Origin of the sequence: Mesorhizobium sp. M0571 (assembly GCF_040320985.1) — a bacterium.
Taxonomy (GTDB): Bacteria; Pseudomonadota; Alphaproteobacteria; order Rhizobiales; family Rhizobiaceae; genus Mesorhizobium.
Genome location: NZ_JAMYQT010000033.1, coordinates 1 through 53249 on the forward strand (window position 1 = coordinate 1; position 53249 = coordinate 53249).

Genomic DNA, 53249 nt, shown 5'->3' on the forward strand with positions numbered 1-53249 from the left:
TTTCTGCTCATCTTCTTCGATCACTTGGTGTCCACCTATTTCGGTGGACACCTTGTGCATCAGAGCACTCAACAGCAAAAGGTGCGGGGAAATTCGCGCTTACCTATCAGCCGTGTTCTGCGCCCGTTGGGCTTTGAAAAAGGCTGAGTGCCTTGAGCCGGAACCCGTGCGCCGCTATGAACGGGAGCATCCGGGCGGACTCATCCATCTCGACATCAAGATTGGCTCGGTGGGGCACCACATCACTGGACGGCAAACCGGTCCCTCGGTAGCCGCATCCCAGCGTCCTAATGCACTCCCAGTCGTCACGTAGGGGCAGATGGAAGTCGCCACTCAATCATAACTTTTCTGACAGAAAGCTGCTTTCCCGGGGAGCGGCAGACAGCCAAAACTGACCATCTCCAGTGTCGGCAATCTCATTTAGGGATTTATTTCAGCTGTTCAGTGAGTACCTGCTCACATCTGTCCACAACAAATTGGTCTCGTCCACAGAGAGCATGGCTTGGCTACAACCTCAGCTTAACGTCCCCCGAATCCGCCACAATCCACTCGCATACTACATTTTGACCTTAGCGCCTTGCACTATCGTCATAACGTGGGTTTTCCGCAAATAAAAACTTTGATTTGTACCACTCACAAAGATCCGATATGGATGAGCTGATCCAGACACGTCGAAGCAATTTCTAGAAATCAATTGTTGATCCGCCTTTCAGTAAGTATTTCTGGCGCATCTTTTTTGGATGCCATCCGACAATCCTGCCACCGATCAACCATTCTATCAGAGCCTGCAGGTATGTGATTTGGCGCTAATATACACCTTCTAGTAGGCAGACATCCGCGGGGCGCTATCGAATCAAAATGAGGGATTATGGATGGCGACTCTGCACTACACCTCGGGTGGCTCCCCCACCGAAATTGCAACCGCCGGCTTCAATCTGGCTGACGTTCAATATGTTTCGCTGGTCAACGCGTTGCCGGATGGCATGAAAGGCCTGGTGTACCTCAATGAGCACGAGGGCGTAACCGCATCCTTCATCGAGAAAATGACCCCCTTCCTTGGCAATCCGAACGTGTTCGGATTCTATCTGGTTGACGAGCCCGATCCCACGGGCAGGTGGGGCACCTACGCAACCGCTGAGAACCTGAAGGCGGAATCCGACTGGATCCATGAGCATTTTCCAGGCGCCAAGACCTTCATCACCATGATGAACATGGGATCCCCCACCAATCCGGATTTTACCAACACCTACAATCCCGCCAACACGCATATCGATTATTTCGGATTAGACCCCTATCCGGTACGCACGGGAACGGACACGGTCGACTACGACATGATCGACCGAGCCGTGGCTGCAGCGGTGAAGTCGGGCATCCCGATCAGCAACATCGTTCCGGTCCTCCAGGCCTTTGGCGGCGGTAATTGGGAGACCTCCGACGGCGGCAGACAGGTCATGCCCACCCCCGAACAGATGCAAATCATGATGGATCATTGGGCCAAGCTGGTTCCGTCACCCGCCTTCGACTATACCTACAAGTGGGGAACGCAGAACGGCGACACCGCGCTTGAAAGCTCGCCGGAACTGCAAGCCTTTTTCCGGGAACACAACCTGATCGATACTGGGACTGCCCCTCCTCCCGCCGACACAAGCGACACCTTGTATGGCACCAGCGGCGACGATGTATTCCACGGAGCCGGTGGTCATACGATGATCGGCTATGGCGGCAATGACACCTATTATGTCGAGGATGTCCGCGACAAGGAGATTGAGGCGGCGGGCGGCGGTACAGACAAAGCACTTGCCTCCGTAAGTCATGCCCTTGCGGCCGGCTCCGAGATCGAGCTTCTCGCCACCAGCAATCAGTCCGGGACCACGGCGATCAACCTGACCGGCAATGAGTTCGCCCAGCACATCCAGGGTAACGCCGGCGCCAATGTCATCAACGGCGGCAGCGGCGCCGACAAGATGGCCGGCTACGCCGGTAATGACACCTATTATGTCGACAACGCCGGCGATAGGGTGTTTGAGGCGGTGGGCGGCGGCGCCGACAGGGTCGTCACTTCGGTGAGCCATGCGCTTTCAGCAGGCTCGGAGATTGAGATTCTCGCCACCAACAACCCGTCTGGGACGACGGCAATCAACCTCACCGGCAATGAATTCGGCCAGACCATCCAGGGCAATGCCGGCGACAACATCATCAGCGGCCGCGGCGGCGCCGATACGATGGTCGGCTATGGCGGCAACGACAACTACTATGTCGACAATGCCGGCGACAAGGTGATCGAGGCGGTGGGCGGCGGCTCCGACAAGGTGCTTGCCTCGGTGAGCTATGCCCTTGCAGCCGGCTCCTACATCGAACGTCTCGCCACCACGAACCCCTCGGGTACGTCGGCAATCAACCTCACCGGCAATGAGTTTACCCAGACCATCCAGGGCAACGCCGGTGCCAATGTTATCAATGGCGGACGAGGCGCCGACATCTTGACCGGTAACGGAGGCAATGATGCTTTCGTATTCAACAGCGCTCTTGGAGGCGGCAATATCGACAAGATCACCGACTTCAACAAGCTCCAGGACAAGATCCAGCTCGACGACGCCGTTTTTGCCGGGCTTAAGTTGGGTGGCCTTTCATCCGATGCTTTCTTTGCCGGCACGGCCGCGCATGATAGCTCCGACCATATCATCTACAACAGTTCAACCGGAGCGCTCTCTTTCGACAGCGACGGGATCGGCGGCGCAGCTCAAATACAGTTCGCCACTCTCTCTCCAGGTCTGTCGCTTGCAGCAGGTTCGTTCCTTGTGATCTGAACGACCCGGAACGGCGGACCTTCAATTCGAGACGGTCCGCCGCTTTATCTTTGTTCAAGCACCGGATTTCCAAGCGGAATGCCAGTTTTGGCTGGTGCTCTCCCCCTGAAGCTAGCGGGCGTGCCCTCCATAGGGTGAGCGAGAAACGGAGTGGTATCACTTGGTGAGCGTCCTCGGGGATAATCGGTGCGAGTAGGCTGCCATCCGAGCTCATCGTGATCGGCTCGTGCGAGCCCTCCCTACTATCGGAACCCACCCGCACCGAGCCGCCGTGGCCGACCATGAGAGCCACACAGGGCTCACGGTTCTCCTCGGGACAACGCGCAACCCCAACGACATTCGAGTTCGTCTTCCCCGATGAACATTCCGCGGTCGTTCCGGTGATCGACGAGAGGTTTTTCTGACGTCCGTTGTTATCCTTCACAAAAGTGGCGTGGATGGCCTGAGCTAGTGTCAATACTGAGATTTGGTGATAGCCCGCGGTCGCCAAAAGCGCTCAAAACGTCTGCGATTTGTCGCTACCTAGACGTCGAGCAGAGATGCGGAACTCCATTCAACTCGCGACCCTCAATTATGCGCTCGTAGTCGCCGAGGAGGGCAGCTTTCTGCGAGCGGCGCGGCGCGCTGGGATCGATCACACCGCGCTCAGCAGGCGCATACGCGATCTCGAATACGCGATGGGGACGAGGATATTTCATCGCCATGCTCGCGGCGTTGGCCCGACCCCGGCCGGCGAGCGTTTCCTGGAGCGTCTACGCTCCGTGCTGCTCGAACTGGACAATACTCTCACGCTGGCAAGGACCGGCATCCAGGATGAACAACAAAGGCTTTCCATCCGCTCCAACGGACTCATCCTGGCGGGACGTGCGTTGGATGCAATCATCGAGTTCGGGCAACGCTATCCAAACGTCACCACCAGCTTGATCGAGGGATCTCACCCTGAACCTGGAGGCGCTCTCGGTGGGGCGGAGGTCGACGTCACCGTCACTTCCTCCTCCCGATCTGCTGGCGGCGCGTTCGAACTGAGATTGTGGAACGATACCCTAGCCGTCGTTGTTGCTTCAAATCATCCTCTCGCAAGCAATTCCGTGATCGAGTGGTCGGAGCTAGGCCACGAGACGTTACTGGTGCGCAGGGGCGAAGCATCCCTGCTCGGCGACGCTGTTGGGAACGGTGCGCAGCTCCCCACGATCGTCGAACATTACGTCAGTGCGGGCATCCTTCTGCGCCTTGTCGGAAACGGTCTGGGAGTCGCTCTGATCCACGAGGGAGATGCCAGCAGTGTTCCCGAAGGTGCCGTCTGCCGTAAGCTGCGGATCGGAGGCAAGCCTGTCCAGATGTGCAATTTTGTCCGTTGGCGCCCGGACAACGCCAATCCTGCCCTGCCGATCTTCATCGCGTTCCTGCGCGATCGGTATTCGTCCTGACCGCCGTTCGACCGGAATGGACCGAATAGTGACTCCGGCCTCAGACTTCGACGGGCTCTGGCAAGCGTTCTACCCCTTTTTTATGAACCAGGTCAGCATTGGCGCTTCAGTTTTGCCGGATCGCCGACCATCTGTCTGGTCTCGCGGCCGAGCAATTCGCATAGTTGGCCAGATCGCGAAGACCGCCGCCAGGCGGTTCGATCGTGACCTAAACTAGCCGGTTCATCGGGAATGACGGACAGTTTCAGCTTGGTCATGACAGGTCTTTCGCCGCCGAACTCGGTCCGCACCAAAGCCTTCGGCGATGCGCACCAGGTCGCTGAGCGCTGAGCGGACTTGCGGCCAGGGAAACTCGGAGCATTCCTCCCATGCCTCGCCTTCGCGCAACACGGCATCGAGCTTGCCCGCCACGCCAGCGAGAGTCGTGGCAGGCATCCTTGAGAACGCTTCCAGCAGCTCCTCCGCCCGGTCGCCGGCCTCGCGCTCGGCCCTGAGCGTTCCGGTGTAGCCGATTTCGTCCGCAGCCTCATCCCAGCGTGCCTGATGCGCCGCGAATTGGGCTTCGGCCTTGTCGCGGAGAGCCGCCATATCGGGCGCTTTGCCGAGCACTTCGTTGAGCATCTCGATCGAATGGACCGTCACCTGCTCACCCTCGCCCAGGCGGACGGTCACGCAAGGAAAACCGACGCTCTGGACAAGCCTCGTCTCCAGGCGCTGCTGCCTGCCGCAAAGCCGCTCTGTCTGTTTGTGGGCTTTCTCCCATTCCCGCCAAAGCGCCAGTGCAGGATCAGAACGCACATTCGTACTTCCGGCGCCGCTTCCGGTCGCGTTGCCTTCGAGCGTCCGCGCGGTGGTGGCCGCGACTGTTCCCGCAAGCACTCGCCTCCGGGTGACGTAAGGCAGAGTCGTGGTATTGTCGGAATCAGCCATGATCCGAACTCCAATCAGCTTGGGTTGTGGTCAGGCTGACTAGAGTGTTGGCGCACTCTGGCCAGCCGCCGCATGTGCGATGCAAGTGCGGTGCACGTGCATATCTATGCGCCTTTTAAAACTGAATATCAAGCCGCAGAGCGAAAAATGACAAAAAAGCCGTTCACCACCCGCCTTGATCCGCCGGTGTTGGCCTTGGCGCAACAGCTTGCCGATGCGGAGCGGCGTTCTATCACCTCGGTGATAGAACTCGCATTGATCGAGTACGCGGAACGGCGCGGAATCAAGATAAGTTCGAAGGAAGGGGAATAGTCAGAGCGAGCTGTCGGACGCCGCCAAGGTACCGAGTTGGCGAGCACGCATGCGATCACAAGGAGCAGAAATCAGCCGACGGCCCGGCTGGCCAACGGGTAGGTGATTGGCACGCCTCCGGCCCTGCCCGCGCTCGTTCGCCACAGACATGCTGGCCGTCGGATCGGAGACCGGCAGGCGCACTCTTCTTACAATCTCATCCAAAACAGGACCGACAAGACTCGTTACGGTCGTCGATCTTGCTAATGCGGAACGGCTCACTGCCAACAAAATTGGCAGCACCGCAGCCGCGGATACGCCGCCGTTACTCCGCCGCGCCGCGTTCAGCGCGATTGTTCAGGGTGACGAGGTTTTTTGCCCGGGCCAGGCGATTGGGCTGCTCATGGCGATAGCGGGGTCCGATGTCCATGATGAGGACGGTCCCGGGCAAGAAGACCAACTCGCCAAAGATGTCTTCCGAGTTGATATCGCCCCAGCCGACAGGCAGGTGCAGGTCGCCTATACCCAGCGCTGCGTCCTCCTGCGGGAGGTAGGTCCTGTGGAAGCCCTGCGGGCGCCCGAAGGAGTCATGGACATGCAGGTGCCCCGCCACCGGCGCCATTGCCCGCAGCTGCTCGCGGAAATTCAGGCCGCGATGGATGGATTCAATATAAGCGTGGCTGAAATCGATGAGCGCCACCAGGTTGGGATGGCCGACCGCCTTCCCCGTCTGCGCCACCTCGGCCGGGGTCTGCCGGCACTGACCCGGTTCCATGGCGAAGAGGTTCTCGAAGGCGATGCGCACACCATAGGCCTTGCAGAACTCGGCAAGTTCGAACAACCGTTCGCGTTCGCGTTCCTCGGCACCGGCTCGTTCGAGACTCTGGTCGGCGCGAAATGCCCGCTATGCTGGACAAGGACGCGTGCATCGATCCGATCGCAGAGTTCGACCAAGGCCTTGGCCGCATCAATCTGGTAGCGGCAGACCGCCGGATCCATGAGGTTCGATGAGGCGACGCCGTGAACCGTATAGCGGAAATCGAATTGGCTGGTCAGTGCGACAAGCCTGTCGGCCCTCTCAGGGATGACACGGCCACCCGCTATCAGGTCGAGGGTCGTCAGTCCCAGTTCGACGGCTTCGACGCCCATATCGGCAAAGCTGCGAAAGTCCGCTGCAAGGCTCTCCAACCCGCCATTGGCAGAGATTGAATTGAAGCCTGCTGCGATGATGTTGCTCATATGCATTTCCGAGGACGGCCCGTAGGAGTTTCGGCGGGAATTCCGGGCCGATCCGGATCACCCCAGGTGAGATGGCGTCTGCGGGGTCACCGCTGCTGTCAGTCGGCGTACATCAACTCATAATGGGCCGCAATAACTTCGAGAACCATAAAGCGGACTGCTGGGGCCGGAGGAAGCTGTTGTATTTCCGCACTGGTGCGATCCGATACTTAACATATTATGTCACTTTCAATTGGGGGCGGGCGGCAGATGAAAGAAGAGAACGACGTTCAGAAGTTGGTGCGCACGCTGCGTGCTCGAGCACCTGATGACGCGGCTGAATTGCTTGGCCGAGAGTCTCCCGAGTTCATCCGGGACGCACTAAAGTTGTTGCCGGATGGGCACGCCCGCAAGGTGGCCGAGCATTTGCCACCGCATATGAGACCTGTCGAGCCTCATCGCGATGGCAAGGATTTCGTGATCCCCGATTCGCTCGTCGAGCTGATGGACCCGATTCCCGCCAGCGTTCCTGTGGGGACGACGGTAGCCGCCGCAGTGGAGGCCGTCAGACGCGCCCAGGTGCCGACCGAGCTCACCTACCTCTACGTCACGGACGTGGGCGACAAATTGGTTGGCCTGGTGGTCCTGCGCGATCTGATGCTGAGCGAACCGGACGCGACGGTGGATCAGATCATGCTGCCAAAGCCGTTCGCCCTTAACGTCGGTCTGTCCTTGAGCGACGCCTGCAAGGCGGCGGTACGCCGTCACTACCCTGTCTATCCCGTGGTGGACGCGGAGAACCGGCTGCTCGGGCAGGTTCGCGGCTGGCGCTTGTTCGAGCAGCAAATCATTGAGATTTCTGCCCAGCCTGGCCAGATGGTGGGTGTGCAGAAGGAGGAGCGTGCTTTTACGCCGCTGTTTTCAGCCTTCTTGAAGCGTCATCCGTGGCTGCAGCTCAACCTGCTAACGGCCTTCATGGCCGCTTTCGTGGTCAGTTCATTCACAGGCACGATCGAGAAGATCGTCGCCTTGGCGGCGTTCCTCCCGGTCTTGGCCGGGCAGAGCGGAAACACCGGCTGCCAGGCACTGGCTATGACGCTGCGTGGCCTTGCCCTGGGGGATGTGGACAAACGACCGAAGCTGCACCTGGTGATGCGGGAGGGCGCGCTCGGGATCGCCAACGGCGTGCTCGTCGGCCTTGTTGCGGCTGCGGCGATGTGGTTCTACGCCTCGCGGCAGCCGGAGTCGGCACCCCAGGCGCCCATGCTGGCATTTGTGATCCTGCTCGCCATGTCCGGATCCTGCCTCATGTCCGGAATCTCCGGCGTGCTGATCCCGCTGGGCCTGCGCCGGGTCGGCGCCGATCCGGCGGTCGCTTCGGCGATCTTCCTCACCACCGTGACCGATATTGTAGGCATGGGCCTGATGCTGGGGCTGGCCACCATGCTCGTGCTGTAGCAAGGCGCGTCCGCCGACGCGTCCCCGGGGAGATGGGTTCCTATAGGCTGAGCACGTCGCGTTCAACGAAATGGCAAGAGCCGTGCCGCATCGCGTACGCGTCGTCAGAAGCACCTGGCGGCAGCTCTCCGATCGCTTGCGCGGTGCCACGGAAGACCTTTGGATGAGCCGTGGGTGACCTTGATCGCTCATTCTGTGACCAGATACGCGCAGAATCGCGCAAACAATATTAATCTTGTCGGCTGTGCGATCCACGACTGGTGATGATTTGAGTTAGTTGCCGCTGGTGAAGAATACTTCAATTATATACAATAACGCTGAGAAGATGTTTTACCGACCAGCGTAGCCGAAATACGCATTGCCCCGATAGCTTGTTGCGCAGCTGCAACAGCTGCTAAGACTCGGATGGCTTGGTGACAGTTCAGTCGCCTTTTTTCGTCAAAGCGTGCTAACTCCTTTACACTAGTCGGGCTTGGGGTGGGTTCTCGGCATGCAATCCTCGTTTTCAACGATCTTCGGCTTCGCCGCAGCGCTGCTTTGTACCGGTGTATTGCCGGCCGGCGCGCAGGGTCTCTTTCCGGCCTATGACGATGCATTTTCGGCCCGTATTGCCAATCCGACCGACAATGGAACGCTCGCCCAATTCGTCACAGTTGCCGTCAACGCGGGACAATACGATCAGGCGATCTCCTCGATCGAGCAATATCTGATCAAATATCCCCGCGATGCGCGCGCCCGGCTTGCGGCCAGCCGGTTGTATTATCATGTCGGCTCCTATGAATTGGCCCGGCGGCAGGTGCAGTACGGCATCGAAGTCGGCGGCCTGACCGCAAGTGAGCAGCAGGAAGCTGTTCGCCTGCTCGCCCGCATCGAGCGCGCGTTGCGTGGCGTCACCTGGGAACTCGCCCTGACCGGCGGCGTGTTCAGCGCATTTACCGATTTTGAGCCGGGCGGGGCGCAGGACGACGACAGCTTTGTGTCGCCCTATGGGCGGGCGGAAGGCTTTGTCCGGTGGGACCTCGGCACGCCAAGTGCCGACGCTCTCGTCCTTTCGGGGTCGTTGACGGCGACACAGCGTTTTTTCACGGAAGACCTGTCGGTTCCGGGTAGCGAGAAGACTTTTATCCACGGCAACGCCGCGATTACCTGGGACAAGGGGCTGCCCAACAGTGGGATCGATTCGCTGCGCCTGCTGCTTTCCGCGTTTACCGTTACAGATCGTTTCGACAGCGATATCCACGAAACCGGCATCGGCCTCAGTGGACGCTTCCTCGTGCGTCCGACGGTCGAGACGACGCTTTTCGCCGGTGGCGGCTACATCGATCTAAGCCCCTCGCAAGGCATTTTCGCCGATAGCAGGGTTTTCTATGAGGCAGGCGGCAGCTACCGCTTCCGCAATGGCCAGGCGCTCGGACTGCGCTTTGTCGGCTCGAATGACTTCGCCTCCGGAGCTGGCGAAATCGGCCGCAGCTACATGGGCGAGGTCCGCTATGGCGGCCTGTTGATGAACGTACCGGATCTTTTCGCATGGTCGCACCAGGTCGCCTTCTCGGCCGGCCACAGCGACACTCCCGATCTGTCCGTCGGCATCGGCACAAACATCAAGAGCGACTTCTGGCGCATTGCCTCCGAAAGCGATTTCCAGCTCACCGAGGCGCAGAAGATCAGCGTCGATCTCGCCTATCGCGAAACCAACTTCGACATCGCCAGCCGCGACCGAAAATCGTTCGAAATGCTCATGAGCTACACATTGACGCTCAATTGAAAGAGGCCGCGATGAGGACCCCGTACCGTCAGATCGCCATTTTTGTCGCCTCCCTTGCCTTTGCGGCACCTTCCGCCGCTGAAACGGTCGGGTCGATGACGGCCTACCAGACTAACATCGTCCGCAACAACGGCGCGACAATGAACGTCGGCTCAGGCGTCGAACTCGGCGATCAGCTGCGCAGCAATCCCACCGGTCTCGGAATGCTGGTGTTCCGGGATGAATCGAGCGCCAAGATTGGTCCGAACACCAGCCTGACGATCGATGAATTCGTCTATAATCCAGGCGCCGGATCGGGAAAGATCGACATCGGGATGAACAGCGGCCTGGCCCGTTTCTATGGCGGCCAGGTTTCGAAAGGCGGCGTCATGCAGGTTGCGACGCCGCATATGGTGCTCGGGGCCAGAGGCGGCATCATCGAAGTTCTGGTGGCAGCCGGCCAGACCGTCGGCATACTGCGCGCTGGCCGCATGACCTGCACGATGAATGGCCACAGGCTGGTCATCACAAACCCGGGCTACGCCTGCACATCGGAAGATGGCAAGCTGCTGACCGGCTACGGCGGAATCGACACCTTCCCGATATTGGACAGCATCGCCCGGATAGCTGGCACCGGCCTGCCAGGCGCACCGGGTCCGGGATTGGACGTAAGCGCGATTTGTGCGTCGGCACTCGGCGGCTCGCTCAAAGTCTGCGAGTCCAGCGATGGCGCATTGCCAGGAGTGGTCATGGAGTTCCCCGACAACCCAACGCCACCTGTCGGCGGCGGGGTGGATAAGTGTGAGGGTGAGGGTGAGGGTGGCTGCTATCCAGACAACTGGTAGACCCGCCCGACCGGCATGAGCCCCTTGTTCGATTGGCGGCAAGCTGCCAGGCGCAAAATATCCGGTCTTGTGGTCGTGCTCCTGCTGCTCGCCTGCCATTTGGCTTTCGACGGGCCGCTGTCGCGCCTGCGTGAGCGTACCTACGACTTCTACCAGTTTCTGGCCCCGCGCCAGGCCACGAGCAATCCCGTCGTGATCGTCTCGATAGACGATGCCAGCCTCAAGGCCCATGGGCGATGGCCTTGGAACCGTGGCCTCTTGGCCGATCTGGTCGGTGGTATCACCGAATCCGGTGCCGCGGTGATCGGGCTTGCGCTGGTGCTGCCCGAGGCCGACACCTCGCCTGAGGGCATCGCCGGAGACAAGCGCCTGGCAACGGCACTGGCGAAAAATCGAACGGCACTTGCCGTCAGCCTGGGCAACGAGGCGACGGTTTCAGAAGCAGAGCCCAAGGCCGGCTGGTCGATCGTCGGGCAAGTACCCGACACACTTCCCGGCTTCACCGGCCTGACCGGCTCGCTTGCGGAATTCTCGAACGCTGCCGCAGGCCTCGGCGTAATTCGCACCTTGCCCGATCCCGACGGCGAACTGCGCCATGTGCCGCTGCTGTGGCTTCGCAACACCGCTCAAGGCGTGCAGCTGTGGCCGTCCTTCGCACTCGAGCTCCTGCGCCTTTATGCCGGACAGGACGGCTACATAGCCCGGATGAATGCCGCCGGGTTTGACGCACTCAGGATGGCCGGCGCCATTGTGCCGCTCGAGCCGCAGGGAAGCATCCGCCTCTGGGAAACCAGCACCGATACGCCGCGTATATCTGCCAGCACTATCCTTTCGGGCCATGGCGATCCGCGGCTGCGGGACGCCATCGCCATCGTCGATCTGTCGGCCGTGGGACTGACGCAGTACCTGCCCACTCCGACGCGTCCAGCGCGACCAGGGGCGGACATCCACGCCGATGCAATCGGCCAGATGCTTGCCGGGCGCTATCTTGCAGAGCCAACGCACGCACGTACGCTTGAGCGGCTCTGGTTTGTCCTCGGTGCCGTCGTTTTCATCGGGCTTTCCGGAGTGCTCGCCGGGCGTGTCGTGCTTGGTGCCCTCGCTCTGGCGCTGCTGGCCGTCACGCCCTTCGTGTTCGGCGCTGTCGAATACAGCCTGCAGGGCGCACTCTATGACCCGCTGCAGCCGGCGCTTGCGACGATCCTGGTAGCCGGCTTCGAAGGCTATGTCCTCTACAGGCGCAGCGAGCAGCGCCGGTCCACCCTGGCACGGCAGTTCTCCCAATATCTGTCGCCCTCCGTGGTGCAGCGCCTCGCAAGCTCGGACACCGAAGCAATCCTGTCCGGTGAGAAGCGCGAGATCACAATCCTGCTCAGCGACATACGCGGCTTCACGACGATGAGCGAACAGCTCGATACCCAAGAGATCGCAACGGTGGTCAACCATTTCCTCGGCATTGCGACCGATGAGATCCTCAAGCGCGACGGCACCATCGACAAGTTCATGGGCGATGCGGTGCTAGCCTTCTGGAATGCGCCGCTTGATCAGCCGGATCACCGCGAGCGCGCGCTCGACGCGGGGCTTGCCCTGATCGAGCGGGTGAAGCGCGAAGACACCGCCTTCACCGCGGACGGCCACCCCTCCATCGAAATCGGCGTCGCCATCGAGACCGGCATCTGCTCGGTAGGCAATTTCGGCTCCGAACGGCGCTTCGATTACACTGCGATCGGCTCGCCGGTGAACCGCACGGCACGGCTCGAGTCGACGACCAAAAAGCTGAGCATCCCCCTGGTGCTTGGTCCCGGCTTTGCGGCAGGAGCATTGATGCCGGTCGTCCAGGCGGGCGCCTTTGAGCTCCAAGGTTTCAAGGGCGAGGTGCCGGTTTTCACCGTTCCGGAGATGCAAGCCGCTCACCAACGTATGAGCCGCGAAGAAGGGATCCAAGATGGCGAGCAATCGCGGATCCCTGCCATTGTGGCTGGTTCGCTGCTGTCCCGGAAATAGTCCCCCCGATCTTGCAAGCGAAGCACACGGTGATCGGATCCAGCGGATCGCGGGGTCTGCTAAGAACTGGCTACCCGCTTGTGGAGGCCTGGCGATTTGCGTGGCCTCCCCCGGTTGGTCATTCGCCGCGCATGGTCGCCTGGAAGGTCGGCAGATGCTTCTTCTGCGCCTCCAGCATTCTCTCGCGATAAACCCCATAGATGACGTCGGTGTCGTGCAGTGTGACGCCGGCAATTGTCGGCGAGGCGAAAACCGGCAGCTCGATGCCGCGTTTCGAGAGCGCCTCGGCTGTACGGGCAATCAGCTCATGCGCTGTTTGCCTTCGTCTACCACTGGAACAGCTATCTGTGGCCGCTGACAGTTTTGCAGGGCATTGCAGAGGACTATCCGATCGTTATCAGCCTGAGCCGCCTGCTCAGCTACAACCGAGGTGCTCTCAACACCGGACTGGTGATGGCCGGCGCCACACTTGCCGTGCTGCCGCCATTGGTGCTCTTCGTCCTCCTGCAGCGCTTCTTGGTGGATTCGATCGTCGGCTCGGCGGTCAAGGGGTAGCGTCGGCGGCACGGCCGGCATTCGCCTGGCTGTCATCGGGACGCGCTGGTGCGCAGAACGGAGCTAAGCAGATAGCCGCGTTCTGAAAGCTATCAGTTCATCAGCGAGCCTGGACGCGAATACCCCCACCGCCTTAGCTGCAGCCAGGGCCTCAGAAGGGGTCTTGATGATACTGGTTATGGTGCTATATATGTAACTGTGCTCATCACCCAGGGAGCGGGATATCATGGCACCTACCAATGAGACCATTGAACTGTCGGGATTTGGCGCTATCACCGGAACGCCGAAGCAGGTTGGTGACCAACTTGATCGGCTAAGTGCGGAGCAGGTCATAGCACTAACGTTCGAGCATGGGAGTGAACCCGCTGTGCGCAGCCTCGCGGCCACGCTCGTCAGCATTGCGCCTCTGGTTCGTACGATCCTGATGAGTCACCAACGCGAGGCCATAAGCTCAATAATCGAGGCCCTGGTCCCTCACGTACCGCCCCCGCAGCATATGCTTATAGAAGCGCGGATGACGGCCGAGGCGAGAGGGGCAGTGCTGGAAAGCGGCGATTGGCTGACCGCTCCCCAAATCGCGACAATGGCAGGGTTCAGCACAAGCAACCCAAGTGCGCAGCCAAACAAGTGGAAAAAAGAAGGCCGGATCTTCGCAGTTCGGCACCGGGGCGTAGACTATTTTCCTGGCTATGCTCTGGATTCTGCCGCTGGATATCGGCCTGTCAAAACGCTCGCTAAGGTTCTGAGTGTATTGCACAGGAAAAAGGATGACTGGGGGCTCGCCTATTGGTTTGCATCGGTCAATAGCTTTCTTGGAGGCAAACGTCCGCAAGATGTGCTCGCCTCAGACCCCGAGCGTGTTCTTGCAGCCGCCGAGGATGAGCTGGTAGGCGCACCCCATGGCTAAATCAAAGATAGGACGGGAACCGCCGACTCAAGTTCCCGTTCCATCGAACGATTTACAGGGCACCATTACTCGAACGACCTGGCTGGTGGACCAAGTCATCCATCGCATTCATTTGAATCTCTATGCCGGCGCGCAGTTCAATCCAGGCTTCAAAGGCAACGCCCGCTTCAGCCCGATCAAGAATGCAAATGGGGCAAGTATCCCAACTCTGTACGGTGGCACGACCTTTGACTGTGCGGCGATGGAAACTGTCTTTCATGATGTGCCATTCGCAGCAGGCCTGAAGACCTACGACAAGGTGAAACTGGCGGGTCAAGTCTATTCGCAAGTGTCGCCACGGCGCGATCTGGTGCTGGCTGATCTGAGCGTCACGGCGCTTAGAAAACTCGGCATCAAACGCAGCCAGATCATAGACACCGAGAAGGACCTCTATCCCGCAACACGCATATGGGCCGAAGCTATTCACGCCCAGTGCCCGGATATCCAAGGGCTTTGCTGGATTTCTCGGCAGGACGACCGGGCTCTCGCCGTGACGCTATTTGGCGATCGAATTCCGGCAAAGATGTTGGTACAGTCAGGCGCGTCACTCGACTTGACAGGGGATCCCGAGGTCTATTCCGATTTGCTCGAGCTCGCCGATCGTATCGGCGTAAAGATCGTAGGCGTCGGCTTCTGATGCGGAAACATACGTGCCCTCAACACCGGACTGGTGATGGCCGGCGCGTCGCTTGCCCTGCTCCCGCAACTGGTGATCTTAATCTTTCTGCACCGCCGTTTTCGTTCATTCGATCATCGGCCCCGCGATCAAGGGATAACGTCACCGGCACTGGCAGTCATCCTGCCAGCCCTGCTCATCCTCCAGGAACAGTCCAACAGAGGCCGATCTATCCTGATTTGAAACAAGCCCCGTTACGCGCCCCATGATGTGTCGGCACTTGCGCGTAGTATCGGACGCATCCAGGCCGGTCCCTGTACGGCGGTCGAGACGAGCCTCTTCTTGTCGCTCAGCGACAGTTGGCGCGACGCGATCTGAACGACATCGGCGGCCCGCGAGGGCCCGAGATGGCGCAACGCCTGAACGACAGTCCCCACAGCACTCCCCGGCGCTATGAGGTGTTTGGGCGACGCATGGCGGAGGTCGATGATACGTTTTCCGAGCACCACGCGACGGGATGGACCATCCGTGAGATATGAGGCTCGGGCGGGAACTTGGCTGGTCAGACCGAGCGCATTGGCCGCGCGAGGGCCGGCGACCTGCACATGAGAGCCCGTCTCCCTGGCCAATGCCTGGGCAACGTCATCGGGCGCTGGGAAAAGGGGCCTAAGCTTTGGTTGCAGTTTCGGGAAATCGTAAAGTCCGCGCGCGAGACGCCGCAACCTATCGCTCTTGGCGAGGCGCGAGCGCGCCTGATCGATCGCGGACCGTCCCGCCAGGTCAAGAAAATCGCTGGGCGTGAAACGCTCCGCGTCCGCTGCTCCGGGCGCGCCTCAAAATCCGGTCCGGGACTGATGAAACGATGGTCTTCATGTGTCAGAAAATAGTGCATCTTTTCCTGACATTCGCCTTCGACGCCACTTATGGCCTGCTGCAGCGCGCGGGCAAGGATCGGATTCGGCGTCTCCACCCTGCCCGGGAACGCAGTTTCTTGTCGGTCTAATACCGTGACTGCAGCCGAACTTAAGTCGGACGCATTGTTCCGGCCGCCGTTAAGGAATGTGGATGAGCCAGGCGAATTGTGGTCGGCCCGAACCGATGGCGCCGGCGCGATATGCAGGTCCCTAGCTCCTGACTGGCCCGCGTAGGCCCCCGCTCGACGCCGCTACCGGGCTCTCACGTTCAGCTTTCGCATCTACCGGTTTTTTCTTGGAGGCAGAGGAACACAATGCCGCAATGGTGGTTCGGTGCCGGCAGCGGTGCTCCCTCACGTGCTGGCAGATCGGAGGCCCGATCGGCCCGCGTTTTCGAGAGGCGCGGGCCATCGAGGTAAGCAAAAGCGGCAGGGCAAAGCGTGGGCACCCGACGGATCGACAAGGAAAGATATGAGCGCTCCACAATCGCAGCTCGCACATTGACCGACTCCGAGCGTCTTGCACGCCAGGCGAAAACTGCGCGATTGCGCGAGCAGCGACTGAGTGCTGAAACATCGCCATCGAAGCCGATTCCTGCGGACGCGGAAACCAAGCTGCCCCCGAGAAACAAGGGCAAACCAATTCAGGCCGGCTAGCGACGAGCGCGTCCGGCGCTCATCGGGTGTGACGCGTCCTCACGGCCGGTCTGCCCACCCGCTCCCAGCCCACCCGCTGCCGTCTTGCCAGGACATTGAAATCGACGGTTATACTTGGCCAATCCTGAAGGGTGTTGGTGCGGATTGTACCGCGGCAGGTGAGATTGAATTATGCCAATTGTCGGGAAGGCTAAGAGCGCAGGCAATTTCAGCCCCTTAGAGCTGGCATTGCTTAGCCGCGTATTCGAACAGTTGAAGGTCGATGGTGAGCCGGAAGACCGACGGGAAGCGAGAGCCTCGCGTATCATAGCCAACTACATGGCCGGCATCGTCGATGAAGCAGAGCTCGTTTCTTTGTCTAGGCAGCCGCTGGGCCGGTAATTCACGGCTGCTGTGCTTCTCCCGGGACAATGAGCGCTCCCTGGTTCGGCTTTGAAAATGCAAAGCCGACTTTTCTTTGACAGCGGCGATCACGAGCATCTGCTCTAGGGCTGGATTACGAAGGGATTGACGGGGCGCGCCAAGCCGCTGTCCAGGGGTTGATAGGCCTGGGAAAGGAGGCACTGAAAGGTCTAGACCGGACAAATATTCTGGAAGTCCGGGACGAGAGCGGCCGACCGGTTCTGACGTTAGCCGGGGTGCTGCTGCTCGGCATCCTGTTCAATGTGCTGAACTTCGAGAACGGCCTGGGCTGGATTTCCCTCTCAGCCTATTGGCAGAGCGTCATCCGCGGTTTTTTTCTGCTGGCCGTTGTGCTCCTACAGGCGCGACTTGCCGGCCGATGCGTCTCCGCGTGACCTGCGTTTTGCATCGAAAGGGGCGCACCGCGCGTGTCGTGATCTGCGCCACAAGAGCTCTCCCCGCGAAGACCCGCGGCTTCCCGAGGGGGGCGAGGGTCGATCGGAGCGCACCGATCTGCAGCCATGCATGGGAGGGAAACATTGCTGCGGCCGCCGAACCTTGATTGTGACCTCGTGTTCCAGAACCTAAAGGAAACGGACGGAACAGCAATGCGATCAGTTCGCCAGGCCCGCAGCTCTAGGGACCGCTTTCGTGGTATCCGACGCGGCCGAAGTTTTGCTGAAGGATTGGCCGAAGCCCCGGTGCGACTCGCGGCTTGCTGCAATCGAGGCGTGCCTTGCCGACCTGCGCGGCGAAGGAATTTTAGACCTGTCGCCAAACATCCTTGTTGCGGCGTGGCTTCAAATGCGTACCGAAGGTGTAGCCCCTTTCATGTAACCAAATTGCCGGCTCGGCGTTTCGTTCAACGCCGTTGCAACGGTCCCGCCCACCAACGCAAGCTTACAGAACACGAATTTAGCGAGGCGATAACTTCTTCCACGAGCATAGACTGGCAAATTCATGAGTCGCAATTTTCTGGTGATCGAACCTGAGGAAGGCATTGCCGTGCTCAAGGGGCTTGCCTCCTCGGCGCGTATCTCGATGCTGAAACTGCTGCATGAGAAGGGGCCGATGAATGTCAACGAAATCGCCGCCGTGCTGTCGCTGCCGCAATCGACCGTCTCGACCAACATCCAGGTGCTAGAGGATGCGGGGCTGATCCGCACCGAGAACCGGAAAGCGAAGAAAGGCAATCAGAAAATCTGTTACCCGACGGCCGAAGAAGTGCTCGTCGTGTTCAAGGGCGAATATCGTGCGGTCAAAAACGACGCGATCGAAGTGTCGATGCCGATCGGGCTCTACACCGGTTTCAAGGTTACCGCGCCCTGCGGCCTTTGTTCGCCGGACGGCATCATCGGCCTGCTCGATGTACCGAACACCTTCCTCGATCCGGACCGCATGAAGGCCGGGCTGCTGTGGTTCACGCGCGGCTTTGTCGAATACCAGTTCCCTAACAATGCCAAGCTCGCCAATGCCGAGATCACCGAACTCGAAGTGGCGATTGAGCTGTCCTCGGAAGTGCCGGGCACCAGCGCCGATTGGCCCTCTGACATCACCCTGACGATCAATGGCGTCGATGTCGGCACCTGGACGTCACCGGGAGATTTCGGCGACAAGCGCGGCGTCTTCACGCCTTCCTGGTGGAAGCTCAAGGGCTCGCAATACGGCAAGCTGAAGAACTGGCGAATTGCCACTGACGGCGCCTATGTCGACGGCGTCAGGATTTCCGAAACCGGCCTCGTTGCACTCGATCTGAAGAGCCATCATTCAATCCGTATTCGTATCGGCGTTAAGGACGACGCCAAACGCCCCGGCGGGATCAACATTTTCGGCAAGGGCTTTGGAAATTACGATCAGGATATCCTGCTCAGGATCAAAACCGGTTGATATCATCAAACCGGGTTTGAAAAATAGTGCAGCAATTTCAGCTGCTTCCTTTCATTTTAGCCAAATCGACATCCAATTGTCAGACTTGCGGCTATCTCGCCACCGACGCTGAGAAATCGATTGGCACGACTGGTCTCACCAAGGATTTCGAAGAGAATTTATATATATTATCTGAGGCGACCCAGCTTACCTTGATGTATTTCATACTCCCAAGCTGCCTCGTCGCAGGCTTCGCCGACTGGCTATTCATCAGCCTAGGACATCTAGCCACTGGTTATCACTTGGCCACGATCGATCAGAAACGGCGACTGGCAACACCATTGTGATGAGCGAGCTTAATCTGTGCCGTCTTGGGTTTTGCCGGCGTCCGTCGGGCAACGCGACCTGGACGAGGTGGGTAGCCCAGCGGCTATGATCCTGGATCACGTTCTCTAGGCAACTCTGGAAAGTATGTGCCGATCCAAGTCGCACTTGGCCAGACCATATCGCCAGCGGTGGTTCGTCGTCTCGCGTCTGCTCTGGTAGAACAAAGTCAATTGCCGGCCTTCGATCATTACGGTCGAATGGCCATTCTCTCCTGGCTCGCCAGGATCAAGGACGGGGCCGACCGAGACATAAGGACCCTCTACCCTATCGGCGATAGCAAAGAAAACGCGTTGACGGCTTCCACGGGGGCCGTCGGGGAGGAAGCAGGTAGCGTTGAGAAGCACGCGGCCATCCGGCAATTCAACCAGTTGCGCCCCTTCTATCCCCCACTCGTAATCGGGGTGCTCGCGCGCATTGTGATGCGGCACGTCGAGATGATCGAGTATCTTGCCGAGACGTTTCCATGGCCCGAACCAAGAATCGGATTGGCTGCGCGCCAGATAGACATCAGGCTGAGGCACCCTGGTGAATTTGGGCATGCCTGAATAGACGATATAGCGCTTGCCTCCGATGATTGCGGGGTGGGGATCGTAGATGCCGTCCTCATCGGTGTCGGGCAGCGACAATATCGCCGGATTGAGCACCACCCAATGAAAGCCGTCATTGGAGACCGCGTGCTCGCAACGTCCGCCGGACTTCATGAATTCGGTCTGGATAAACATGTGGAAGACGCCGCACTCATGAATGACGCCGGGCGCCGCAATGCCCGATCCGGTTACCGGCAAAACGATCGCCTCGTGCTCTGTCCAGGGTCCATAAAGATCCGGCGCTGTGGCGTGGAGGATTTTCCAGCTCTCGGTTGTGACGGTGCCGCTGGAGCCGAAGACGTGCCAGAGCGTGCCGTCGAACACCGGACAAGGGTCCTTCAGATCATCCACGGCCTGCGGGTGAAACAACGGGAAGACGTTGGTTTCAAAGTCGATCTTCATTCACAAGCATTCCCGCGACCGTTTCGCGGGCCCCTTTCATTTGGACCGTCTGCGTGACTCAGCCGAATCGATTCGCAGGCCTTATTTATAACTCCGCCCATGAACGGTTGTTGAACGATTGAACGATTTCAACCGTTCTGTGGCAATGCGCCACATTTTGGGTGAGATCACGCACGGCGCGGGGCTTCAGCTTCTGGAGCGGCCATCATGTCAGCCGGATGCAGCGTCGTCCGGCTTGCCCTTCTCTGTCGAGCCATCGCCGGAGTGGAGCGGACCGCTGGCCTCGCCCGACACAGTTTGGCGCTATGGAACAACTTATCGGGATGGAAGTTATATAGATGGCTGCGAATTTCATTCGAAGCTGCCTTGGTTAACGTATGTTAATCGAGGCAGCTTGTAACTGCAACCAAGGATTTCTACATGGAAATGGCGGTGGGCACCCCCCTAACACCAAATATTCCTGTACAGTCATCAATTTTACTTTGCTTTTCCCACCTCCGATGGAATTTCGTATTCCAAAGACCGCAACACATTCTGACGCTCGCCTCAAAACAGCAGCAGCTAATTTATTTCGAAGAGCCGATCTTCGACGAAAGGCGCCACGCTTCGATGCGGGTGAACGATGTTTCACCTACGATCAGAATTGTGACGCCGATTATTCCAGTCGGCACGTCCGCGACCAAGGCGGATGCGCTCCAGCGCAGATTCGTCGACCAGATCGTCGCCTCGACGCCGCATGAACGGTTGACCGCGTGGTATTACACGCCCATGGCGCTACGTTTCAGCGACCATCTCGCCTATGACGTCTGCGTCTACGACTGCATGGATGAACTCTCCGCGTTCAAGAACGCACCCGCAGAGTTGAATCAGCTGGAAAAGGCGCTGTTCCAACGTGCCGATATCGTCTTCACGGGCGGGCAGAGCCTTTACGAGGCCAAGCGAAGCCTGCATCGTTCGATCTTTCCTTTCCCAAGCAGCATCGACGTTGCACATTTCCATCAGGCGAGAGAGCCGGGTGAGGACTCACTGGACCAGGCCAACATACCTCACCCGAGAGTGGGGTATTTCGGGGTCATTGACGAGCGGCTCGACGTCGAATTGGTAGCGCAGGCGGCTGCGGCAATGCCGGACGTGCATTTCGTCCTGCTCGGCCCTGTGGTCAAGATCGATCCGGCGAGGCTGCCCACGGCAAGCAACCTGCATTGGCTGGGCGGCAAGTCCTATGCCGACCTGCCACGCTATCTCCGGCATTGGAGTGCCGGCTGGATGCCTTTCAAGCTCAATGAGGCGACACGCTACATCAGTCCGACAAAGACTCCTGAATTCCTGGCGGCAGGACTGCCGGTGGTTTCCACGGCGATCGTCGACGTCGTACGCACCTATGGCGCCGAAGGCCTAGTCGACATTGTCGACGCCGAGGATGTCGAAGCCAAGCTTCGATCCATCCTGGCGCGTCCCCGCGATTTTCTGGTGGAGAAAGTCGACGCCTACCTCGCCGACATGTCCTGGGAGAAGACCTGGAATGCGATGGCGGCCCACATCCAGCGCGCCTACGCGATGAAGAGCGTCGTGCCGTTGCTGAGGGGAGCGTGAGCATGTTCGACTGGCTGATCGTCGGCGCCGGCTTCGCCGGCAGCGTGCTGGCGGAACGCATCGCATCGCAACGACAAGAAAGCGTCCTGATCGTCGACAGACGAAATCACGTCGGCGGCAACGCGTATGACTGTTATGACGAGGCGGGGATCCTGATCCACCGCTATGGGCCGCACATATTCCACACCAACGCCCAATCGATCGCCGACTACCTGTCGCAGTTCACCGAATGGCGGTCTTACGAACACCGCGTGCTGTCGCTGGTCGACGGAAAGCTGCTGCCGATACCGATCAATCTCGACACCATAAACCGCCTTTACGGCCTTAAGCTGACATCCGAGCAGCTGCAGGAGTTCTTCGCTTCCCGGCGAGAGACGGTGGAAGAAGTCCGCACGGCCGAAGACGTCGTCGTGAGCACCGTGGGCAGGGAGCTCTACGAGAAATTCTTCCGCGGCTACACTAGGAAGCAGTGGGGTGTTGACCCTTCCCAGTTGAGCAAATCAGTCACAGCGCGGGTGCCAACGCGGACCGATCGGGATGATCGCTATTTTGGCGACACTTTCCAGAAAATCCCGGCAGGCGGGTATACGCGCATGTTCCAGCGCATGCTGGATAATCCCAAGATCAAGATCATGCTGCAGACCGACTATCGTGAGATTCGCGACAAGATTCCGTTCCAGCGGATGATCTACACCGGGCCAATCGACGAATTTTTCGATTGGAAGCTGGGTCGCTTGCCCTACCGCTCGCTGCGCTTCGAGCACGTGACGCTTGATTGCGAGGAGTTTCAGCCGGTCGCCGTCGTCAACTATCCGCAGACGGAAAACTACACCCGCATCACCGAGTACAAGCATCTGACCGGACAGAAGAGTCCGAAGACCAGCCTGACCTACGAATACCCCTCGGACATCGGAGATCCCTATTACCCGGTGCCGCGGCCCGAAAACGAGGCGTTGTACAAAAGCTACGAAGCATTGGCAGCGGCGTGCCCACAGGTCTGGTTCGTCGGACGTCTGGCGACATATCGCTATTACAATATGGATCAGGTCGTCGGGCAGGCTTTGGCGACGTTCGCACGCATTCAAAAGAGCATGCCGGCAAACGGCATCGGGCAGATGCCGACGCAGCGCGAGGCGGCGGAGTGAACGATGCGCCGGGATTAAGCTGCGTTCGCGGCGACCGACCCGCAACAATCGAGGCGTGCCTTGCCCTCATCCGCGGCGAAAAGTCGCCAAGGGTCGCACGCCAGGCGTTCATCGCTGCGGCCACGGACGCCAAGATCTTTCTCGGCGGGCAGATTTAGGCTTACCGCGTAGCCGATGCAGTTAAAGCGCGGCGCAGTATCGGCGGGGCTATACCGCGCCTGCTGGCTCGTTTTCGAAAGCCTCGAACAATCGGCGCTGGCGCTCCAACTCGTCGGCAAGCGGCTTGTGAAGAGTGCGCGAGCCGTCCGCATGAATGGTGGAGAACAAGCCGACTTCGGCGTGGCGCGAATTGTCCCAACCGGGGTAGGCCGTCACCGGATACAGGCATATGCCCTCAATAGGTGCGCCGAGGCTCATCGCATCGCGCACTTCGTCGCAAACATAATGGAGCCAAGCCGGCCGTCCTGACCCCTCGGCGCCGGTCTCGGCAATAAACATCGGCTTCTTGTAGCGCTCGTCGACCTCGACCAGCATTTCCGAAAGCGCCCGGTATTCGTGGTGCCCCATCGGTATCGTTGGCCCATTCAAATACCATTGGTTGTGCGGATAGAAGTTGAGACCTATGACGTCGACAAGGTCCTCGCTGCCACCCAACTCCGGCTCCGCGCGCCCGACCAGCATGTCGTAAGCCTCGAACTGGCCCTGACGAGCATTTTCGGCGCGCCGCCGCTCGGCGCGAGTGCGGTCACGAGGAGCAATATGGATGAGCGGTTCAGCCCAGATGAACCTGCAACTCGGTTCGGCCTCCCGCATTGCTCTGACCCCGGCGATCGCTGCCCTGACAAGGTGGCGTTTGAACCATCCGCGCTTGTCCTGCCCGACGCGCGGGAAATAGCCGACCTCCACCGCCCACGCAAAAAACGAAATTTCGTTGATCGGACATACCAGGGGAGCCACTCCGGTGGCTAAGCGATGAACCCGAACAGCTTCCGCGGCGAAACGGACATAGGCCTCGACAAAGCCCGGGCCACCTTGGTCGACGTGGTCTGGCGAACCATAGTGGAAGATATCCCAGATGACCTGCACCCCGGCCGCTTGGGCTGCTTCGATCACCGACATCCAGCTCGACCAGTTAAAGACTCCCGGCGCTGTTTCGATCAAGTGCCAGCGCAAGCCGTCGCGGATCGTGCGAAGCCCAAGCTCGGCACAGCGGCGATAGTCGCCGCATGCATGGGTGTCATGTGAGGTCGCACGGATCAGATCAAGGCGCACCCCGTCGGCACGACGATGCGAGGAACACTCGAAACCACCCATGAAAAAGCTGTCGATGCCAGAAGGATCTGCCGCGGGCCGACGAGCCGGTTCCTCGTTCATACCGGCATCCTGACGGCCAGGGATGGCGCAAGCACTTGCGTTCGGCGATCGCCCATTGCCAGGTTCGGTCGGCTCGTCGATTTCGATTCGGCTGCCATCACGTCGACGTGTTGGCGTTGCCTGGCGATCACGGCCATGATCTCCTCGCGCAAGACGGAGACGAGATCGGGCTGGTTGCGGCTTCGGCGCTCGTAAGCCAACAGCAGTGCAAGCGCTCGCGCGCTACCGGCGCGCTGCCGCGGCGCTTGAAGATGTCGAGCAGGTTCATGCTGCCCTCCTCTCCAACAGCCGGTCGAGGAGGCCCCTCCGCTCGAAAGGCAGCAGGATGACCGGCAGGTCCTCGCCCTCAAGTCTTCTTGCTGCGTCGATATAGGCGCGCGCAGCGGGGTTCGTGTTTTCGCTGAGCGTAACCGGCGCGCCCACATTGGATGCGCGCAGCAGTACAATGCGGTTAGTGCCAAAACACGTGTGCTCGACAGGCAAGCGACAGAGGAAATGGCCAATCCGAATTCGCTCATTGCGCTGCTCAAGAAGATGCAAATTTCGGATTGCCACCCCAGCAATACGCGACCTCACGCGGCCTGCTGCATTGCCCGTTCGTTGACGCCAGTTTCGCCGAGTTGGGTGAGCGCCTCATCGGTGGCTTTTTCTTCTTCGAGAGTCTGTTCCAGAAGTGGGACTGCGTCTCTTAGGCCGAGCAAGCCCGCCCACGTCACAAGAGTGCCGTAGCGCGCGATTTCATAATGCTCGACGGCCTGGGCTGCAGCCACGAGCCCTGCGTCCAATGCTGGAGCGTCTCCGAATTCCTCCAAAATCTCCTGCCCCTCCTCGATCATGCCATCGATCGCTGGGCACGTCTTGCCCTGGGCCCTCTTGCCAAACGCGTCGAAAACCTGCTGCAGGCGCTCGATTTGACCTTCTGTCTCGGCTCGATGCTTTTCGAACGCGGCCTTCAGCTCTTCGGACTCTGCGCCCTTTGCCATTTTCTTTAAGGCGGTCAGAATCTTCCGTTCGGCGTAGTAGATGTCCTTCAGACCATCGTAGAAAAGGTCTTCCAAGCCCTTGGAACTGCCCTGTGATCTTCTCCTCGTCACCATTCTCATCTCCTGTTGAAAGCTATCGATGGATGTACGGCTCTAACAAGTCCAGTGCCTTGTTGTTCCTTCACCATGGCCGGCAATTCGCTTGTCCTGCGAATGTTGGAACGAACTGCTCAATCTTAAGTCGAGCCGCGTCTATTTTGGTCCGGTTAACCGATGTGAATGCGCATCTGAGAAACTTCCGCAATTAATATGGGTGAAGTTGGCTTGGAGGTGTGTCGTGCGACGGCGTGAAGATCTTATCGAACAATATGTCGGCACGCGCAGTCGCCGCCACCGCCTGATATCGACAGAGCTCGCCTTCAGAGCGCTGAGGCAAATCGTTCCGACGCCCTCGATTTCGGACCGTGAGCTCGAAAACATGGTCGCTGGCCAACGGTCAGTTGTGGTCTCGCCGTAGACTTCGATCATACCCGCTAATGTCGGATGCGACCTCGCCCCAGGGCGGCTACACTAATTGACAATGGTTGTGCTTTGAAGCGGCAACCTGGTTCAGCGATAGTTCGACTTCTGAGCATACCGACCGACGAATGGAACCGAATATGGGTCGTAGAACCTCGATCTGCGCCATGCCTGATTCGATGGATGGTCTACAGATAAAGCGGCCTCCCCGACGTTCGAACCCGCCCCACTTTATGACGTTCTGCCATTCTGAGTCCAAAGGCGTTATGCGGAATGCGATCCCAATCGCCTCGGTCCAACGTCGACCTGGCTCAGGCCCAGTTCCGCCGACTCTATCCGCAATCCGGCAACCGCCAGCAAGGCGCGCGTTCCCGTGGGCACTTCGAGTTTGGCGGACGTTGTGCTGTTCCAGTCTGCACCGATCTCTGTCACCCCACGCGGGTTGCTCACGGCTCGCGCGCAATGGATCAGGGATTGCTGCCCATCGTTGCAGCCGGCTGCCCATCGCGCAGGTGATCGCCTCTTTCCTTCAGTGTCCACGCCGACGGTTCGCCGAGAAGCTCCAGCACGCTGGCGCGTGGGCGACTGAGGCGGCTTGTCACTGTTCCCAGCGCGCAACCGCATTATCTCGGCGGCCACGGATCTGGTTCAACGGGACGGCTCGGCTTTCGCCGCCTCAAAGGATTTTCAGGATATGTATGTCGTTGACATGGCCCGCGCCCCGGGAATAGGCGCGGGCCGCTCGGACAACCCGATCATGCAGCTGGGAGGACAACGGCTGCAGGCATCAAACCTTGCCCCGGCGCTGTTGTTCCAGCTCTGGTGCAAAAAAGCTCGTGTCCTGTTCGCGGCTTGTGCACCGACACATCCGGACCCAGCGCCTGACATCCATATCCATATCTGCCGATCCCGATTTGAAAATCCCTGTGTCCATGTCGGGGGCAACTTTCCCTCGAATATCCAGGTCTGCCTTGGCGCTAGCTGCGATTGCTGGATGTGAAGGTCAGATAGGCCTGCCAGCCTGTTTTGTGGGTACATAGGAAGAAGATCACTGATGTCCCGGCAGAACATTGACCCTTATTCGGCTGCATCAGGGCAAGGCCTTCGGCCCCCTAGGAGAGCCATGAACATGCTTACCAAATTCGGCAATCTCAGCAGATCGCCAAGCGACCCCAAGGTCGTAAAGTCTGGGCCGACTGCGCTCGCAGCCTCCAATATGCTTGCACGCAAACTCGGCTGGTTCAGCATAGCGCTGGGCGTCGGCGAGCTTGTGGCCTCCGAGCGGATCGCCCGCGCACTCGGCATGCGCGGCAAAGAGAGCATCATCCGTGCCTACGGGGCGCGGGAAGTCAGCAGCGGCATTCTCTCCTTGTCGGTAGACAAACAGGCAGGGCTTTGGAGCCGTGTGGCCGGTGACGCGCTCGACATAGCAACACTCTTGCCGGCGTTCCGGCGCGACAATGCAAAACGTGACAACGTCGGCCTTGCTCTGGTCCTCGTCGCCGGTGTGACGCTCATCGATTGGTTGAGCGCCCAAACGGTAAGCGCCCGGCACGCTCGCGGCCGCGCGCAACCGCAGGATTTTAGCAACCGCAGCGGCTTCCCACGCGGAGTGGCCGCCGTGCGGGGCCTTGCGCGGACAGAGAGGTCGACATCTGCCGGCCAGAACTGACGTCCTGGTTGACCGGCACCACCCCTGTCCTCCTTCTCTGCCGTCGCCGCCGCCCGAAATGGCCGTGGGTCAACAGGATGGCAGCCGGTCGGCCGCCACTGCCAAAAGTTCTCTCGGCGATATCGACAATAGTCTTCCGGACATTGGCACCCGGTATCGATCAACACCAATTGTGACCGCCGCAACCAGGCACACCGAAGTAGACGACATTGACGATCGCAAGCCGCAGATAGGCGAGTTCAGGCCTGATGCTGTGTGCTCCGTCGCCACGATCCTGCATCGCAGCGCCGATCAGCCGCCAGTTTGATCTGGATGGCCATGCGTTTTCTTTGCAGCAGGTGATGGTTTCTCCTTCAGCAGCCGAATGATCGCGTCGACAGGCGACGCAAGGTCCGGCGGCGACTTCCTTTTCGATCGCCACAACCGACCGAAGATTGTTCTCAGTATTCGCATTGCCGTTACCTCCGAGACCACCAAACTTGGTTTGGGCAACATTGTTCCTGATCCTCGTGAGTTTCGAAGGCGAGCAAGTCGGCGTAGAATAAGCCGCCCGCAGGCCGCGGCTGGAGTTGTTTCTCTGCCGGCTGTTCGCCAATACATTTGGGGGCCAACGTGAACGAAGATGAGCGTCACCAATAGCGACCGGCGTAGAGGGTCTCGACTATGTCTTGCGCGGCGGTTACGCCAGGTTTCGGGCGCACCTCGTTGAGGGGAGGCCCGGATCGGGCAAAACCACAATTGGGCTGCAGTTCCTCATCAACGGGGGCTCGCAACGCGAGAATGCTTGTACATCACCCTGTCCGAGAGCAAGCGCGAACTAGTGTTCGTGGCAAACAGCACGGTTGGAGTCTGAAAGGCATAGAAATTCTGGAGCTCGTTCCTCCAGAGCTCAGTCTCGATCCGTCCCAGTTGCAGACGCTTGTTCATTCTTCGACTTCGAACTCGGAGAAACCGTGCAGGCAGCTTTGGCTGAGATCGACCGCATCAAGCCGCATCGCGTCGTCTTCGATTCTCTTTCCGAAATCCGGCTCCATCTCGCAAGGCTCGTTACGCTACACCGGCAGGGTTTTCCACTATTATGATCGGCTCGTGCCCGATTTTCTACCCAACGTCGCCGAGACTCAAGTATTAGATTTTGCTTATGGAGCGCCGGCACGCCATCCGAAGGATCAAGGACGGGCTTTGGGAGGTCTATGACATAGACGATGAAAAGGTTGTCTTCGTGGACAGCGTACCCCTGACCAATTTGCGGGACGAAGAGGCACTCGAGGCATTGGAGTTGCTAATGGGTGGATTTCTTGTTTCGAGCAGGTCTCCAAGGCTCAGTTGATGGTTTCCAGGGACATGTTTCGCGCACTTCAGGCGAAGCGACCCCACGCCTTTCATTGTGGGTTCCATCAGAACCGCACGGCACGAGCTTCCAGCGCCGGTCGCCCTGCGGCGGGACGTTGGGGGTGGCACCAAGTAGGCGGGAAGGATGAGCACCGATTTACGCGGCAAATCTTGGCTCGGGAACTCCCGCTACGTCGAGGCCGGTGACGGCAAAGAGGCTGCCGCGTAAAACTCCATCGCCCGGAAAGCGTGGCAGCGGCGGTTTGGCCATCGACGTCACGTAGAGGGTGTCGAGCTTCGGTCCGCCGAACATGACGCTGGTGATCTTCTTGACCGGCATGTCGATGATGCGGTCGACGCTGCCGTCAGGCGCATAGCGCACCAGCCTGCCATCATAGACCAGTGCATTCCACAGATACCCTTCGGCATCGACGGTCGAGCCGTCGGCCGCGCCACCGCGGCTGGTGTCGACACGCACGAAGGTACGCCGATTGGTGGCGGCGCCAGTGGCAATGTCATAGTCATAGGCCCAGATCTCGCCGGTCCAGGTGTCGGCGAAATAGAAGGTGCGGTCGTCGGGGCTCCAGCACGGGCCGTTCGAACAGATGATGCCGGAATCGATCCTGGTGACCGAAAAGTCGGGGTCGAGCCGGTAGAGGGCGCCGGATGGCCCCTCCTCCATCGTATCCATGGAGCCGGCGAAGAAGCGGCCGCGGCGGTCAACCTTGCCGTCGTTGAGCCGGTTCATCGGCCGGTCCGGCTCGGGATCGTGGATCAGCGTCACATCGCCGGTGACGAAATCAAGCAGATGGAAGCCGCGCTGCAGCGACACCACGGCACCGCTGCCGTCCTTGCGCAGCGCCATCGAGCCGATCTTCATCGGCACGTCCCAGCAACGGATCTCGCGGCCGTCGGCGGTCGCCCGAAACACGCGCCCGTCGAAACTGTCGATCCAATAGAGGCGCTCCTGCTCGACGTCCCACAGCGGTCCCTCGCCCAGCGTGGTCTTCACGTCCACCACGACTTCGATCTTCATGCCGTCCTCCTCTGTTCCGACGCTCTGCGGCAAAGGTCAGAACGCGACCTTGTCGCCGCCTTTCAATGACAGGATTTCGCGTGCCTCGTCGGGCGTCGCCACTTCCATGCCGAGGCCTTCAATGATCTTGCGGGCGAGCACCACCTGCTCAGCGTTTGACTTGGCAAGCTTGCCCTTGCCGGCCCAAAGACTGTCTTCAAGCCCGACGCGGATGTTGCCGCCAAGCGCTGCCGATTGCGCCGCAATGCGCAACTGGCTGGCGCCCGCACCCAGTACCGACCAGCGGAACTGGTCGCCGAACAGCCGGTCGGCGGTGCGCTTCATATGGGCGACGTCTTCCGGATGGGTGCCGATGCCGCCGAGCAGGCCGAACACCGACTGCACGAAGAACGGCGGCTTCACCAGCCCGCGATCGGCGAAATGGGAGAGGTTATAAAGATGGGCGATGTCGTAGCACTCGAACTCGAAGCGCGTGCCATTGTCGTAGCAGGTCGCCAGTATGTATTCGATGTCCTTGAACGAGTTGCGGAAGACCAGATCGCGCGTGGCTTCCAGATGCGGCTTTTCCCAGTCGAACTTGAACGTCTGGTATTTGTCGGCGAGGTGATAGAGCCCGAAATTGATCGAGCCCATGTTGAGCGAGGCGACCTCCGGCTTGAATTGGGCGGCGGGACGCACACGCTCCTCGACCTTCATGTAGGGACTGCCGCCGGTGGTGATGTTGATGGCGGCATTGGTATCTTGCTTGACGCGCGGCAGGAAACGCGCGAACGCCTCAGGCGTCTGGTCGGGCTTGCCGGTCTCGGGGTCGCGGGCATGCAGATGCAGGATCGCCGCACCCGCCTCCGCCGCCGCGATCGCCTCGGAGGCGATCTGGTCCGGCGTGATCGGCAGATAGGGCGACATGGTCGGCGTGTGGATCGCCCCCGTCACCGCGCAGGTGATGATGACCTTGCCGTTGGGTTGCTGGGCGCCGGGCTTGCGGCTTGTTTGCGTCATCGTCCAAACTCCTGATCCGATTTTTTCTTGTGCGCCGCCAGCGCCATCAGCCGGCGGTCGCGCCAGACCTGTCGTTGGCCGAGTCCTTCCCGCGGCAGGCGCTTGCGGCGCTCGGCCTCGACGGTCTCCATGACCTCGCCGGCCCAGTCGACGCGGCGCAGCATCTGCGGGAAGATGTTGGAATAGATCGTCTGATAGCGCTCGACATAGTCGCGCACACCACCCGGCGCATTAAGATCGATCGTCTCGAACGGACCCATGAACGACCAGCGCAGCGCCAGCCCGTCGCGCAGGCCGGTGTCGACGTCCTCGACGCTGGCATAGCCGTCGGCGACAAGCCGGAACGCCTCCTCCAGCAGCGCGCCTTGCAGGCGGTTCATGATGAAGCCGTCGAGCTCGCGCTTCATCACCAGCGGCGCATGGCCAGCTTCGACAAGAAATGCGCGGGTCCTTTCCACCGTGTCGGCAGAAGTCCATGGCGCCGGCACCACTTCGGCTGCCGGGATGAGATAGGGCGGATTGATTGGGTGCACGACCAGGCAGCGGTGCCGCCCCTGCAGATGATCGGTGAATTTCGACGGCAACAGCGCCGAGGTGGAACTGGCGATCACCGCCTGCGGACCGGCAAGGGCGTCGATCCGGGAGAACACGTCACGCTTCACCTCAAGATTTTCGGGCGTGTTCTCCTGGACGTGGACGGCATCGGCCAAGGCGTCGCCAAGCTCCGCCACAATGGCAATGCGGCCGAGCACGGCATCCACCGCCTGTCCCCGCAGCAAATCGTTGGCAGCGAGGTCGCCGAGTACGCCGGCGATGTAGTCGCGCGCACCGCTGGTCGCGGCGGGTGATTGGTCCCACATCCGCACATCATGACCGGCGCGGGCGAAGCTGATCGCCCATGCCCGCCCGATGAAACCGCTTCCAATGATTGCGACATCGGCCATTGTCAGTCCCTCACAGTGTTTCGACGTTGCCGTCGACGCCGAGCGACTGGCCGGAAATGTTGACGCCCGCGTCGGAGAGCAGGAAGGCGACCATCGCCGCGACATCATAGGGGCTGGTCATGCGGCGCAGCGAGATGTTCTGGAGATAGCGATCCGTCATCTCTTCGTGGCTGATACCAATCTGCTTGGCGCGTGCCGAGATGACACCTTCGATGCGTGGTCCCTCGATGATGCCAGGCAGAATAGCGTTGACCCTTATGCCATGCGGCCCGAGCTCCTTGGCGAGGCTCTGCGTGAAGCCGATGACGCCGAACTTGGCCGCCGAATAGGGCGTGCGGAACGCATAGCCATGGCGGCCGGCCGCCGACGACATCGATACGATCGAGCCGCCGCCCGCCGCCTTGATCAGCGGCACGGCGCGCCGGGCGCACAGGAACTGGCCGGTCAGGCAGATGTCGATGCAGCGTCGCCAGTCCGCCGGGTCGATCTCGTCGACGCCGCCGGTCGGCCCGGCGATGCCGGCATTGTTGATCAGGGCGTCGAGTCCGCCAAGTTTTTCCCCGACAGCATCGAACAGCCAGTCGACATCCTCTTCCCGCGAGACGTCGGCCTTGATCGCGGCGACAAGCGCGATCTTGTCCGGAGCAGCGGCCAGCGCCTGATCGGAAACATCGCAGACGACGACACGCGCGCCGAGCCGCGACAGCGTGTCGGCTATGGCAAAGCCGATGCCGCCGGCGCCCGCTGTCACCAGCACGCGCTGTCCTTTCAACCCGGCCAGAAATTCGCCCGCCGATGCCGGTGCTTTTGTGCTCATCGTCCTGTCCTTCTCATTGCAGCCGCCGTTCGCGCAGCGCCATGACGGCGCCGAGGACGACCAGCCCGTAAAGAATTGCCCGTGTGGCGTAGGGAAGCGTGGTGCCGGCCAGCAGCATCTGCAGCGCCGTGAGTAACAATACGCCGCCCAGCATGCCGAGATAGTGGCCGCGCCCGCCGGTGATCAGCGCACCGCCGACCACTACCACCGCGATTGATGGCAAGAGATAATCGTCGCCCATGCCGAGGCTCGCCTGGCCGGAAAAGCCGGTCAGCATGATGCCGACAACAGCCGCGCAGACGGCCGACAGCATGTAGACCAGGATCAGCGTGCGCTCGACGCCGATGCCCGACAATCGCGCCGCGCGCAGCCCGTTGCCGATGCCGTAGACCCTGCGTCCGAACGGCGTGCGCCCGAGCAGCAGCACCGCCGCCACCACGAAGACGACCATCAGCAGGACCACAGGCGTCAGCAGACCGAGCTTGCCGGTCATGAACCAGCGCAGCAGCGGTGAGGAAAAGCCGGCCGGCGTTCCCTGCGAATAGAGCAGCGCAAAACCTTGCAGAATGCCGTTGGTGGCAAGCGTCATGACGATCGGCGAGATGCCGAGATAGACGATGCCGAAACCATTGGAGAAGCCGATGGCGCAAGCCATCAGCAACACGACCGGCAAGGCGTAGACAAGAGCCGCATCGGAGCCGTTGACCATACCGGCCAGGATGATGCCGGAAATGCCGATCGTCCACGGCACGGAGAGGTCAAGGCCGCCGGTCAGGATGACGGTTCCCTGCCCAAGCGCCAGCACGGCGAGGAAGGACGACAGCACGAGCAGCGAATTCCAGTAACCCGGATTGAGGATGGCGCGGCCGAGCCAGACCTGCGTGACGATGATGATCACCAGCAGGCAGACATAGGCGGGCAGCGCATAGCGTAGCGTCTCGGCGTTGCGCAGATGGAAGGCGGGACGCGGCGATGCCGGGCCGCGCGGGCCGTGTGAGGATCCGGCGATCTTGAGACGTCGGTCCGCGCGCTCGAGCTGCGCGGGCAATATACCGGCGCGCCAAGCCGCCAGCCGAGCGCGCGCGGCGCGCAGCTGCACCGCAAGCACCGATGCGTGCGAGATGGAGCCGGCAAGAGCCGCCAGCACCAGAATGGTGCCTTCGGCGATGGTCGAATAATAGGCCGACACATTGAGCACCAGCAGGATGTTCACCACGATCATCAGGATATAGGCGCCGAAGACAGTGCCCACCGGGCCACCCTGCCCGCCCCCGAGACGTGTGCCACCGACGACAACCGCAGCGAACATCGACAGCAGCAGCGGATTGCCGACCAGCGGATCGCCGCTGCCGGTCTGCGCGCTGATGAACACGCCGGCAAGGCCATAGCAGCCGCCAGCGATCACGTAGACGGCAAAGCGCACCAGCACGACATTGATGCCGACTGCTGCGGCCGAATCCGTGTCGCTGCCAACGGCATAGAGCGCCGTGCCGAAACGAGTTCGCTTCAGCCAGAACCAGGCGAGCAGGACGACACCGATCACCACCAGCGGCATCGGCAGCCAGCCGGTGATCGCGTCGCCGAGGTAGAAGGTGCCGAGGTCGGGCGAGACGAAGCCACCGGGCTTGTCCATCACCAGCAGCGTCACGCCTTGCAGGATGAACATCGTGGACAGCGTCACCACGATGGGCTGCATACGCAGCACCGCGATGAAGAAACCGTTGAAGGCACCCACGGCCATGCCGACGCCGATGCCGACTGTCGTCCACAGCATGACGCTGGCGCCTGGCGCCATCGGGTCCATGCTCGATGCCAGCACGACATTGACCAGCGATATCACCGCGCCCGCGGACAGGTCGAAGCCACCCGACAAGATCACGATGGTCTGGCCGATCGCCGCGAGCGCCGAGGTCGCGCCGCCACTCGACAGGAACGACACGTCGAAATATGTGAGCGGACCAGCGCTGACCCAATCGACGATGAAAAGCAGGATCGCAAGCACGATCGCCGCGATCAGCGCGCCGCGATTTCGCATCAGCGCGCGGCGCAGCCAGAAGCCGGCGGAAACAGGGGATGAAACTGCTGCGCTGCTCATGCGGCGGCTTCCCCGGCATGCCCGAGCGCCGGGCGCATAATGGCGGGTTCGGTGATGGCGTCGCCTTCGAGCTCGGCTGCAATGCGCCCGTCATAAAGAACCAGGACCCGGTCGCATTGGTGGACGAGTTCGGGGATCTCGGTCGAGTGCAGCAGGATCGAGCCGCCGGCTGCCACGTAGTTTCGCATCATCACATAAAGCTCGTGCTTGGTGCCGACGTCGATGCCGCGGGTCGGATCGAATAAGAGCAGGATGCGGCTCTGCGCCACCAGCCATTTGGCGATGGCGATCTTCTGCTGATTGCCACCGGAAAACGCGCCTGCCCGCGTCCACAATGCGCGGCGGTCGACCTCGACGGTGGCAAACGCCTCCTCGACCGAGCGCGTCTCGGCCTCGGCGTCGACCAGACCGAAGCGCGTGAACCGCGACACCACAGGCAGGGTGGCATTCTGGCTGCCCGACAGCTTCAGGAACAGGCCTTCGGATTTGCGGTCCTCCGGCACCAGGCCAATGGCCATGTTGGGCAGCAAGGCATCGGCGGGTGAGCCCAGCCAGACCTTGCGGCCGTCGACCAGTATATCGCCGCGCTCTATCTCGGCCATGCCGAAGCAGGCCAGGAACAAATCCTGCTGGCCCATGCCTTGCAGTCCGGCAACGCCGAGAATCTCGCCCCGGCGCAGGTCGAAACCGGCGCCATCGAGCTTGCGCCCGACTTTGAGGTCGCGCACGCCCAGGACGGGCGGCCCGAACGCCTGGGCGCTGTCGGGCTTGGGCGGAAAGGTCTGCTCGATGCTGCGGCCGATGATCTTCTTGATGACGTCCGCGTCCGAGACATCGGCAACTGGCGCGGTCACGATGTGGCGGCCGTTCCGGAGAATCGTCAGCGTCTCGCAGAAGGCGCGGACCTCGCGCATGCGGTGGGTGATGAAGACGATGGTCGTGCCCGCCGCCTTCAGCCTGGCAATGATGTCGCCCAGCCAGTCGACGTCGCGGCCGGCGAGCGTCGAGGTCGGCTCGTCGAGCAGCAGGATGCGCGGCTTGCGGTAGACGGCGCGCGCGATTTCGATCTTCTGGCGCACCGAAAGCTCGAGCTCGCTCACCTCGGCATCGAGATCGACGGAAAAACCGAGATCGTCGATGTGGCGGCGGACCGCCTTGCGCGCAGCAGCGCGCCGGATCAAGCCGGAGACGCCGACGGGGGCGTAAGGCAGCAGCATGTTGTCGAGAACGGAGAGATCGCGCACCAGCGTCATCTCCTGGAACGCTGTCTGCACGCCCAGCGCATGTGCTGCGCGCGGTGCGCCGTAGCCGATCTCCTTGCCGAAGACACGGATATGCCCCTGGCTCGGCCTAACCAGCCCGGACAGAAGTTTCACCAGCGTCGACTTGCCGGCTCCGTTTTCACCGAGCAGTGCATGGACGCTGCCGGGCGCGATACGGAACGACACGTCGTCCAGCGCCACGGTCGGGCCGAAAGCCTTGCTGATGCCGTCGATCTCAACGGCGGGAAGCTCGTAATGTGCTGTCATCGTCCTTGATCGTCGCGCGGATCGACAATGCACGGACAAGATATCCGTGCATCGTCGGGATTGCCTTGGGAGACTTATTCCTCGGGCTGGCCGACGAGGGCAGCGGCGAGGCCGATCTCGGGTGTCTGATCCGAGAAGATCGAGGCGAACCAGCCGGGATTGGAGACCAGCGACGGCTTGAAAGCGTTGCAGCCGGCCTTCATTTCCGCCCAGGTGCCTTCATCGCAAAGCTTGATCGTCTCGTTGGTGACGATCGGCAGCGGTAATATCGTCTTCTTCGGCACGTCCTTGCCTTCGATCGCCTCGACCGCGAGCTTCAAGGCGAGCGCGCCGGAATAGGGTGGCGAGGCATAGGAAATGCGCGGCGCGCCGAGCGCCGCATAGGGAGATGCCGCGCCCTCGACCTCGGTGCCCTCAGGCAGCATCTGGATGCGCCCGCCATTGGAGCCCTCGCCGGCGCAAGGCAAGAGTTCGCTGCTCTTCTTGCCGGCCTCGAGCTGCATGGCATTGGCGGTGAAGCAGCCGACCTGCATCCACAGCCCGTTGATGTCTTCCCAGCTGCGCGTCGCCAAAATCTTCGAGAGCTCGGTGCGGGCCACCGCCTGGCTCCACATGCCGACCGCCTCGCCGACGATCTTGATATCAGGGTATTTGGCGAAGACCTCCTTGGCGGCCTTGGTGCGCAGATCGTCGACCGAGGTGCCGGGAACGCCGGTCACCGCAATGATGTTGCCCTTACCGTTGAGCCTCTTGACCAGCCATTCGGCCGTCACCCGTCCTGCCTCCTCCTGGTCGATGTGAACGTTGTAGGCGCAGGGCTCGGTGATCTCGGCGTCGTAGGCGAAGACCTTCACGCCCTTGTCGCAGGCATTCTTGACCACCTGGTTGAGCGCGGTCGGCGAGATCGGAAAGATCACGATGGCTTCAGCACCTGCCTGCACCATCGCGTTGATCTGCTGGATCTGGCGCTGTGCATTCGGCCCAGCCACCTGAACCTGCAGATCGACCTTGTCGGCCATGCTCTTGTGCGAGGCCATCGCCTTGACCATGTTGGCGGCCTCAGCTTGCCAGTCGTTGCCGATGAAGCTCATGCTGAGAAAGATTTTGTGCTTTTCGCCCGCCTCGGCGGCGGACGGGCCAAAGGCGCAGGCAGCCATGCCGGCCAGCAGCGCGAGCCGCCGGACTTTCGATCCGATACCCATGTGAACTCCTCCCAATCCGAATGACCGAATGCCTCCCAAGGGCACGAAACGTAACCCTTGTCATTCGATGTTGGCGACCGTATCATGCTTTGATCAAAGATCAATGATGAAATGGCGAGGTAAAAGCAGGATAGGTCGGCGCTTGACGCGGCAATCCGAACCCTGCATTCCGGGCACAGGCGCCGGGTATGACAAGAGCGTCGCCCATATGGGGGAAGGTTAGGCAGAGATGGCTGGGGCGGCATTCAGAAAGCCGGGCGTCGAGATCACGCCGCTGTCCAGGGAAACCCTGCAGGACAGGGTTTACCGGCACGTTACCGAGTTGATCCTCGACGGCAGCATCGTTCCAGGTGAAATGGTGACAGTGCAGAGCCTCGCCGACGCTTTCGGCGTCAGCCCGATGCCGGTTCGGGAGGCACTGCGGCGTCTGAGCGCCGCTAACGCCTTGATGGTGGTTTCGGGCCGTTCGATCGGTATCCCTGCATTAAGTCGTGCGCGGCTTATCGATCTCAGGAACGTCAGGTTCGAAATTGAGGCGATCGCCGCCGCATGGGCCGCCGAACGCATGGACGATCAAGGCGTGATGCTGCTGCGCCAGCATCTGGAAGCACTCGAGCAGGCCAATGCCGCCGGCGACGTCAAATCCTATCTCAGGGCCAATTACGCCTTTCACTTCTCCATCTATCGGGCCGCGGGCTCGGACAACATGCTCAACATCATCGAGAACCTGTGGCTGCAGATCAGTCCCTATTTCAACATGCTGCACGATTCCGGAAACTATTCGACCGCCAACCAGCACCATCAGGAGATGTTTGCAGCGCTGCGAGACGGCAACGCGGAGGCGGTCCGGGCTGCGGTTCGCGCTGACATCGACGCAGCTTTCACTGTCCTGATCAAACTGCTGAAATAGGGTCAGGTCGCCAAGCCCGACATGGCAGGACGGTGATGCTCACCACCAACCGAACCGCCGAGCATCAGCGGGCATTTCCGGGGCCCTGCTGCGGTGATTCATCCAGATTATAATGTTTTGACCCACCTTGCTTAGCGCGGGACGGTCCAGCGCTCACAGGCGGAGTTGGTCAGGGGTAACGCTTGCTAGAGCCTACAAGCTCATCCTTTAATCGCTGGCATTGCGGTGTGACCGTCGGCACGGGTCAAGGCATGCGCGATTGATGACGGCGGCTTGTCAACGAGAACGGGAGACGGCAGTGTTCTGACGTTGTCAATGAGCCGCGTTTGGCCGAGCCAAGCCGCTGCAAACAGGCGTGCCGGCCGATCCAGGCTTGTTATCGGTTGCAGGTCTGTCTCCCCGCGAAGTTCCAGGTATTCGACCTCACTATAGCCTGCAGACAGGATTGCTGCGCGTGCGTCGGCAAGCGTTGGCAGCACGGGAGAGCCGTTCACAAGCCGCTCCGCCGTCTTGAGCAGGACCGATGCGAGTTTCGGGGCGATCGCGCGCTCCGCTGGCGAGAGCCGGACATTGCGCGATGATAGAGCGAGACCATCGGCATCGCGAACTGTCGGACAAGGGACAATGGCGATCGGAATGTCCAGATCCTGGACCAGCCGCCAGATAAGCTGAAGCTGCTGGAAATCCTTTTCCCCGAAAAAAGCGAAATCGGCGCTGGTCTGCAGGAAGAGCTTGGCGACAACGATCGCCACTCCATCGAAATGCCCCGGCCGGAACGCGCCGCACAGGCCCTCGCTGACGCCGGACACCGACACGGTCGTGGCGAAGCCTGCCGGATACATCTCCGCCGCATCCGGAACATAGAGCAGATGCGCGCCGAGCGGAGCGAGCTTTGCCGCATCTTCGCTTTCGGTGCGGGGATAGGCGGCGAGGTCGCCGGCACGGTTGAACTGCTTCGGATTGACGAATAGCGTCACGATCACACGATCCGCCGTCTGGAGCGCCGAGCGGACGAGGCTCAAGTGCCCTTCATGCAGCGCGCCCATGGTCGGCACCACAGCGATGCTCGCGCCCGCGCGGCGCCAACGTCCAACAACGGCGCGAAGCTCGGCAACGGTGCGCACGATTGGCACGCTCATGCGGTTTCTCCTCCGGCAATGGCTTTTGGCCTATCGTGGAAGACATGCTCGGCCGCCGGAAAGCGCCCTTCCCGCACGTCGGCCGCATAGGCGGCAATCGCGGCATCCGCCTCCGAACCAAGTTCGGCATAGCGCTTGACAAATTTCGGGCGAAAACCGGTGAACATGCCCAGAATATCGTCGACTACCAGAACCTGGCCGTCGCAGGCGGCGGAGGCGCCGATCCCGATGGTGGGAATCGTAACCTCCTCGGTTATTCTTCGTGCGAGCGGCTCGGGCATCTTTTCCAGCACAACGGAGAATGAACCGGATTCGGCAACAGCAACGGCGTCGCGCAAAATCCTGTCGCCGTCTTCGCCCCTGCCCTGGACCTTGTAGCCGCCAAACACATTGACCGATTGCGGTGTCAGCCCGACATGGGCCATGACGGGGATGCCACGGCTGGTCAAAAACCGGATCGTTTCGGCCATTGTCTCACCGCCCTCCAGCTTGACGGCGGCGCATCCGGTTTCCGCCATCAGCTGCGCGGCGTTGCGAAAGGCCTGTTCGCGGCCCTCCTCATAGGAGCCGAACGGCATGTCGACGACCATCAGCGCCCGTTCAAGGCCGCGGCGCACGGCCTTCCCATGCATGATCATCATCTCCAGCGTAACCCCCAGGGTTGACGTCAGGCCGTGAAGCACCATGCCGACGCTGTCGCCGACCAGGACCACGTCGCAATGCCCATCGGCGAGGCGCGCAACGGGCGTTGTATAGGCTGTTAAGCAGACAATTGGCTTCTTGTGCTTTCGGGCCGCAATGTCCGTCGGCGTCAGCGCCTTTGTTTCGACCGCCACACTCATCGGCACATTCCCTTGGGTCAAGTTCCAGCGGTGACGGTTTTGCATAGTTCTGTGCAGGTGCGAAGGCCAAAACCGCACTGCATCAGAAAAGTTTGTGCATCGCAAAGCAGCTCTCCGCAAAGCAAAGACAAAGGGCCAGCGTTCCTCTGCTTCGGTGATCCTGCGCCAGAACCGTGTTGCTGATCGATTGCGGGCGTACTGCCTGGCGGCATCGTGGGTGATCGCAGCGGTGTTGGCATTTTCCGCATATTAGCGATCCCTTGACTACCATCAAAGCCGCTCCAGAATCATGGGCATGGCTTGGGAAATTGCGGACATCAATATCGGCGATGAGGTGGCGATCACCGTGACGGTGCTGAAGCTGCTGGACGACGGAAGAGCTAGCGTCAGCATCCCCTCCTATGGTTTTCCGCATTCGATCCCTGCTCCTAAAAAGTCCAAACCCGGTGACGAGCTACAGCTCACTGGCGAGGTCACGCGGGTCGACGAGGAAAATCGAAAGGTGACTGTGAAAGCTGGCGGGCTAATCACCGTGGATGCCGATACGATCACTGACTGGACGCCTGTTCGCCGCAAAAACATGGCGCTCAGAGATGAGGCGGATTAGCGAACGCAGATCAAAGCATGGATGCGGAGGACAAATCCGCAACGCCTGGCCGCCCCTGCCCTGGTACGCATGGCATCGAGGAGACCTGCCCGGCCGGCGCGCTGCCGAGCGAGGAGGCTGTCTTGCTCTCTATGGCCAAGAGACCATGCATGAGGGTAAGGCGCTTGCCAAGGCTATCATTGAAGCAGTTGAACGGCTAACTGCTTGCGGAAAGGCAATCGCCGCCGGGTGACGCACTGTACGAAAATTACCAACTTCGTCAGCCGGGAACAAGCACTCCACATCAAACGTTTTTTGCGCGAGACCGAACTCTCCTCTCTCCTTCGGGTCTGGCTGTAAAGGCCCGCTGCTCTGCACGGGCAGCGGGCCTGAGGGTTCGCATTATGCCGCAGCGCCAGCGTACCAATCGCACCTGCCTTAGTCCTTACGATTTGGCTATTTGCCAGCGCGTTTTATCGGATTTGCGCAGACAAAGACCTCGACCCTTTAACCCAACGGGGCGAAATCCTGGCGGAAACGGTTGTGGCGACTTTTCGAAATGCTCACACTGACGAGCGCGAACTGCTGAAGGCAGTCAGGTCTCGTCGCGAAAATTGAGCAGCAAATTTCACCCGACCGACAAGGTCGGGCTTGACCCATTCGGCCATGGCCGGGAGTCCGTTTGCCGGCTGAAAGGCGGCGACGGCCTTGGCGAAGTTCTGGGAATGGCGACCGTCGCTCAGGCCCTGCAAGAAGCGGGCGCGATCCAGAAGGATCTCCCTTCAGAAGCATCGATGTGCACCTAGCGGTTCTTTCGCACCCGGTCAGACCGGGGGACAATGCAATCCATCGGACTTGGTTTATGCCATTTCAGGTGACTTGGAAGCCGTGCGTATGGCCTTATGGACGTTGCGCTGCAGGTCCATGAACGCCGCACTCTCCATGACCTCCTCCCGGCGCGGGCGCTCGATATCGACATTGAAGGTCTGCATGATGCGTCCGGGGCCGATCCCCATCACGATGATACGGTCCGATAGGTACACGGCCTCCTCCACATCATGGGTGACGAAGAGGACTGTGAGCCTGTGCTCCTCCCAAATCTGAGTCAGCAGTTCCTGCATCTGATGCCTGGTCAAGGCATCGAGCGCGCCAAAGGGCTCGTCCATCAGAAGCATTTTGGGTCGATAAGAAAGAGCACGCGCTATGGCCACCCGTTGCTTCATGCCGCCCGAAAGCTCAGACGGATAGCGATTGGCGCTGTGCGGGAGCTTGACCAGATCGAGATGCTCGCGCGCGATTCTGCGGCAGGTGGCGCGATCATGACCCGCCGCCTTGAGGGCAAACTCGATGTTCTGCTGCGCCGTCAGCCAGGGAAGCAATGTGTAGGATTGGAAGACGACACCACGGTCGAGGCCAGGCTGCAGAATCGGCGCCCCATCGATGGTGAGATCGCCCGCGTCGAAATCCTGCAGCCCGGCCACGATCGACAGCAGCGTGCTCTTGCCGCAACCCGATGTACCCACCAGGGAGACGAACTCGTTGTCGGCAAGATCGAGATTGATATCCTGCAGCACTTCTGTGCGTCGTGCGCCCGTGCCGAAGCTCTTGTGGAGACCTTCAATCCGCAGTTTGGGCAAACTCATCGGCGGTGCCTCATTGCGCGTGGCCTTCCTGCCGGAACAGCACTTTTCCCAGCGCCTTCATAACCTGGTCGGTGATGAGACCAAGCACGCCCAGCAGCAGGATGTAGCCGATGATGGTGTTTGTCTGGAAATAGCGCTGGGACACGGTGATGCGGTAGCCGAGGCCGGATGTCGCCGCGACAAGTTCGGCCAGCACAAGCCAGGTCCATGCCCAGCCGAGGCTGATGCGCATCGTATCCCAGATGCCTGGCAAGGCGCTGGGAACCACGATGCGCGTCAGGATCTTGCGATCCGGCAAGCCGAGCGTCCTGCCAAGGCCAATGAAATCCGGGGGAACCCGTTTCACATTGTCCATGATCATCAACACCTGCTGGAAGAAAGTGCCGATGAAGATGATCAGGAATTTCTGGGCATCGCCTGTCCCCGACCACAGAATGGAGAGGGGCACGAAAGCGACCACCGGCATGTAACGGATGAAATCCACGAGCGGCTCGACGGCCGCTTCCCAGGTCCTGAAACTGCCGATCAGCACGCCAATGGGAATTGCCAGTGCCGAGGCGATGAGGAAGCCAATGGAAATACGATAGATCGAGGCCCTGAGATCCAGCCATAGCGTGCCGTCACTCGAAAGCTTGCCAAGCTGACTGACCACGCTAGCCGGTGACGGCAGAAAGATTGGTTTCACCAGGCCCAAGCCCGTTGCCGCCCACCAGGCCAGGCCGAGGCCGGCAAAGACGGCCACGGCTATGATCAGAAAACGCGAACGCGCGATGGGCGCGCCGATCCCGGAAGATCGGCGACGGTGCATCGGCTGTCTGACGGGCGGCTTCGCTGCTGAGCCAGACTGGGCCGCTTTGGTGGCACGCGGCTTGGACATTTGCGTTACCACCGCGACCCGGCCATCGTCATTCGGCGGCCTTGACGAATGACGGGTCGATCATCTGCTCGGGCGTTACATCGGCCTGAAGCAGGCCGGCGTTCTTGGCCGCAGCTTCGACGTCGACGAATGTCTTGGTGGAGAATTCGCCCGTCAGCGCATCCTTGTTCTCGGCTAAAGAATAGTAGCGCACGCCATCAAAGGCGGTGTTGAGGTCTTCGACGCTCGAGCCGACCGCCTTGGAGATGATGGCGCGGCCGTCGGGCGTGTCGGCCTTGTAAGCCTTAAGGGCAGCATCCCAGGTCTTGATCATGGCGAGCACCTGACCAGGCCGTGACTTGATCGCTTCATCGCTTACCACCAATACGTCGCTGATCAGCCCGGGATCTTCGCCTGCGGTGAAAAGGAGTTTAACGTCCTTGTTCTGGGCCATGGCTGCGGTGAGGTAAGGTTCGTAGGTCACCGCAACCGGAACCTGGCCGGCAATCAATGCGCTGCCGGCATTCGCCGCCGGCATCGGAACCGGTTGAACATCGGCGATGGACATGCCGTTCTTGGCGAGCGCATATTTGAGCAAAATATCGCTGGTCGTCCCTTCCTCGAAGGCGACCTGCTTGCCCTTGAGATCCTTGACCGAGGTTATGTCCTTGCCGGCGATCATAGCGTCGGCGGTCATGCTGACATCGAGCAGGAGCACAATCTTCACAGGCAGGCCGGCCGCGACCATGCCCATGGCCGTGTGGGTGGCGATGTTGGCGGCATCGAGCTGGCCGCTCGCCAGGGCGGCATTGATGTCCTTGTCCTCCGCGAAGTTCACAATCTGAACGTCCGACAGCCCGTTTGTCTTAAACAGGCCCTTGGCCTCGGCAATATGCCACTGGCCATATCCAAGCCAGGGCTCGATGCCCATCTTGAAGGTTCCTGCTTCGGGCGTCGTGGGAATGGTTGCATCGGCTGCAAAGGCTGCCGAGCTCGTGGTGAACCCGATGGCTACAGCCATCGCCAGCGCGCGAAGTTTTCCTGTTAGGTTACGCATCATCTTTGTTCCCCTTGATGATCAGACCGCGTTTTTTGAACAGGCATTCGGTCTGTGAAGATGCAGGTTTGTGCCCTTACGGGACTGCGCCCTGCCTGCCACTTCGTTGGAAGTGCAAGGATATTTCAACGTCAGCGGCAGCGGATGTCAAGGTGCAAATACATACATGCATATACAAGCTCCATGACCTAATTTTCTGCTCGCGAAATACCTAGGCGTAGCCGTGCGCGAGCTCTCTTGCAGGCTTGCTTTTAGCTGCCGCTGGCTCTCCGACGGTCACATGTGTCTCGAAGGGGAGTACCGGCTGCCCAGCGAATAACGGCTTCCTGCGTAAGTGAGCTTGCTGACCGTAGCCACCACCGCGCCCGTCCACGTCCGTCGATGCAGAAGAAGGCAACAACTGCCGACATCGATCCTCAGATGCTGTGCCATCTGGGAATCGGCCGGAATTGCGGAAATGATGTGCTCGACCTCGGTCACGGGCGTTTTCTGCATGAGATAGTCAAAGGTCGTCGTCTTGGAGAAGTCCTGCTTGTCATAATCCAGTATCAGGCTCGGATTGACGAAACGCTCTTCCAGTTGCACAGGCAGGTCGTTTTCGAAGTTGATGACAATGGAATGGTAGATCGGCACGCGCTTTGTGAACTCGAACGAAAGCGCGAGGTCTTTTGTCGGCATCATCGTTTCGAGGACGAGAACGTCCGACCTGTGCCTATTGCCCCGCTCGACGATCTCGGCTGCGATGTTGTTGATCTCGATCAGGGCCGATTGTGGCCGAGGTGGCGCGATGAACGTCCCAACGCCCTGGAGCCGGATCAGAAATCCCGCTGACGTCAGCTCTCGCAAGGCACGGTGGACGGTCATCCGCGACACGCCCAGCGTGGCCACAAATTCGTTTTCAGACGGCAGCTTTCGGTCCTTGCTCCATCGGCCGTTTCCGATGTTTGTCAAGATGTAGTCCTTGACCTTCTCGTAGAGAGGGCTGGCCGTATCGGGCAAAGTGATCATTTCAAAAGTCTCTCCCGCAACGATCATAAATCATGCTTGCTCGGCAGGTTGCCGTATCCGGACAATCGTCTTCAAGCCATCGCTCTGCCCGGCCAAGAGCCGGTCATAGGCTTCGGGAATTTCATCCAGGCCTATCTCGCGGTCGATCAGTTCGATCATGGGCCCGGTCAATTCGCCGAGCATCCTGACGGCCTCGGGAAGCTCATCTGCAAAGGCGTGACATCCCAGCAATGAGATTTCGCGTTCAACCAGAATGTTGGGATCAATATCGAGGCGCCCATGGAATATGCCAACCATCGCAACCGTACCGCCGGGATCGAGCACGCTAATTATCTGGCTGAATGCGGCAATGCTGCCGGTCACCTCGATGGCAGCGAGCAAGGGGGCATTGGCGGTAGCCGCAGCAATGGCAGCCCGGTTCAAATCGACAATCTTGGCACCGGTTACCTGCGCCACCCGGGCGCATCGGCCCTGGTTGCGATCCGTGACGAGCACGGTACCCGGGAACGTTCGAGAAAGCACCAGTGCGGCAAGACCGCCGATCGTGCCGCAGCCGACGACTAGAACGGAGCTGGCCTTTATCGGCAGACGCCGCACCGCGTGCAGCGCGACCGCCAGCGGCTCGGCCATAGCCGCGACCCGTGCGTCGAGCGCGGCATCAACGATGTGCAACAGGCGTGCAGGCAAAACGGCCTGTTCGGCAAATCCGCCGTCACATATTTCGCCGACAAACCCCAGAGAAGCGCAAAGATGCCGTCTCCCACCACGACACTGGGCGCATTCTGCGCACCAGAAACGCGAGTCGGCGACCACCCTGTCGCCAATGGCGACGGAGTCCACGCCGGCCCCGATGGCGATCACGGTTCCTGTCAGTTCGTGGCCCGCCGTCGAAGGCGATCGGCTTATCCATTGGCCCGTCCGGAAATTGTGCAGATCAGAGCCGCAAATGCCTGCAGCATCGATGCTCAGCTTCACCCAACCTGGATCCGGATCTCCTGGTGGGGCGACATCTTCCACGCGCAAGTCACCTGGTCCATAAAGTCGTGCGGCCTTCATTGTGGTCGTCCCCCGTCAGTCGGCGAGATAGCGATCGCGGATCTCCGAGACGGCATTTTCGTGGGAGCTGAACCCTTCGTAGCGGGCGAGCCTGCGCGCGTGGAGGGCGAGTTCCGGATAGGCGGCCGAGGTGACGTAGCCCACCGAGGATCGCTTGACGAAATCCGTCACCGAAAGCGGCCCGAAGGTTCGCGCCCACCGGCTGGTCGGAAGCACCGCATTGGGTCCAAGGACAAAATTGGCCAGCGTCACTGGGGTATGCGGGCCCATGAGGATTTCGGCGGCTTCGGTGATGCGTCCAAGATGCGCAAATGGCTCCTTTGACAGGATCTCGAGATGCTCGGGCGCATAGTCATTGATGAAGCGGTAGCTGTCTTCCAACGATGCGGTGAGCACAATGCCGCCGCGTTTTCCGGTCAGCACCGCGCGCGAGAACTCTACGCGCTGCTCTGTCATCCGGGACCAATGTTGCGGGATAGCAGCAAGCGCAGCTTCGGCAACCTTGCGGCTGTGCGTCACAAGATAGGCTGACGAATCCGGCCCGTGCTCGGCTTCGATCAATAGGTCAAGAGCGGCAAGGCCGCCATCCACGCTGTCATCTGCAAAGATGATCGCTTCGGATGGGCCGGCCGGAAGACCCGTGTTGATGATCGGAGCCAAGAGGCTCTTTGCCGCCACCACCCATGGGCTGCCGGGGCCGACGATCTTGACGGCTGGCTTGACCGTCTCCGTGCCATAGGCGACCGCGGCGACTGCCTGGGCGCCGCCACATTTATACACGGTCTCGACGCCGGCGAGGCGAGCCGCGACCAAGGTGGCTGCGTCTACCGAACCGTCGGATGTCGCAGGTGTCACGATCGCGATCTGAGGCACGCCGGCAATCACCGCCGGCACCGACGTCATCATCGTGACCGAGGGGAAGGCACCCTTGCCGCGCGGAACGTAAAGCGCAACCGAGGCGATCGGGGTGTACCTGTCGCCCGCATAAGCGCCCGGCCGCACTTCCTTGAGCCACATCGCCTCCGGCCGCTGCTCCTCATGGAACCGCCGGATATTCTCGATGCCGAACGCGATGCTCGCAACGACGTCTTTTTCAACCTTAGCAAATGCCGCCTTGAACTCTGCCTGCGTAACCTTCAGCTCACCGTCAGCCACATGGGCTTTGTCGAACTCCCGCGCGAACCGGATCAAAGCTGCGTCACCTTCATCCTTGACGGCTTGGATGATTGGACGGGCCTTCTCGATGAAGGATGACAGATCTGCTTCGGCGCGTTCGAGCAAACCGGCCCGCTGATCGGCACTGATGGATGACAGGTCGTGGAAGCTGACGTCGGACATGGCTGCTCCTTCTGTTAGAACGAAACGATTGCTAGCGCTGGTCGGTCACCACTCTGGAATGCGTTGGCACAGACAGTTTTGATCGGAAAGTTTGTATCACCCTCCCAGGCGAAGCAGCCCATGGACTCAGATCGACGCGAGGAAGCCTCCATCGACCGGGATGGACTGGCCGGTGATGTAGGCGGACGCATCGGAAGCGAGGAACACCGCGATTCCATGTAGATCCGAGAGGTTGCCAAAACGGCGCTGCGGGATTTTGGCGAGCATGGATTGCTGCCATGTTTGGTCGCTGTAGAACACGTCTGTCATTGCCGTCCTGAAGTAGCCGGGGGCGATGGCGTTGACCCGGATTCCAAGATCCGCCCACTCAGCTGCGAGAGCACGGGTCATGCCGAGGAGGCCTGACTTTGACGAGCCATACGGCACCGCTGTGGGAACGCCGACCTCCGATGTCAGCGAGCACAGATTGATGATTGCGCCGGAACGTCCGGCGTCTCTCATTTGTCGCGCAGCGGCCTTGGCGCAGAAGAACGCTCCTTTGAGATTCGTGTCGACGATCCTGTCCCAAAGGGCCTCATCGACATCAAGCGAAGGCCGAACCTCTTCAGTCCCGGCATTGTTGACAAGAATATCGAGGCCACCGAGCAGTCTGCTCGCCTCGGCTATTGCCGCCTCGCACTGCTCTACGTCTGTGACGTCCAAGCGGATGGCATATGCGGCGCCGCCGGCTGCGCTGATGGCCGCGGTAGTCTCCTCAAGGGAGCTCAGCTTGCGTGCCGCAACTGCGACGTCGGCGCCAGCCGCACTCAGGGCTTCTGCGATGCTGCGCCCAATACCGCGGCTTGCGCCGGTTACAAGCGCTTTCCTGCCCGACAGGTCGAAGAGAGAAGCGTTGCGCATGCCATCCTCCGTCGTGTTGCGGCTCGCCTTTCACCGAGCCTATCCGAACCAGACTTACCTATACAAGCATATACATCATTGTTTTCAAAACCCGTTTAGGCAGCCGGGTTAGCCAACGTGCGCCCCAGCCTTGACTCGCCGTTGGAGACAATCCCAGCAGCGCATTTTTGGCCAATGTCCTTCGAACAGGACGGCCTCCCCGGCAGGCGCCAAGCTGACCTTGTTCGTGAGAGCGCTAGGGGGTATTGGGACGCCACCGGACCGGCTGCGGTCGCTCCAGTGTAAGAGTGCCCTCGGGAACGGTTGATGGAGCGCGCAGTAAACCACGACGCGATGAGTGCGGTTGGTTATACCACCCCCTGGAGCGCCAAAGCGGGCCAGCAGGTCAGCCTCAGCCTGTCTTGCGATCGGCCGATAAAGAGCACGCGAATCTGCCAGATTGACAAACCGGCCACCGAATTCCTCGACTGGTCGATCCAAGCGACAGGTGAACCACAGCATCGGCTGTTCGATCATGGCTCGTTCCTGCGCGTGCCGGCCGGCGAACTCGCCAAAGTGCAATCGGTCCACGGCATTCACTTTGAACTGTTCCTCACCCGCAACTGCGGGGAACGCACGATCGTGGAAGCGGGCATCCTCAGACTATGCGTGCGCGACGGCGTGTTTGTTCTGAAAATCGCCGATCGGATCTTGTTTACGGACGAGAAAGTGCCAAGCGGTGTTTGGCTAGCCGTTGAACTCGACCTGCGGCACGAGCGGTTGTGCTTGCGCATCAGATCACTCGATCTGCTTGCGCGGTACGAAATCCATGAACGTCTCGGCAGCCCCGTGCGGGATCTGCAAGGGGACGGAATCTATTTCGGCGTATGCGCGTCCCGAAACGAGCCGACGCTCAACGCGAAGTTTGCGGCAATCCGACTTGACACGCCGCACGGCACCATCGCGTGGAATTTCCCACCGCTCCTGTCAACGGAGCCTATGTGGTCGTCAGGCGGAACTGATCCGCTGGTCCTCGACGTGATCAATCAACCAACTTTTTGCATGACTTCGACGCGCTGGGATGGATCGAGCTTTGACCCTCGGCTCGTGCCGTCGCACTACGATGCTATCCATTGCCACGACGACGACATCGGTCCGCTTCGATGGCCGGTCTCCCATCGGGTAACGGTCCCTGACAACGCTCGCCCGGGCGTCTATGCATTTCAAATCGAATGGGACGGTAGCTTTGAACGGGTGGTGTTCTTCGTTACCTCTTCGCGCGCACTGGCGCGGCTCCTGTACCTCGTGCCGACGGCCACCTATCTCGCCTATGCGGACGAATACCTTCCGACCCATCTCTATCCTTGGAAATGCGACGATCGGGGGCATCGCTTCGCGATCGCCAACAACCTAAAATCGCTTTACGACTACCACTCCGATCTCAGCGGCGTGTCCATCTGCTCTTACAAAAAGCCGAAGGTCACCGTCCGGGACGATTACAATTATCCACTCTGCGGCTGCCCGCACAACTTGCCGGTCGATCTGCACTTCCTCAGATTCTGCCACGAACATGGAATCGCGTTTGACGTCGTAACCGATCACGATTTGCACGAATGCGGCATAGACGGTCTGCGAGGATATCAAGCAGTCATAACGGGCAGTCATCCGGAATATATGTCGGTCGAGATGGAGCAGGCGCTGCGGCAGTTTGCGTCGGAAGGCGGCAGCATCGCCTATCTCGGCGGAAACGGCTTTGCCGGAACTGTGGCTTTCAAGGACGATTTGATGGAGCTGCGGCGCTCGCCGCTGGAGGCCGGCCGCACATGGGACGGCCCAGTCGCTGAACAGTCGCTTTCAATCACCAACGAACCAGGAGGCTATCTCCGATCCCGCGGCCGAGGCGAATTCTCACTGATTGGTGGCGCAATCTCGCTGATGGGCTTTGAAGGCGCGCGGCCCTTCACGCGTACAGAAGAGAGCTACGAAGAGGAATGCGCATGGCTGTTCGAGGGTGTTGAAAATCAGACCTTCGGGTCGGAGGGCATCGTGCTGGGCGCGGCTGCGGGCTACGAAGTGGATGCGACAGATCCTGCGCTCGGCACCTCCCCTGACACTGTCGTAGTCGCGCGTGCGACAGGTTTTCCCGATAGTTTTTTTCAGGATCCGACGCGGTGGTACGAAGGCGGGGATCCGGAACGTGCCCGCCGTCGGTGCGCTGAAATGACGTTACGACACTTGGCAACAGGCGGGCTGATCTTTTCGGCAAGCTCGGTCGCTTGGTGCGGGGCGCTCCCAGTTGCAGGCGCCATGAACGATGTGGGGACGATCACGCTCAATCTGCTAAACTATCTCGCGGCTCCGCATGACAAAGCAAGGACATTTGCCTCTTCCAAGCTAAGGTTCGCACAATGACGCGATCGATCTGGCTGACGTCGGAGCACATCTGAGCGAGCTCATCGACCGAGTTGGCGATTCAATCGACATCACCCGACGCGGCAAGCTGGTCGCACGACTGAGCAATTCGACCGGACCTCGCAAGCGGATCGATAAAGCCATGCTTCACTCGTTCTTGCCGCACCGTTTGCAACTCATTTTGCTCCCGACCAACTCAGCCCCAATGGCAATAACGCCATCGGTGATTCCAGTCGCGCCCTGCCCGGCCGACCTTTGAGGCATTTCGGGTTCGCCTCCTGATCGGCGGCCGGCATCGGCAAGAGAGATCGGCAATCAATATCGGCAATTATGCTGACTTATGGTCTCGAATGCCTTACATTGCAGGCAATTGAGAAACTATAGAGATCGGCAAAGAATGCTTGAAACCCCTGCCCGCATCGAGCCACTGTTTTTTGACGACGCGGTTCCGACCGTCCTGGCAGATCTCGCGATCGAGCTGCAGAAGGCCGCCGATGAACTCGGCCGAGGCCTGCATCCGGAATCGGCCGCCGAACTGGCCGATCTCGTGCGCGTCATGAATTCTTACTATTCGAATTTGATCGAAGGCCACAACACCCGACCTCGAGATATCGAGAGTGCATTGGCCGGAGCCGAGATTGATCCCGAACGCCGTCCTCTCGCCTTGGAGGCCAAGGCCCATGTCGAAGTTCAGAGGATGATTGATGGTCTCGGTTTGCGTGGGGAACTGCCGAGCCCGACTTCGATCGAATTCATCCGGTGGGTTCATCGCGCCTTGTACGACGAGATGCCAGAGGAATTCCGGTTCATCGACAATCCTGACGGCACCAAGGCCGAGATCGTGCCCGGCGAGTTTCGGTTGTCCGCAGATCATGATGTCGTTGTCGGGCGCCATCAGCCGCCATCGTCTGACAGGATGGTGGTCTTTATGGAGTATTTCCAGAAACGGTTTGCGATGGCCGAAAGGCAGGCCAGCCTGCGGATCATCGCGATTGCGTCAGCTCATCATCGCCTCAATTACATCCACCCGTTTCCAGACGGCAACGGCCGCGTCAGTCGGCTGATGTCTCACGCCATGGCGCTCAAGGCCGGGATCGGCGGCAATGGCCTGTGGTCGATATCTCGTGGTCTCGCTCGTGGCCTAAAAGATCGGGGCGAATACAAGCGCATGATGGATCACGCCGACAGCCCAAGACAGGGCGACCGCGACGGCCGAGGAAAGCTTTCGGAATCAGCACTCAAGGATTTCGTCGAATGGTTCCTGACAGTCGCGCTCGATCAGGTGCGGTTCTCGACCACGATGTTCGACCTCGAACGGCTCGAGGCTCGCTACCGCGCCCTGGTGAAGGATATCGTCGACGACAAACGGGCACCTGATCTGGTGGCGGCAGTATTGCGGCACGGTAGGCTGCCCCGTGGCGAGGCCAATTTCGTGCTGAAAACATCCGAGCGCACGGCACGGAACACGTTGTCGGATCTCGTCGACCGCGGTTTCCTGAAGTCTGACACTCCGAAGACACCGGTGCGGATCGCTTTTCCTCTCGATTTCAGGGAACGGCTGTTTCCGAATCTCTTTACCGATGCCGAAGTCAATGTACCCAAACCGCCCTCACTGTCTTTCAGGTGAGTGGAATTGTAGCAAGTTGGAGCATCGGGAGGGCCGCTTGCGGCACCCCAATTATGTCGATAGATTGCGATTCTATCGACATAATTTGACGACATGTCGTTGTCGACGACATATCCCGCCTGACATGCCGATCGCATGAGGATTGACCGACCGTTTCGCCCCTACAACGACCTCTTACGCTCGACGCATCTTCGTCGGGCCAAAGCTCCCCCAAACCTGAAGCTTCTGCAGACGTTCCTCACTGAGCCTTCGGTCTGACCGTGCGTCGGATCTAAGTCCGAGTTGTTGTCGCGCAAGAGCCCCGACATCGCGCCGCCCCGGAACTGTGTCTGTTCGTACTCGTTGGCGTCGCTCAACGGAGGAGCCCATGGAGAACAGTGTCCACCAAGCTCGCTGGCTGCTTGCACCAGTTTTCGCGGTCTCCATCACCGTCTTGGTGATAGGAATAATCGCTAGCTGATACTCGTTAGCCAGAAATGACGCTCCAACAGCCCCGAATTGTATCTGCGCAGAAATGTCCCTTCCTGCGCTGATAGGATGCGTACGCCATTCCTCGATTGGCGGGCGGATCCTCATTTGCAGCTGCGTGGGATGTCGAGTG

Annotated in this window: 45 protein-coding genes and 7 pseudogenes; 24 read left to right on the forward strand and 28 right to left on the reverse strand. The window is 60.3% G+C overall.

Annotated features, from left to right (window positions below; genetic code table 11):
• Positions 1-872: 872 nt before the first annotated feature.
• Together NKI85_RS27660 and NKI85_RS27665 are read left to right on the forward strand one after the other, a co-directional pair.
• Complete coding sequence (locus NKI85_RS27660; protein ID WP_352779147.1) at positions 873-2807, forward strand: calcium-binding protein; 1935 nt, start codon at positions 873-875, stop codon at positions 2805-2807.
• 539 nt (positions 2808-3346) lie between these two features.
• Positions 3347-4234 carry a LysR family transcriptional regulator gene (locus tag NKI85_RS27665; protein WP_352779149.1) on the forward strand — a complete coding sequence of 296 codons (888 nt, stop codon included), beginning with the start codon at positions 3347-3349 and terminating at the stop codon, positions 4232-4234.
• A 222-nt stretch (positions 4235-4456) separates the two neighbouring features.
• Here the strand turns inward: NKI85_RS27665 and NKI85_RS27670 are convergent, their stop codons facing one another.
• Positions 4457-5164 carry a hypothetical protein gene (locus NKI85_RS27670; RefSeq protein WP_352779151.1) on the reverse strand — a complete coding sequence of 236 codons (708 nt, stop codon included), beginning with the start codon at positions 5162-5164 and terminating at the stop codon, positions 4457-4459.
• 72 nt (positions 5165-5236) lie between these two features.
• On the opposite strand from NKI85_RS27670, the gene NKI85_RS27675 reads away from it, so the two are divergent.
• Positions 5237-5476 (forward strand): hypothetical protein, encoded by a 240-nt coding sequence (locus NKI85_RS27675; RefSeq protein WP_352779153.1) that lies wholly within the window; start codon positions 5237-5239, stop codon positions 5474-5476.
• A 304-nt stretch (positions 5477-5780) separates the two neighbouring features.
• On the opposite strand, the pseudogene NKI85_RS27680 reads toward NKI85_RS27675, so the two are convergent.
• Positions 5781-6694 (reverse strand): annotated as a pseudogene (locus tag NKI85_RS27680) (sugar phosphate isomerase/epimerase family protein).
• Between the two features lie 249 nt (positions 6695-6943).
• Here NKI85_RS27680 and NKI85_RS27685 point away from each other — a divergent pair.
• The 7 genes from NKI85_RS27685 to NKI85_RS27715 all read left to right on the forward strand — a co-directional run bounded on the left by NKI85_RS27685 (position 6944) and on the right by NKI85_RS27715 (position 14862).
• Positions 6944-8131, forward strand: a complete 1188-nt coding sequence (locus NKI85_RS27685) for a magnesium transporter (protein WP_352779155.1) — start codon at positions 6944-6946, stop codon at positions 8129-8131.
• A gap of 490 nt (positions 8132-8621) precedes the next feature.
• Positions 8622-9896, forward strand: coding sequence for a tetratricopeptide repeat protein (locus tag NKI85_RS27690; protein ID WP_352779157.1), 1275 nt, complete (start codon positions 8622-8624; stop codon positions 9894-9896).
• A gap of 11 nt (positions 9897-9907) precedes the next feature.
• Entirely contained in the window at positions 9908-10720 is an 813-nt protein-coding gene (locus tag NKI85_RS27695; protein WP_352779159.1) for a FecR family protein, read from the forward strand.
• Positions 10721-10735: 15 nt separating this feature from the next.
• The gene (locus tag NKI85_RS27700; protein ID WP_352779161.1) at positions 10736-12724 is read left to right on the forward strand and encodes a CHASE2 domain-containing protein; all 1989 of its coding nucleotides are present in this window, start codon (positions 10736-10738) and stop codon (positions 12722-12724) included.
• Positions 12725-13087: 363 nt separating this feature from the next.
• A complete protein-coding gene (locus NKI85_RS27705; protein WP_352779164.1) occupies positions 13088-13279 on the forward strand; it encodes a hypothetical protein in 192 nt (63 codons plus the stop codon).
• A gap of 226 nt (positions 13280-13505) precedes the next feature.
• Positions 13506-14186, forward strand: coding sequence for a hypothetical protein (locus NKI85_RS27710; protein ID WP_352527442.1), 681 nt, complete (start codon positions 13506-13508; stop codon positions 14184-14186).
• Positions 14179-14862: an RES family NAD+ phosphorylase gene (locus tag NKI85_RS27715; protein WP_352779167.1), complete on the forward strand. Its 684-nt coding sequence runs from the start codon at positions 14179-14181 to the stop codon at positions 14860-14862. The genes NKI85_RS27710 and NKI85_RS27715 overlap by 8 nt, the downstream gene beginning before the upstream one ends.
• Before the next feature lie 233 nt (positions 14863-15095).
• Here the strand turns inward: NKI85_RS27715 and NKI85_RS27720 are convergent.
• The 3 genes and pseudogenes from NKI85_RS27720 to NKI85_RS27730 form a co-directional block, all read right to left on the reverse strand.
• A pseudogene (locus NKI85_RS27720) lies at positions 15096-15714 on the reverse strand (DUF6088 family protein).
• Positions 15715-15721: 7 nt separating this feature from the next.
• Positions 15722-15828 (reverse strand): annotated as a pseudogene (locus NKI85_RS27725) (manganese catalase family protein); the annotation flags it as partial.
• 799 nt (positions 15829-16627) lie between these two features.
• Positions 16628-16885, reverse strand: a complete 258-nt coding sequence (locus tag NKI85_RS27730) for a hypothetical protein (RefSeq protein ID WP_352527438.1) — start codon at positions 16883-16885, stop codon at positions 16628-16630.
• Between the two features lie 17 nt (positions 16886-16902).
• Between NKI85_RS27730 and NKI85_RS37980 the strand changes: the two genes are divergently transcribed.
• The 3 genes from NKI85_RS37980 (at position 16903) to NKI85_RS27745 (ending at position 18700) form a co-directional block, all read left to right on the forward strand.
• Entirely contained in the window at positions 16903-17208 is a 306-nt protein-coding gene (locus tag NKI85_RS37980) for a hypothetical protein (RefSeq protein ID WP_502896242.1), read from the forward strand.
• A gap of 256 nt (positions 17209-17464) precedes the next feature.
• The gene (locus tag NKI85_RS27740; protein WP_352527436.1) at positions 17465-17650 is read left to right on the forward strand and encodes a DUF982 domain-containing protein; all 186 of its coding nucleotides are present in this window, start codon (positions 17465-17467) and stop codon (positions 17648-17650) included.
• Positions 17651-17773: 123 nt separating this feature from the next.
• A complete protein-coding gene (locus tag NKI85_RS27745) occupies positions 17774-18700 on the forward strand; it encodes an ArsR/SmtB family transcription factor (RefSeq protein WP_352779171.1) in 927 nt (308 codons plus the stop codon).
• A gap of 431 nt (positions 18701-19131) precedes the next feature.
• On the opposite strand, the gene NKI85_RS27750 is transcribed toward NKI85_RS27745, so the two are convergent.
• Positions 19132-20055 carry a glycoside hydrolase family protein gene (locus NKI85_RS27750; RefSeq protein WP_352527430.1) on the reverse strand — a complete coding sequence of 308 codons (924 nt, stop codon included), beginning with the start codon at positions 20053-20055 and terminating at the stop codon, positions 19132-19134.
• Between the two features lie 645 nt (positions 20056-20700).
• On the opposite strand from NKI85_RS27750, the gene NKI85_RS27755 reads away from it, so the two are divergent.
• The 3 genes from NKI85_RS27755 to NKI85_RS27765 are packed head-to-tail and all read left to right on the forward strand — an operon-like array spanning position 20701 to position 22951.
• Positions 20701-21648: a glycosyltransferase gene (locus tag NKI85_RS27755; RefSeq protein WP_352779174.1), complete on the forward strand. Its 948-nt coding sequence runs from the start codon at positions 20701-20703 to the stop codon at positions 21646-21648.
• Positions 21649-21650: 2 nt separating this feature from the next.
• Positions 21651-22793, forward strand: coding sequence for a UDP-galactopyranose mutase (gene glf, locus NKI85_RS27760; RefSeq protein WP_352779177.1), 1143 nt, complete (start codon positions 21651-21653; stop codon positions 22791-22793).
• On the forward strand, positions 22790-22951 hold the full coding sequence (locus tag NKI85_RS27765) for a DUF982 domain-containing protein (RefSeq protein WP_352527426.1): 162 nt from the start codon (positions 22790-22792) through the stop codon (positions 22949-22951). The genes glf and NKI85_RS27765 overlap by 4 nt, the downstream gene beginning before the upstream one ends.
• Before the next feature lie 49 nt (positions 22952-23000).
• Here the strand turns inward: NKI85_RS27765 and NKI85_RS27770 are convergent, their stop codons facing one another.
• The 5 genes and pseudogenes from NKI85_RS27770 to NKI85_RS27785 all read right to left on the reverse strand — a co-directional run bounded on the left by NKI85_RS27770 (position 23001) and on the right by NKI85_RS27785 (position 25264).
• Positions 23001-24167, reverse strand: coding sequence for a beta-glucosidase (locus tag NKI85_RS27770; RefSeq protein ID WP_352527425.1), 1167 nt, complete (start codon positions 24165-24167; stop codon positions 23001-23003).
• Positions 24164-24304 carry a hypothetical protein gene (locus NKI85_RS37985; protein WP_502896249.1) on the reverse strand — a complete coding sequence of 47 codons (141 nt, stop codon included), beginning with the start codon at positions 24302-24304 and terminating at the stop codon, positions 24164-24166. Before NKI85_RS37985 ends, NKI85_RS27770 begins: the two co-directional genes overlap by 4 nt.
• Positions 24278-24435 (reverse strand): annotated as a pseudogene (minE, locus tag NKI85_RS37990) (cell division topological specificity factor MinE); the annotation flags it as partial. The gene NKI85_RS37985 and the pseudogene minE, both read right to left, overlap by 27 nt.
• Positions 24432-24608 (reverse strand): annotated as a pseudogene (locus tag NKI85_RS27780) (septum site-determining protein MinD); the annotation flags it as partial. The pseudogenes NKI85_RS27780 and minE, both read right to left, overlap by 4 nt.
• A 131-nt stretch (positions 24609-24739) precedes the next feature.
• Positions 24740-25264 carry a YciE/YciF ferroxidase family protein gene (locus NKI85_RS27785; protein WP_352527424.1) on the reverse strand — a complete coding sequence of 175 codons (525 nt, stop codon included), beginning with the start codon at positions 25262-25264 and terminating at the stop codon, positions 24740-24742.
• A gap of 1000 nt (positions 25265-26264) precedes the next feature.
• On the opposite strand from NKI85_RS27785, the gene NKI85_RS27790 reads away from it, so the two are divergent.
• Positions 26265-26669, forward strand: a complete 405-nt coding sequence (locus NKI85_RS27790; RefSeq protein ID WP_352779181.1) for a hypothetical protein — start codon at positions 26265-26267, stop codon at positions 26667-26669.
• A 216-nt stretch (positions 26670-26885) separates the two neighbouring features.
• On the forward strand, positions 26886-27341 hold the full coding sequence (locus tag NKI85_RS27795; RefSeq protein ID WP_352779184.1) for a hypothetical protein: 456 nt from the start codon (positions 26886-26888) through the stop codon (positions 27339-27341).
• A gap of 160 nt (positions 27342-27501) precedes the next feature.
• Here the strand turns inward: NKI85_RS27795 and NKI85_RS27800 are convergent, their stop codons facing one another.
• Complete coding sequence (locus tag NKI85_RS27800) at positions 27502-27762, reverse strand: hypothetical protein (protein ID WP_352527422.1); 261 nt, start codon at positions 27760-27762, stop codon at positions 27502-27504.
• A 214-nt stretch (positions 27763-27976) separates the two neighbouring features.
• Here NKI85_RS27800 and NKI85_RS27805 point away from each other — a divergent pair.
• Positions 27977-28475, forward strand: a pseudogene (locus tag NKI85_RS27805) (ATPase domain-containing protein); the annotation flags it as partial.
• A gap of 355 nt (positions 28476-28830) precedes the next feature.
• Here NKI85_RS27805 and NKI85_RS27810 read toward each other — a convergent pair.
• From NKI85_RS27810 to NKI85_RS27840, 7 genes are all read right to left on the reverse strand, one after another.
• Positions 28831-29709, reverse strand: a complete 879-nt coding sequence (locus NKI85_RS27810; RefSeq protein ID WP_352779186.1) for an SMP-30/gluconolactonase/LRE family protein — start codon at positions 29707-29709, stop codon at positions 28831-28833.
• A 36-nt stretch (positions 29710-29745) separates the two neighbouring features.
• Positions 29746-30708 (reverse strand): 3,5-dioxohexanoate:acetyl-CoA acetone transferase, encoded by a 963-nt coding sequence (gene kce, locus NKI85_RS27815; protein ID WP_352779188.1) that lies wholly within the window; start codon positions 30706-30708, stop codon positions 29746-29748.
• A complete protein-coding gene (locus tag NKI85_RS27820) occupies positions 30705-31652 on the reverse strand; it encodes a 3-hydroxyacyl-CoA dehydrogenase (protein WP_352779191.1) in 948 nt (315 codons plus the stop codon). The genes kce and NKI85_RS27820 overlap by 4 nt, the downstream gene beginning before the upstream one ends.
• Before the next feature lie 10 nt (positions 31653-31662).
• On the reverse strand, positions 31663-32469 hold the full coding sequence (locus tag NKI85_RS27825) for an SDR family oxidoreductase (RefSeq protein ID WP_352779194.1): 807 nt from the start codon (positions 32467-32469) through the stop codon (positions 31663-31665).
• Positions 32470-32482: 13 nt separating this feature from the next.
• Complete coding sequence (locus NKI85_RS27830) at positions 32483-34564, reverse strand: ABC transporter permease (protein ID WP_352779197.1); 2082 nt, start codon at positions 34562-34564, stop codon at positions 32483-32485.
• Positions 34561-36093 (reverse strand): sugar ABC transporter ATP-binding protein, encoded by a 1533-nt coding sequence (locus tag NKI85_RS27835; RefSeq protein WP_352779199.1) that lies wholly within the window; start codon positions 36091-36093, stop codon positions 34561-34563. The genes NKI85_RS27830 and NKI85_RS27835 overlap by 4 nt, the downstream gene beginning before the upstream one ends.
• A 74-nt stretch (positions 36094-36167) precedes the next feature.
• On the reverse strand, positions 36168-37295 hold the full coding sequence (locus tag NKI85_RS27840) for a sugar ABC transporter substrate-binding protein (protein ID WP_352779202.1): 1128 nt from the start codon (positions 37293-37295) through the stop codon (positions 36168-36170).
• A gap of 229 nt (positions 37296-37524) precedes the next feature.
• Here NKI85_RS27840 and NKI85_RS27845 point away from each other — a divergent pair, with 229 nt between their 5' ends.
• Positions 37525-38205, forward strand: a complete 681-nt coding sequence (locus NKI85_RS27845; RefSeq protein WP_352779204.1) for a GntR family transcriptional regulator — start codon at positions 37525-37527, stop codon at positions 38203-38205.
• Between the two features lie 200 nt (positions 38206-38405).
• On the opposite strand, the gene panC is transcribed toward NKI85_RS27845, so the two are convergent.
• Both panC and panB read right to left on the reverse strand, forming a co-directional pair.
• On the reverse strand, positions 38406-39344 hold the full coding sequence (gene panC, locus NKI85_RS27850) for a pantoate--beta-alanine ligase (RefSeq protein WP_352779207.1): 939 nt from the start codon (positions 39342-39344) through the stop codon (positions 38406-38408).
• Complete coding sequence (gene panB, locus NKI85_RS27855; protein ID WP_352527411.1) at positions 39341-40186, reverse strand: 3-methyl-2-oxobutanoate hydroxymethyltransferase; 846 nt, start codon at positions 40184-40186, stop codon at positions 39341-39343. Before panB ends, panC begins: the two co-directional genes overlap by 4 nt.
• 295 nt (positions 40187-40481) lie before the next feature.
• On the opposite strand from panB, the gene NKI85_RS27860 reads away from it, so the two are divergent.
• Positions 40482-40793 carry a hypothetical protein gene (locus NKI85_RS27860; protein ID WP_352779210.1) on the forward strand — a complete coding sequence of 104 codons (312 nt, stop codon included), beginning with the start codon at positions 40482-40484 and terminating at the stop codon, positions 40791-40793.
• An 839-nt stretch (positions 40794-41632) separates the two neighbouring features.
• Here the strand turns inward: NKI85_RS27860 and NKI85_RS27865 are convergent.
• The 7 genes from NKI85_RS27865 to NKI85_RS27895 all read right to left on the reverse strand — a co-directional run bounded on the left by NKI85_RS27865 (position 41633) and on the right by NKI85_RS27895 (position 48630).
• Positions 41633-42415 (reverse strand): ABC transporter ATP-binding protein, encoded by a 783-nt coding sequence (locus NKI85_RS27865; RefSeq protein WP_352779213.1) that lies wholly within the window; start codon positions 42413-42415, stop codon positions 41633-41635.
• A 10-nt stretch (positions 42416-42425) separates the two neighbouring features.
• Complete coding sequence (locus NKI85_RS27870; protein ID WP_352527407.1) at positions 42426-43223, reverse strand: ABC transporter permease; 798 nt, start codon at positions 43221-43223, stop codon at positions 42426-42428.
• A gap of 97 nt (positions 43224-43320) precedes the next feature.
• Positions 43321-44331: an ABC transporter substrate-binding protein gene (locus tag NKI85_RS27875; protein ID WP_502896204.1), complete on the reverse strand. Its 1011-nt coding sequence runs from the start codon at positions 44329-44331 to the stop codon at positions 43321-43323.
• Positions 44332-44604: 273 nt separating this feature from the next.
• Positions 44605-45336, reverse strand: a complete 732-nt coding sequence (hutC, locus tag NKI85_RS27880) for a histidine utilization transcriptional repressor HutC (protein ID WP_352779216.1) — start codon at positions 45334-45336, stop codon at positions 44605-44607.
• A gap of 30 nt (positions 45337-45366) precedes the next feature.
• Complete coding sequence (locus tag NKI85_RS27885) at positions 45367-46392, reverse strand: zinc-dependent alcohol dehydrogenase (protein ID WP_352779218.1); 1026 nt, start codon at positions 46390-46392, stop codon at positions 45367-45369.
• Positions 46393-46407: 15 nt separating this feature from the next.
• Positions 46408-47730, reverse strand: a complete 1323-nt coding sequence (hisD, locus tag NKI85_RS27890; RefSeq protein ID WP_352779220.1) for a histidinol dehydrogenase — start codon at positions 47728-47730, stop codon at positions 46408-46410.
• A 126-nt stretch (positions 47731-47856) separates the two neighbouring features.
• A complete protein-coding gene (locus tag NKI85_RS27895) occupies positions 47857-48630 on the reverse strand; it encodes an SDR family NAD(P)-dependent oxidoreductase (RefSeq protein WP_352779223.1) in 774 nt (257 codons plus the stop codon).
• Between the two features lie 306 nt (positions 48631-48936).
• Here NKI85_RS27895 and NKI85_RS27900 point away from each other — a divergent pair, with 306 nt between their 5' ends.
• The 3 genes and pseudogenes from NKI85_RS27900 to NKI85_RS27910 all read left to right on the forward strand — a co-directional run bounded on the left by NKI85_RS27900 (position 48937) and on the right by NKI85_RS27910 (position 52648).
• Positions 48937-51021 carry a N,N-dimethylformamidase beta subunit family domain-containing protein gene (locus tag NKI85_RS27900; protein WP_352779226.1) on the forward strand — a complete coding sequence of 695 codons (2085 nt, stop codon included), beginning with the start codon at positions 48937-48939 and terminating at the stop codon, positions 51019-51021.
• A gap of 4 nt (positions 51022-51025) precedes the next feature.
• Positions 51026-51175, forward strand: a pseudogene (locus NKI85_RS27905) (type II toxin-antitoxin system Phd/YefM family antitoxin); the annotation flags it as partial.
• A 243-nt stretch (positions 51176-51418) separates the two neighbouring features.
• Positions 51419-52648 (forward strand): Fic family protein, encoded by a 1230-nt coding sequence (locus tag NKI85_RS27910; protein WP_352779229.1) that lies wholly within the window; start codon positions 51419-51421, stop codon positions 52646-52648.
• Positions 52649-53249 lie beyond the last annotated feature (601 nt).

Coding starts and splice junctions, on each gene's coding strand:
- NKI85_RS27660 (WP_352779147.1), top strand. CDS start 873: ATGGCGACTCTGCACTACACCTCGGGTGGCTCCCCCACCGAAATTGCA.
- NKI85_RS27665 (WP_352779149.1), top strand. CDS start 3,347: ATGCGGAACTCCATTCAACTCGCGACCCTCAATTATGCGCTCGTAGTC.
- NKI85_RS27670 (WP_352779151.1), bottom strand. CDS start 5,164: ATGGCTGATTCCGACAATACCACGACTCTGCCTTACGTCACCCGGAGG.
- NKI85_RS27675 (WP_352779153.1), top strand. CDS start 5,237: ATGTGCGATGCAAGTGCGGTGCACGTGCATATCTATGCGCCTTTTAAA.
- NKI85_RS27685 (WP_352779155.1), top strand. CDS start 6,944: ATGAAAGAAGAGAACGACGTTCAGAAGTTGGTGCGCACGCTGCGTGCT.
- NKI85_RS27690 (WP_352779157.1), top strand. CDS start 8,622: ATGCAATCCTCGTTTTCAACGATCTTCGGCTTCGCCGCAGCGCTGCTT.
- NKI85_RS27695 (WP_352779159.1), top strand. CDS start 9,908: ATGAGGACCCCGTACCGTCAGATCGCCATTTTTGTCGCCTCCCTTGCC.
- NKI85_RS27700 (WP_352779161.1), top strand. CDS start 10,736: ATGAGCCCCTTGTTCGATTGGCGGCAAGCTGCCAGGCGCAAAATATCC.
- NKI85_RS27710 (WP_352527442.1), top strand. CDS start 13,506: ATGGCACCTACCAATGAGACCATTGAACTGTCGGGATTTGGCGCTATC.
- NKI85_RS27715 (WP_352779167.1), top strand. CDS start 14,179: ATGGCTAAATCAAAGATAGGACGGGAACCGCCGACTCAAGTTCCCGTT.
- NKI85_RS27745 (WP_352779171.1), top strand. CDS start 17,774: ATGAGTCGCAATTTTCTGGTGATCGAACCTGAGGAAGGCATTGCCGTG.
- NKI85_RS27750 (WP_352527430.1), bottom strand. CDS start 20,055: ATGAAGATCGACTTTGAAACCAACGTCTTCCCGTTGTTTCACCCGCAG.
- glf (WP_352779177.1), top strand. CDS start 21,651: ATGTTCGACTGGCTGATCGTCGGCGCCGGCTTCGCCGGCAGCGTGCTG.
- NKI85_RS27770 (WP_352527425.1), bottom strand. CDS start 24,167: ATGAACGAGGAACCGGCTCGTCGGCCCGCGGCAGATCCTTCTGGCATC.
- NKI85_RS37985 (WP_502896249.1), bottom strand. CDS start 24,304: ATGGCCGTGATCGCCAGGCAACGCCAACACGTCGACGTGATGGCAGCC.
- NKI85_RS27785 (WP_352527424.1), bottom strand. CDS start 25,264: ATGGTGACGAGGAGAAGATCACAGGGCAGTTCCAAGGGCTTGGAAGAC.
- NKI85_RS27795 (WP_352779184.1), top strand. CDS start 26,886: ATGCTTGCACGCAAACTCGGCTGGTTCAGCATAGCGCTGGGCGTCGGC.
- NKI85_RS27810 (WP_352779186.1), bottom strand. CDS start 29,709: ATGAAGATCGAAGTCGTGGTGGACGTGAAGACCACGCTGGGCGAGGGA.
- kce (WP_352779188.1), bottom strand. CDS start 30,708: ATGACGCAAACAAGCCGCAAGCCCGGCGCCCAGCAACCCAACGGCAAG.
- NKI85_RS27820 (WP_352779191.1), bottom strand. CDS start 31,652: ATGGCCGATGTCGCAATCATTGGAAGCGGTTTCATCGGGCGGGCATGG.
- NKI85_RS27825 (WP_352779194.1), bottom strand. CDS start 32,469: ATGAGCACAAAAGCACCGGCATCGGCGGGCGAATTTCTGGCCGGGTTG.
- NKI85_RS27830 (WP_352779197.1), bottom strand. CDS start 34,564: ATGAGCAGCGCAGCAGTTTCATCCCCTGTTTCCGCCGGCTTCTGGCTG.
- NKI85_RS27835 (WP_352779199.1), bottom strand. CDS start 36,093: ATGACAGCACATTACGAGCTTCCCGCCGTTGAGATCGACGGCATCAGC.
- NKI85_RS27840 (WP_352779202.1), bottom strand. CDS start 37,295: ATGGGTATCGGATCGAAAGTCCGGCGGCTCGCGCTGCTGGCCGGCATG.
- NKI85_RS27845 (WP_352779204.1), top strand. CDS start 37,525: ATGGCTGGGGCGGCATTCAGAAAGCCGGGCGTCGAGATCACGCCGCTG.
- panC (WP_352779207.1), bottom strand. CDS start 39,344: ATGAGCGTGCCAATCGTGCGCACCGTTGCCGAGCTTCGCGCCGTTGTT.
- panB (WP_352527411.1), bottom strand. CDS start 40,186: ATGAGTGTGGCGGTCGAAACAAAGGCGCTGACGCCGACGGACATTGCG.
- NKI85_RS27860 (WP_352779210.1), top strand. CDS start 40,482: ATGGCTTGGGAAATTGCGGACATCAATATCGGCGATGAGGTGGCGATC.
- NKI85_RS27865 (WP_352779213.1), bottom strand. CDS start 42,415: ATGAGTTTGCCCAAACTGCGGATTGAAGGTCTCCACAAGAGCTTCGGC.
- NKI85_RS27870 (WP_352527407.1), bottom strand. CDS start 43,223: ATGCACCGTCGCCGATCTTCCGGGATCGGCGCGCCCATCGCGCGTTCG.
- NKI85_RS27875 (WP_502896204.1), bottom strand. CDS start 44,331: ATGATGCGTAACCTAACAGGAAAACTTCGCGCGCTGGCGATGGCTGTA.
- hutC (WP_352779216.1), bottom strand. CDS start 45,336: ATGATCACTTTGCCCGATACGGCCAGCCCTCTCTACGAGAAGGTCAAG.
- NKI85_RS27885 (WP_352779218.1), bottom strand. CDS start 46,392: ATGAAGGCCGCACGACTTTATGGACCAGGTGACTTGCGCGTGGAAGAT.
- hisD (WP_352779220.1), bottom strand. CDS start 47,730: ATGTCCGACGTCAGCTTCCACGACCTGTCATCCATCAGTGCCGATCAG.
- NKI85_RS27895 (WP_352779223.1), bottom strand. CDS start 48,630: ATGCGCAACGCTTCTCTCTTCGACCTGTCGGGCAGGAAAGCGCTTGTA.
- NKI85_RS27900 (WP_352779226.1), top strand. CDS start 48,937: ATGGAGCGCGCAGTAAACCACGACGCGATGAGTGCGGTTGGTTATACC.
- NKI85_RS27910 (WP_352779229.1), top strand. CDS start 51,419: ATGCTTGAAACCCCTGCCCGCATCGAGCCACTGTTTTTTGACGACGCG.